This window comes from Rhodococcus sp. SJ-3 (assembly GCF_051918125.1).
Classification (GTDB): domain Bacteria; phylum Actinomycetota; class Actinomycetes; order Mycobacteriales; family Mycobacteriaceae; genus Rhodococcus.
Genome location: NZ_CM123306.1, coordinates 4,177,928 through 4,235,598, shown reverse-complemented (window position 1 = coordinate 4,235,598; position 57,671 = coordinate 4,177,928). Strand labels below are relative to the sequence as shown.

General features: G+C 63.9%; 46 protein-coding genes and 3 pseudogenes (2 of these 49 running past the window's edge). 21 read left to right on the top strand and 28 right to left on the bottom strand.

What is annotated here, in order from left to right; translation table 11 throughout:
- Window positions 1-276, top strand: the 3' end of a protein-coding gene (gene pip / locus ACTDXD_RS19695) for a prolyl aminopeptidase (RefSeq protein WP_440127712.1). Its footprint begins 699 nt before the window's first position; only the last 276 of its 975 coding nucleotides appear in the window; the start codon falls outside the window, past its left edge; it ends in the stop codon at window positions 274-276.
- A 483-nt stretch (window positions 277-759) separates the two neighbouring features.
- On the opposite strand, the gene ACTDXD_RS19690 is transcribed toward pip, so the two are convergent.
- The 3 genes from ACTDXD_RS19690 to ACTDXD_RS19680 are packed head-to-tail and all read right to left on the bottom strand — an operon-like array spanning window position 760 to window position 4,945.
- Window positions 760-1,959: a thiolase domain-containing protein gene (locus ACTDXD_RS19690; protein ID WP_440123950.1), complete on the bottom strand. Its 1,200-nt coding sequence runs from the start codon at window positions 1,957-1,959 to the stop codon at window positions 760-762.
- Window positions 1,956-3,314, bottom strand: coding sequence for an MFS transporter (locus tag ACTDXD_RS19685; protein ID WP_440123949.1), 1,359 nt, complete (start codon window positions 3,312-3,314; stop codon window positions 1,956-1,958). Before ACTDXD_RS19685 ends, ACTDXD_RS19690 begins: the two co-directional genes overlap by 4 nt.
- Entirely contained in the window at window positions 3,311-4,945 is a 1,635-nt protein-coding gene (locus ACTDXD_RS19680; RefSeq protein WP_440123948.1) for a class I adenylate-forming enzyme family protein, read from the bottom strand. Before ACTDXD_RS19680 ends, ACTDXD_RS19685 begins: the two co-directional genes overlap by 4 nt.
- A gap of 119 nt (window positions 4,946-5,064) precedes the next feature.
- On the opposite strand from ACTDXD_RS19680, the gene ACTDXD_RS19675 reads away from it, so the two are divergent.
- Window positions 5,065-6,216 carry a PucR family transcriptional regulator gene (locus ACTDXD_RS19675; RefSeq protein ID WP_440123947.1) on the top strand — a complete coding sequence of 384 codons (1,152 nt, stop codon included), beginning with the start codon at window positions 5,065-5,067 and terminating at the stop codon, window positions 6,214-6,216.
- Between the two features lie 266 nt (window positions 6,217-6,482).
- The gene (locus ACTDXD_RS19670; RefSeq protein WP_440123946.1) at window positions 6,483-6,713 is read left to right on the top strand and encodes a hypothetical protein; all 231 of its coding nucleotides are present in this window, start codon (window positions 6,483-6,485) and stop codon (window positions 6,711-6,713) included.
- Window positions 6,714-6,772: 59 nt separating this feature from the next.
- Here the strand turns inward: ACTDXD_RS19670 and ACTDXD_RS19665 are convergent, their stop codons facing one another.
- From ACTDXD_RS19665 to ACTDXD_RS19655, 3 genes are all read right to left on the bottom strand, one after another.
- Complete coding sequence (locus ACTDXD_RS19665) at window positions 6,773-7,207, bottom strand: hypothetical protein (RefSeq protein ID WP_440123945.1); 435 nt, start codon at window positions 7,205-7,207, stop codon at window positions 6,773-6,775.
- Window positions 7,208-7,249: 42 nt separating this feature from the next.
- Window positions 7,250-7,753: a hypothetical protein gene (locus ACTDXD_RS19660; protein WP_440123944.1), complete on the bottom strand. Its 504-nt coding sequence runs from the start codon at window positions 7,751-7,753 to the stop codon at window positions 7,250-7,252.
- 134 nt (window positions 7,754-7,887) lie between these two features.
- On the bottom strand, window positions 7,888-8,916 hold the full coding sequence (locus ACTDXD_RS19655; protein ID WP_440123943.1) for a PDDEXK nuclease domain-containing protein: 1,029 nt from the start codon (window positions 8,914-8,916) through the stop codon (window positions 7,888-7,890).
- Between the two features lie 18 nt (window positions 8,917-8,934).
- Here ACTDXD_RS19655 and ACTDXD_RS19650 point away from each other — a divergent pair, with 18 nt between their 5' ends.
- On the top strand, window positions 8,935-9,108 hold the full coding sequence (locus ACTDXD_RS19650) for a hypothetical protein (RefSeq protein ID WP_440123942.1): 174 nt from the start codon (window positions 8,935-8,937) through the stop codon (window positions 9,106-9,108).
- 51 nt (window positions 9,109-9,159) lie between these two features.
- Here the strand turns inward: ACTDXD_RS19650 and ACTDXD_RS19645 are convergent, their stop codons facing one another.
- The 6 genes and pseudogenes from ACTDXD_RS19645 to ACTDXD_RS19620 form a co-directional block, all read right to left on the bottom strand.
- Window positions 9,160-9,585 carry a DUF6389 family protein gene (locus ACTDXD_RS19645; RefSeq protein ID WP_440123941.1) on the bottom strand — a complete coding sequence of 142 codons (426 nt, stop codon included), beginning with the start codon at window positions 9,583-9,585 and terminating at the stop codon, window positions 9,160-9,162.
- A gap of 222 nt (window positions 9,586-9,807) precedes the next feature.
- On the bottom strand, window positions 9,808-9,993 hold the full coding sequence (locus ACTDXD_RS19640; RefSeq protein WP_440123940.1) for a hypothetical protein: 186 nt from the start codon (window positions 9,991-9,993) through the stop codon (window positions 9,808-9,810).
- Window positions 9,994-10,563: 570 nt separating this feature from the next.
- Window positions 10,564-10,824 (bottom strand): annotated as a pseudogene (locus ACTDXD_RS19635) (hypothetical protein); the annotation flags it as partial.
- A 75-nt stretch (window positions 10,825-10,899) separates the two neighbouring features.
- Window positions 10,900-11,997, bottom strand: coding sequence for an RNA-guided endonuclease InsQ/TnpB family protein (locus tag ACTDXD_RS19630; protein WP_440127711.1), 1,098 nt, complete (start codon window positions 11,995-11,997; stop codon window positions 10,900-10,902).
- The gene (locus ACTDXD_RS19625; protein WP_440123939.1) at window positions 11,913-12,806 is read right to left on the bottom strand and encodes a hypothetical protein; all 894 of its coding nucleotides are present in this window, start codon (window positions 12,804-12,806) and stop codon (window positions 11,913-11,915) included. Before ACTDXD_RS19625 ends, ACTDXD_RS19630 begins: the two co-directional genes overlap by 85 nt.
- Before the next feature lie 252 nt (window positions 12,807-13,058).
- Complete coding sequence (locus ACTDXD_RS19620) at window positions 13,059-13,982, bottom strand: excalibur calcium-binding domain-containing protein (RefSeq protein ID WP_440123938.1); 924 nt, start codon at window positions 13,980-13,982, stop codon at window positions 13,059-13,061.
- Between the two features lie 370 nt (window positions 13,983-14,352).
- Between ACTDXD_RS19620 and ACTDXD_RS19615 the strand changes: the two genes are divergently transcribed.
- Together ACTDXD_RS19615 and ACTDXD_RS19610 are read left to right on the top strand one after the other, a co-directional pair.
- On the top strand, window positions 14,353-15,342 hold the full coding sequence (locus ACTDXD_RS19615) for a rod shape-determining protein (protein ID WP_440123937.1): 990 nt from the start codon (window positions 14,353-14,355) through the stop codon (window positions 15,340-15,342).
- Window positions 15,343-15,583: 241 nt separating this feature from the next.
- On the top strand, window positions 15,584-16,816 hold the full coding sequence (locus tag ACTDXD_RS19610; protein ID WP_440127509.1) for an IS110 family transposase: 1,233 nt from the start codon (window positions 15,584-15,586) through the stop codon (window positions 16,814-16,816).
- Window positions 16,817-16,844: 28 nt separating this feature from the next.
- Here the strand turns inward: ACTDXD_RS19610 and ACTDXD_RS19605 are convergent, their stop codons facing one another.
- Both ACTDXD_RS19605 and ACTDXD_RS19600 read right to left on the bottom strand, forming a co-directional pair.
- Window positions 16,845-19,670 (bottom strand): FtsW/RodA/SpoVE family cell cycle protein, encoded by a 2,826-nt coding sequence (locus ACTDXD_RS19605; protein WP_440123936.1) that lies wholly within the window; start codon window positions 19,668-19,670, stop codon window positions 16,845-16,847.
- Window positions 19,657-20,856, bottom strand: a complete 1,200-nt coding sequence (locus ACTDXD_RS19600) for a hypothetical protein (RefSeq protein ID WP_440123935.1) — start codon at window positions 20,854-20,856, stop codon at window positions 19,657-19,659. Before ACTDXD_RS19600 ends, ACTDXD_RS19605 begins: the two co-directional genes overlap by 14 nt.
- 261 nt (window positions 20,857-21,117) lie before the next feature.
- On the opposite strand from ACTDXD_RS19600, the gene ACTDXD_RS19595 reads away from it, so the two are divergent.
- The 3 genes from ACTDXD_RS19595 (at window position 21,118) to ACTDXD_RS19585 (ending at window position 23,672) form a co-directional block, all read left to right on the top strand.
- A complete protein-coding gene (locus ACTDXD_RS19595) occupies window positions 21,118-21,534 on the top strand; it encodes an SgcJ/EcaC family oxidoreductase (RefSeq protein ID WP_440123934.1) in 417 nt (138 codons plus the stop codon).
- Between the two features lie 153 nt (window positions 21,535-21,687).
- Window positions 21,688-22,683 carry a hypothetical protein gene (locus tag ACTDXD_RS19590; protein ID WP_440123933.1) on the top strand — a complete coding sequence of 332 codons (996 nt, stop codon included), beginning with the start codon at window positions 21,688-21,690 and terminating at the stop codon, window positions 22,681-22,683.
- Between the two features lie 398 nt (window positions 22,684-23,081).
- A complete protein-coding gene (locus ACTDXD_RS19585; protein WP_440123932.1) occupies window positions 23,082-23,672 on the top strand; it encodes a hypothetical protein in 591 nt (196 codons plus the stop codon).
- A gap of 124 nt (window positions 23,673-23,796) precedes the next feature.
- On the opposite strand, the gene ACTDXD_RS19580 is transcribed toward ACTDXD_RS19585, so the two are convergent.
- Genes ACTDXD_RS19580 through ACTDXD_RS19545 form a run of 8 tightly spaced genes read right to left on the bottom strand, consistent with a single transcriptional unit; the run spans window position 23,797 to window position 32,775 of the window.
- Window positions 23,797-25,332, bottom strand: a complete 1,536-nt coding sequence (locus tag ACTDXD_RS19580; RefSeq protein WP_440123931.1) for a flavin-containing monooxygenase — start codon at window positions 25,330-25,332, stop codon at window positions 23,797-23,799.
- Window positions 25,329-26,189: an alpha/beta fold hydrolase gene (locus ACTDXD_RS19575; RefSeq protein WP_440123930.1), complete on the bottom strand. Its 861-nt coding sequence runs from the start codon at window positions 26,187-26,189 to the stop codon at window positions 25,329-25,331. Before ACTDXD_RS19575 ends, ACTDXD_RS19580 begins: the two co-directional genes overlap by 4 nt.
- Window positions 26,189-26,953 (bottom strand): aspartate/glutamate racemase family protein, encoded by a 765-nt coding sequence (locus tag ACTDXD_RS19570; protein WP_440123929.1) that lies wholly within the window; start codon window positions 26,951-26,953, stop codon window positions 26,189-26,191. The genes ACTDXD_RS19575 and ACTDXD_RS19570 overlap by 1 nt, the downstream gene beginning before the upstream one ends.
- Window positions 26,950-28,287 (bottom strand): M20 family metallopeptidase, encoded by a 1,338-nt coding sequence (locus ACTDXD_RS19565; RefSeq protein ID WP_440123928.1) that lies wholly within the window; start codon window positions 28,285-28,287, stop codon window positions 26,950-26,952. Before ACTDXD_RS19565 ends, ACTDXD_RS19570 begins: the two co-directional genes overlap by 4 nt.
- Window positions 28,284-29,609, bottom strand: a complete 1,326-nt coding sequence (locus ACTDXD_RS19560; RefSeq protein WP_440123927.1) for an amidase — start codon at window positions 29,607-29,609, stop codon at window positions 28,284-28,286. Before ACTDXD_RS19560 ends, ACTDXD_RS19565 begins: the two co-directional genes overlap by 4 nt.
- Complete coding sequence (locus ACTDXD_RS19555) at window positions 29,606-30,484, bottom strand: VOC family protein (protein ID WP_440123926.1); 879 nt, start codon at window positions 30,482-30,484, stop codon at window positions 29,606-29,608. Before ACTDXD_RS19555 ends, ACTDXD_RS19560 begins: the two co-directional genes overlap by 4 nt.
- 39 nt (window positions 30,485-30,523) lie before the next feature.
- Window positions 30,524-31,579, bottom strand: a complete 1,056-nt coding sequence (locus ACTDXD_RS19550) for an FAD-binding oxidoreductase (RefSeq protein WP_440123925.1) — start codon at window positions 31,577-31,579, stop codon at window positions 30,524-30,526.
- A 2-nt stretch (window positions 31,580-31,581) separates the two neighbouring features.
- Entirely contained in the window at window positions 31,582-32,775 is a 1,194-nt protein-coding gene (locus tag ACTDXD_RS19545; RefSeq protein WP_440123924.1) for a Rieske 2Fe-2S domain-containing protein, read from the bottom strand.
- 269 nt (window positions 32,776-33,044) lie between these two features.
- Between ACTDXD_RS19545 and ACTDXD_RS19540 the strand changes: the two genes are divergently transcribed.
- Window positions 33,045-33,659 (top strand): helix-turn-helix domain-containing protein, encoded by a 615-nt coding sequence (locus ACTDXD_RS19540; protein WP_440123923.1) that lies wholly within the window; start codon window positions 33,045-33,047, stop codon window positions 33,657-33,659.
- Window positions 33,660-33,729: 70 nt separating this feature from the next.
- Here the strand turns inward: ACTDXD_RS19540 and ACTDXD_RS19535 are convergent, their stop codons facing one another.
- Window positions 33,730-34,899, bottom strand: a complete 1,170-nt coding sequence (locus ACTDXD_RS19535) for a CaiB/BaiF CoA transferase family protein (RefSeq protein WP_440123922.1) — start codon at window positions 34,897-34,899, stop codon at window positions 33,730-33,732.
- Window positions 34,900-34,989: 90 nt separating this feature from the next.
- Between ACTDXD_RS19535 and ACTDXD_RS19530 the strand changes: the two genes are divergently transcribed.
- The 7 genes from ACTDXD_RS19530 to ACTDXD_RS19500 all read left to right on the top strand — a co-directional run bounded on the left by ACTDXD_RS19530 (window position 34,990) and on the right by ACTDXD_RS19500 (window position 42,391).
- Complete coding sequence (locus ACTDXD_RS19530) at window positions 34,990-35,733, top strand: IclR family transcriptional regulator (protein WP_440123921.1); 744 nt, start codon at window positions 34,990-34,992, stop codon at window positions 35,731-35,733.
- A 1,380-nt stretch (window positions 35,734-37,113) separates the two neighbouring features.
- Window positions 37,114-38,607, top strand: a complete 1,494-nt coding sequence (locus tag ACTDXD_RS19525; RefSeq protein ID WP_440123920.1) for a DUF4011 domain-containing protein — start codon at window positions 37,114-37,116, stop codon at window positions 38,605-38,607.
- 99 nt (window positions 38,608-38,706) lie between these two features.
- The gene (locus ACTDXD_RS19520; protein ID WP_440123919.1) at window positions 38,707-39,069 is read left to right on the top strand and encodes a hypothetical protein; all 363 of its coding nucleotides are present in this window, start codon (window positions 38,707-38,709) and stop codon (window positions 39,067-39,069) included.
- Window positions 39,070-39,386: 317 nt separating this feature from the next.
- A complete protein-coding gene (locus ACTDXD_RS19515; RefSeq protein ID WP_440123918.1) occupies window positions 39,387-40,322 on the top strand; it encodes a hypothetical protein in 936 nt (311 codons plus the stop codon).
- A 422-nt stretch (window positions 40,323-40,744) separates the two neighbouring features.
- Window positions 40,745-41,521, top strand: a complete 777-nt coding sequence (locus ACTDXD_RS19510; protein WP_440123917.1) for a hypothetical protein — start codon at window positions 40,745-40,747, stop codon at window positions 41,519-41,521.
- Window positions 41,522-41,618: 97 nt separating this feature from the next.
- Window positions 41,619-41,978: a nucleotide pyrophosphohydrolase gene (locus tag ACTDXD_RS19505; protein ID WP_440123916.1), complete on the top strand. Its 360-nt coding sequence runs from the start codon at window positions 41,619-41,621 to the stop codon at window positions 41,976-41,978.
- A gap of 191 nt (window positions 41,979-42,169) precedes the next feature.
- Entirely contained in the window at window positions 42,170-42,391 is a 222-nt protein-coding gene (locus tag ACTDXD_RS19500; protein WP_440123915.1) for a helix-turn-helix domain-containing protein, read from the top strand.
- 191 nt (window positions 42,392-42,582) lie between these two features.
- On the opposite strand, the pseudogene ACTDXD_RS19495 reads toward ACTDXD_RS19500, so the two are convergent.
- Together ACTDXD_RS19495 and istA are read right to left on the bottom strand one after the other, a co-directional pair.
- Window positions 42,583-43,380 (bottom strand): annotated as a pseudogene (locus ACTDXD_RS19495) (ATP-binding protein).
- Window positions 43,377-44,756 (bottom strand): IS21 family transposase, encoded by a 1,380-nt coding sequence (gene istA, locus ACTDXD_RS19490; protein ID WP_440123914.1) that lies wholly within the window; start codon window positions 44,754-44,756, stop codon window positions 43,377-43,379. The pseudogene ACTDXD_RS19495 and the gene istA overlap by 4 nt, the downstream one beginning before the upstream one ends.
- A 257-nt stretch (window positions 44,757-45,013) precedes the next feature.
- Between istA and ACTDXD_RS19485 the strand changes: the two are divergent.
- Both ACTDXD_RS19485 and istB read left to right on the top strand, forming a co-directional pair.
- Window positions 45,014-46,376 (top strand): annotated as a pseudogene (locus ACTDXD_RS19485) (Mu transposase domain-containing protein).
- Window positions 46,373-47,200, top strand: a complete 828-nt coding sequence (istB, locus tag ACTDXD_RS19480; protein ID WP_440123913.1) for an IS21-like element helper ATPase IstB — start codon at window positions 46,373-46,375, stop codon at window positions 47,198-47,200. The pseudogene ACTDXD_RS19485 and the gene istB overlap by 4 nt, the downstream one beginning before the upstream one ends.
- A gap of 440 nt (window positions 47,201-47,640) precedes the next feature.
- On the opposite strand, the gene ACTDXD_RS19475 is transcribed toward istB, so the two are convergent.
- Window positions 47,641-51,180 carry a type ISP restriction/modification enzyme gene (locus tag ACTDXD_RS19475; RefSeq protein WP_440123912.1) on the bottom strand — a complete coding sequence of 1,180 codons (3,540 nt, stop codon included), beginning with the start codon at window positions 51,178-51,180 and terminating at the stop codon, window positions 47,641-47,643.
- A gap of 303 nt (window positions 51,181-51,483) precedes the next feature.
- Window positions 51,484-52,733, bottom strand: a protein-coding gene (locus tag ACTDXD_RS19470) for an IS3 family transposase (protein WP_440123911.1) whose coding sequence is annotated in 2 segments (ribosomal slippage) — window positions 51,484-52,397 and window positions 52,397-52,733 — 1,251 coding nt in all. Because the reading frame shifts where the segments join, the coding sequence is not laid out codon by codon here.
- 890 nt (window positions 52,734-53,623) lie between these two features.
- Here ACTDXD_RS19470 and ACTDXD_RS19465 point away from each other — a divergent pair.
- Window positions 53,624-54,628, top strand: a complete 1,005-nt coding sequence (locus ACTDXD_RS19465; RefSeq protein ID WP_440123910.1) for a hypothetical protein — start codon at window positions 53,624-53,626, stop codon at window positions 54,626-54,628.
- Window positions 54,606-55,049, top strand: coding sequence for a hypothetical protein (locus ACTDXD_RS19460; RefSeq protein ID WP_440123909.1), 444 nt, complete (start codon window positions 54,606-54,608; stop codon window positions 55,047-55,049). Before ACTDXD_RS19465 ends, ACTDXD_RS19460 begins: the two co-directional genes overlap by 23 nt.
- Before the next feature lie 770 nt (window positions 55,050-55,819).
- Here the strand turns inward: ACTDXD_RS19460 and ACTDXD_RS19455 are convergent.
- A protein-coding gene (locus tag ACTDXD_RS19455; RefSeq protein WP_440123908.1) for an AAA domain-containing protein crosses the window boundary here: on the bottom strand, window positions 55,820-57,671 show its end. 2,486 nt of this gene lie beyond the right edge of the window; the window shows 1,852 of its 4,338 coding nt (coding positions 2,487-4,338); its start codon lies off the right edge, out of view — the gene reads right to left on this strand; its stop codon occupies window positions 55,820-55,822.

Below are 57,671 nucleotides of genomic sequence, written 5' to 3'. Positions count from 1 at the left end.
GGCAATGACCACTTCCTCGCCGAGAACCAGCTTCTGGACGGCATGGGCCGACTCGAGGGGATACCGGCGATTCTCGTCCACGGTCGGTACGACGTCTCCGGTCCCCTCGACACCGCGTGGGAACTGTCGCGCCGATGGAAAGGCAGCCGTCTCGTAGTCGTCGACGATGCCGGTCATGGTGGCGGCAGTTTCACCAGCGAGCTCATCGAAGCGATCAACAGCTTTGCTGGGACGGCCGGTGGTCGCCCACGCGACATCGGCCAGAGCGAGGCGTGAGGACATGGCAGCTGCCCACCACGACACGCGGTCTGCGCACCAAGAGATGTCAAGTTGCGCTGTGACTGTGGCACCGGATTTTCGTGCAACGCGTGCGTCTCGTAGCCGGCGTGGAGGACATTCGGCCATGTCTCCGCTGTCTCCGGCGTCGAACTCGACACCCCTTCCGGCAAGAGGATCACGCTCGGACCGGGGTACGAAAAGAGTCTCAGCCGCGTCGGAACTGTTCTCGATTCTGCCGGGCAGCGATCAGGTACCGTCCTTTGATGAGTACGTCGCTGCCCGGCCGTTCCCGCTGAACTTCCAGCCATACACACCGACTGTGACGCGCGCGGATGAATGGAAACGTAGCGGGAGCGGAGCGCGGGAACACATGCAGGTCGACGCTTATGTCACGCATACACCGAACGACCTCCGGCCAACCGTCATTGCCGCACTCGTCGCTCTCCCGCCGCGTAGAGCGAGTGAGCAGGATGAACCCTGTCAGTCGCGCGCTCGGAGAACGTGGACGTAGTTGGCGACGGCAAGCCCACCCATGTTGTGCACTGCGGCAACATCTGCCACCGGGAGCTGCATGGCTCCTGCCGTGCCGGTCAGTTGCATCGCACTGAGGACCAGCTGGGACACCCCCGTCGCACCCACCGGGTGTCCCTTGGACTTCAGGCCACCCGACACGTTGACGGGCAGAGCCCCGTCTCGATCGAATGCTCCTTCCGCCAGCTGCCACCCACCCTTACCGGGCTCGGACAGTCCGAGCACCTCGTAGAGGACGAGTTCGGCGATGGTGAAGCAGTCGTGCAACTCGACGAAGGACAGGTCCGACGCAGCCACACCTGCCCTCTCCAACGCGGTCCGCCATGCGACGTGTGAGCCGCGCATCGCCAAGGGGTCGCGTCTACTCGCGGGGTGAAAGTCGTTGGCCTGTCCCATCCCCGCGAGCCGCACCCCTGCAGTACCGGCGGACGACGACGTTCGATCCGCGGTGGTGACGACCACGGCAGCCGCCCCGTCGGACACCGGTGAACAGTCTGTGCGACGCAGCGGGTCCGCGACCATTGGGTTGTCGGGCCCCACGGTCCGGCAGAAATCGTACGAGAAGTCGCGGTGCAGATGCGCCCACGGGTTCGCGAGCCCGTTTGCGTGGTTCTTCGCCGCGATGCGCGCCATCGCATCACTGGGATCTCCGTACCGCGTGCCATAAGCCCGCGCCACTTCGGCGAACAATCCCGCGAAGCCGACGCTCGATGGCTGGCCGGCACTGTCGTAGTCGGCGCCCACAAGCGCACGCCCGACCACGTCTGCGCCTGCGTCGGTCATCTTCTCCGCGCCGATGACCAGCACGGTGCGTGCCTCGCCAGCGAGGATCGAGTGAACTCCGGTCCGGACAGCCGCAGCACCCGACGCACACGCGTTCTCGACGCGCGTCGCGGGCTTTCCCCACAGTCCGTCGTCGGCTTGTAGCGCCAGCGACGAGGCGAAGGCCAGGGGCTGCATGCCCGCATTGAAGGTGCCCAGCACGATCTCGTCGACGTCGGCCGCGGTGATCCCGGCGCTCGCGATCGCATCGTTCGCAACGGTGGTGATGAGTTGTTCGAGCGTGGCGTCCTGTTTGCCGAACGGCGTGTGTGCCCATCCGGCCAGCACGACCTCCTGCTCACGAGCTCCGAGCCGACTCGACATCATGACGCCACCTCCACTGCGGAGCCCGACGGCGATTCGCTCGCCGCAGAGGTCGGCCCGGCGGGAACCGAAGCGGCTTCAGCGCGTCGAAAGTCACTGGGCTGCAGCACGAAGAGCGCCACGATCGATACCAGTCCGGTTGCGACGAAAAAGTACCACGGTGCGGTGATGTCGCCAGTTTTCGTGATGAGCCACGCTGCCACGAAGGGGGCGCACCCACCGAAGACCGCAACAGGAACGTTGTAGGCGATCGAGATGCCGGTCGACCGAATCCGCGTGGGGATCAGCTCGGTCATGGTCGCGTAGGTCGACGACACGTACAGACCGAACGTCACGGCGGTGGCGAGCAGCGGAAGGAGGAACGATTCGGGTGTCGCCCCGGGCGCGGCCTGGAAGAACCAGAACATCGACGCGGTACCGAGCACACCGACCACAAGCAGGAACGGCTTGCGGCCGTAGCGATCCGTGAACGCACCACCGATCGGCATGACCGCCGCGGCCAGCGCACAGGCCAGCAGGACGTACCAGAATCGGGTCGAGTTGCTGAAGCCGAGGGTGTTGGTCATGAAGGTCGAGGCGAACGTGAGCACCAGGTAGAAGATCGACGAGTGCAGCACGATGATGCAGAACACGAGTGCGAGGGAACGCTTCCAGCGCATCGATTCACGCAGCGGAGCCTTCTCGTGCTCCCCTGCGGCCTGCAGTGCAATGAACTCCGGGCTGTCCTCCAGCTTGAGCCGGATGTAGGCAGCGATCAGGCCCAGCGGGCCGGCGATGAGGAACGGGATGCGCCATCCCCACGCCGCCATGCCGTCCTCGCCGAGCAGTGCCGTCAGACCGTTCGCGACGAGGCTGCCCAGCATCAGGCCGAGCACAGCGGTCACCATGAGCCAGCTCGTCGAGAAACCCCGACGTCCCGGACCGGCGTACTCCGCGACGAAGCTGGTCACGGTGCCGATCTCACCGCCTGCCGAGAAGCCCTGGACGCAGCGCAACAGGATCAACAGGATCGGTGCGGCGATACCGATCGATGCGTATGTGGGCAGCACACCGATCAGGCACGTCGATCCCGACATCAGGACCATGACGATCATGAGTGTCTGCTTCCGCCCGATCCGGTCGGCCATCGGCCCGAAGAAGATCCCACCCAGCGGCCGGATGAAGAAGCTCAAGGCGAATACCGCGAAGCTACTGAGCAGAGCGACCGCCGGAGATTGCGAAGCGAAGAACAGTTGCCCCATGGTCACGGCAAGGAATCCGTAGACACCGTAGTCGAACCATTCGATGAGGTGACCGGAGACGGCGCCGACGAAGGCACGTCGCCGTCGAGTCGCTGAGACGGGAGTCGCGGTTGTCATCGTGTGACAGCTCCTTCGGTGTCGGCCAGCTTGAAGCGGCGGATCTTGCCCACGCTGGTGCGCGGCAGTTCGGGTACAACGGTCCATTCGTGTGGACGGGCAGCTCTGGTGAGATTGAGTGCAGCCCACGCTGAAAGCTCATCGGCGCTCGGAGGATCCTGCGCGTCGCGGGCGACCACGTAGGCCACCGGCACCTGGTCCCGGATCTCGTCCGGGCGAGCCAGCACCGCAGCTTCGAGGACACCGGGCGCCTGCGCCACGGTCGCCTCGACCTCGGTCAAGGAGACGTTCTCGCCGGCAACCTTGATGACGTCGTCGGCTCGTCCGACGAAACGCCAGCCGTTCGGGGTCTCGACGGCGAGGTCGCCGGTCAGCATCCAATCCGTACCGTTCTCGTCGGTGCGGAACGTCCGTTCCGTCGTTGCCGGGTCGTCGAGATACTCCTCGAAGAGCGTGTCGCCTCGGACCCCGGCGACCGCGATCATTCCGACCTCACCGACTGCAACCGGATCGAGGGTTCCGGGCGTCACCAACTGGGCGACTCGTCCGTCGAGCGGCGTGCCGATCAGGTCGGACACCGGCGGGATGCTGCGGTCGTAGGTCACTACCGGCACCGTCTCCGTCATGCCGTAGAGCTGACGGGGCAGGCATCCGGCGAGTCGGCCGAATTCCACATGGTGTTCGGCGCCGAGGCTCTGCGCGAACCACACATGCCGCAGTTGTGCGGGCGGCTGGTCGGCCGGGGTACGCGCCAGGACCATGCGCATCGGAGCGGCAAACAAGCTCGCGTGTGTCGCGCCGAGCGCAATCGCGTCGCGCACCCATCCGCTCGCCGAGAAGGTGGCAGTCAACCCGACCCCGGCGCCGACCGCGATCGCCGACGCGAAGCAGTAGTACTGGGCGTTGCCGTGGAAGAGCGGCAGGGTCACCAGCCAGCGGTCACCGGCCCGCAGGTCGGCCGCGGCGGCCATTGCCGTCGCCACCCGGAAGTAGTTGGCCTGGGTCAACACCACTCCCTTGGGCTGGGATGTCGTGCCGGAGGTGAACATGATGGCGAGTCGGTCGGCGGGTCGGGGTGCAGTCCACTCCCCCATGGTGACCTCGTCGTCGACGAGTCCCACGGCCGAGTCCAGGACGTCGCGGGCCGTCTCGGTCAACTCCGCCGTGGGCAGCCCGTGAACAGCGGCGCCTTCGAGGTAGGCGTCGCGGCGTGCCGACGAGTGGAGTCCGAGCTTCGGCGACGTCCGGCCGATCTGCTGGTCCAGGTCTCGAGCGGAGGCGCTCGGGTCGGCCGGAACGATCCATGCGCCCACCCGCGCAGCTGCAAGCCACAGCGCCACGAAAGCCGGGCAGTTACGAAGGCACAGGTGAATGCCGTCGCCGGCGACGACGCCACGACGGCGCAGACCAGCCGCAGTGCGCGCGACGACGTCGTCGAACTCGGTATACGTCCAGCGTGTGACGGTGCCGTCCTCGTCCTGGAACACGAGGAACGTTCCGGCGCCGTGCCCGCGAACCGCAGCCGCCCACAACGAATCGAAAGTACCCGGCAATCCACCGAGTGGTGTGCCCGCATCGTTATCCCGGGCTACTACCGCAGCTGCCGATCCAGCGCTTGTGATCCACGTCATGCTCTACATATTCAGTGGTGAGCCGACATTTTGCTACGGTCCACAGGCCAACCCGACTGTAAGGTGATTGGAGAAAACTCCAATCCGGGCCCCTCGGTGGATAGATAGGAGACCCGACGATGACGGTGACGGTGACGCTCGAGTCGGTCGCCGCGATGCTCCGCGCCGAAGCCGAACAGATCGCGCAGAAAGCGGCCGACGACATCCACCGGGAACTCCCCGACTACCTGAGCATCGACCGCAACGAGCTCATCGCTTCGGCCCGGCTGAATGTGGCGCGCGGCATGCTCACTCTCGAAGAAGGGCGAGCACCGCGCGATATCCCCGATGGCGAAGCGCGGCAGACGACCCGGCGGCGGATCAGCCAGGGCATGACCATCGAAGACATCATCCGGGCATATCGGCTCAGCCTCAACGCCATCCACAACCGATTCATCGAAGTCGCACGGGAATTCTCGTTGACGGCCGAGTCGACACTGCGCGGCTCGACGCTCCTGTGGGACGTCGGCGACTGGTTCGTCGCCGACGCCGTCAAGGAATACCGGGCGCACGCCGTCTCGGAAGCGGTCCGTCGATCTGTGGAAGAAGCCGACGTGCTCCGGTCCCTCTTGTCCGGATCAACCCTCGACCCTGCTCTGCTCCCCCGGGTACGCGCCCTCGGCATGGATCCCAGCCGCGAGCACTACGTCGTCTTCGGGCACCCGATATCGAGCAGCCGGGAGCGGTGGACCGCAGACTTGAGCAGGTACGGATCGACACCCGGCGGCGCAGCCCTGGTGGCGGAGGTATCCGGACGCACCGCCGCCTTGGTCACCCGCGTGCCACGCGAGATCGCGGACCGCGGGGTGCTCGCCGTGGGCCCCTCCGCCCCACTGCATGAGGTCGGTGCGTCCGCCGCCGTGGCAGAACAGATCCTGACGCTCGTACCCGGTGGAATACCGGGCCTGCACGACCCCAGCACGATGTCGTGGCGACTGGGCATCCCCGGAGCTCCGCTGGTCACGCAATTGCTCCGACAGCGCTACGTCGAACCTCTTGCAGGAGAGGGTGATTTCGGCGCGATCCTGCTCGACACCGTGCAGGCCCACCTCGAACACGACCGAGTCGTGCGCGCGACGGCCGAGGCGCTCGTCATCCACCAGAACACACTGCGTCACCGGCTCGCTCGCTTCGAAGAGCTGACCTCATGTTCTCTCGACTCGACTGATACCGTCGTCGAACTCAGCTGGGTTCTTGCTGCCCGCCAGAGTGGGGGCAGTATCGACGCATGAGCGAGACGCTCCGGGCTCGCGTCCGACAGCCGCTCGGTCCTGGCCCTGCACACGGACTACTCCGCAGCGACCACGAATGCAGGCGCGCCGACGATGGCACTGACCGCCATCGATCTCGACTCCGGCGTCCGAAGTCTGACTCCACTGGACATGCTGCAGGTCGGCGGAGGCGCGCTGCGGACCACCCTGATCGTCCTCGATGACCGGCTTACTGGCTCAACCCGGACAAACAGGTGCTGTCGGTACCGGTGGCGGGATCGTCGACGGTGACACACGAATGGACGCTTCCAGTCACCACCGACTCCACGATCGCGTCCGTGCACGAGGCAACGGTGACCGCCATCGACTACCGAGATCAACCAGTACTCTCCCGCTACGACTTACGTACCGGGATGCGAATCGGCGAGCCGGTCGATCTGCCGTGGCTCGAACCGATCATCGGCTCACCGGCAGGAGACACGATCTACACGCTGACCAGTCTCGCCGGTGCACCGTGAGGACATGACCAATTGGACATGATCAGCCGACGACCGTCGACTCCGATCGGTGGTCGCACTCAAAGGGCCATCCAGCAGTACATGCCCTCACCCCGCTGACGCGCGGTCTGCGCGAGCGCGCGCCAGTCGTGGAGCATCGGCAGCAACTGTGCGGGATCACCCGCGCCCCAGAATTCCTCGGTCTCCGACCACGGTCCGGCAACCTCCGCGAGACGCTCATCAGTCGCCGTCGCCAGCGCGATGGTGAATGCGTCCGGCATCGAAACAATCCACGCTGCTTCGTGATCCGGATCGCTGATCAGCCGGGCCCAGGTCCGATCCCCGGTGATCCGGCCGTAGGGTTCACCGGAGAGCAGAGCCATCAACGTGCCTGCCTGAACAGTCGCCTCGACCGCATCGAGTACGGGCGCGTGCGACAGGGCGGGCCCGTCGTCGACAGTGGCAGCCGCAGTCTCGTCGTCCGGTGCGGTGAAGTACGTGTTGATGACGCCCATACGACCCATCCTGGCAGAGGCCGCGGCGACCGCGGGATTCGCTTACAAACGCACCGGAGGCAGTGGTTCGATGTCGGCTCGCGACTCTGAGCCGAATCGCGTATCCCGGATCGCCGACAGCGCGTCCGAAAGAGTCTGCCCGAGCAGGTGCAGCGAATTTAACCCGCGCGATTCCCACACTGGGAACTCGCCGTCCGCGCGACGAGCTGACGTGTCCCAGAGCAGTGCATCGCCGTTCTCGCTCCACCCGAATACATGCAGCGCCTCGACACGTGCCCAGTCGCCGTCCGGTTCGATCATCCACTCGAACTCCTCGGCCCGACCGTCCCGGTAGCAGTCACGAAACCGCTCGGTGAGTACCTCTGCACGCCCACGTCCGTCCGCGTAGCCCGGAAACACCGGCGGATAGATCAGCCAGAGACCGAAGGTCCGCGCCCAGCCGTACCGCCGGATGAAGTCTCGATAGGACGGCGGGTATCCCCCGCCGTCGGCGAACAGAAACGATTCGAACGCGGCGAAATCTATGTGCCCCGTAGACAAGTCCACGACGTCATCGGACCAGTGTGGGCGAGCTTCCGGCATAGGTGCACAGTACCGGGACGCCGTCGGTGCTCGGCCTCACCGGTCAGTGGAGACGGGACCCTGATCGGCTCGGCGTGCGGCACCTGCCCTTGGCAACCTCATTGGCGAGGCCGGGAGGTGACCTCGAGAGCGACACGGGTAAGGGCTTCTTCTGCTGGGAGAGCAGCTTGGGCGGATGCCGTCAGATCGTATCGGGAGACCGCGACAGGCTGCTGGGTGCCGGCGAGGGCATATCGGACGACAGTGTCGTTCTTCTCGGCCACAAGGAGCATGCCCACTGTCGGCTGGTGTGTGTCGCGGATCCGGAGTCGATCCTCAACCAGTGCCACGTAGAAGCCGAGTTGCCCGGCATCACGCGGGTCGAACTTCGTTGTGTTGAGTTCGATCACCACGTAGCGCAACTGCTCGACGTGGAAGAACAACAGGTCGACGTAGAAGTCGTCCCCGTCGACGTCGAAATGCACTTGGCGACCGACAAATGCGAATCCCCGGCCCAGCTCGCGCAGCGTGTCGATGATCCGCACAACCAGACGGTCCTCGAGCTCCCGCTCGCTCGCATCGCTGTCGATCGCAAGGAATTCCAGCGTGAACGGATCCTTGGTGAGCTGCTGCGCCAGCTCGGAGTCCCGCTGCTCGAGCGCGGCACCGAAGTTCGAAGGTGCAGCACCCTGCCGGCCGTGGAGACGCGTGGTGATCTGATGAGCGAGCACGGAACGCGACCACCCGTGATCGGCGTCCTGAGCGGCATACCACTCACGCAGATCCTGGTCGTCGAGCTTGTCGAGAAGTTCGGCGATGTGACCCCACGGCAATTGTCCAACGGGTCGTTGGACAATTGCGTCTTCGTCGGGCCATGCCTCGGCAAAACGCCGCATGTAGAACAGGTTCGCTCGCGAGAAGCCCTTCATGGTGGGGAACTCTGCGCGTAGGTCCGCGGCGAGCCGGGACAGCACCTTGGTTCCCCAACGCTCGGTCTGCTGGCGTTCCAAGATCGTGTGGCCGATCTGCCAGTAGAGGCGGATCAGTTCGGTATTGACCTTCCGCTGTGCCTGGTACCGCGCCTGGTGTATGCGGCGCTTGAGTTCCTCGAGCGTCGCGGCGTAGTCCGTGGGTTCGAGCTCTGCCATACCTGGAGCATTGCATCCATGTCTGACCCGTCGGGCATCCCTGAGTTGAGCGGTACGCCCATGACGGCCACGGAGCTCGCCCCCGGGGTGACCGGGACAGACTTCAGTTCGAGCCCGGACAGATTCGCCACGGGGTACGACGCGCTGGGCAATGCGTGCGCACCTCCCGAGGCAACAGGGAGCCCGTCGTAGGTCACGAACTCGGGCTGCGCCATGCGGGCGGGCCCTCTGACCGCGGTATGTTCACCCGCAGGCCCCCTCGGGAGCACCGACCGACCAGAACCCATCGGGCGATCCAGCAGGAATCAGCGGTTCGATCCACCGCGTCACGACCTCGACGACCGCGGCCTCGAGATCGTCGTGGGTCCACCCGAATGGCCGCGACGACACCGCAGGCCACCAGCCGAGCTCGCCCCATTCCACACCGAAGAGCCGACGCTCCTCGTCGAAGCGGCGATCGAGCAGGAAGGCGTCACGCCCGTCGAAGCGGGCCCAGACGTCGAACGGCCCCTCGCCGTCCTGGTCGACGAAAACATCGATGGTGATGCCCTCGATGTCGACACCGTCTGCGCACGCCGCGTCGAGGAACCCGATGAGCCGGTCGGCAACCTCGCTCGAAGCCGTCGTGAGAATCCGCCGCACCGCGGCCTCGTAATCGCCTGTGTCCACGCGGTCAGAATATCCGCCGGTCAGGCACAGCCCAGGAGACCTCGATACGGGAGAGCGCCTTTGCCTCCTCCTCATACGAAAATTACTGCGACGCAGGTGATGACGCCGGGACCGTGGCGCCCCCTGCAGCGCTACGGTCCCGGCGAGTCCGGTGGCCAGCGCGACAAGCACGCGGGCAGGTCTTCAGGGCGTCCCGAAGGAGCGTCCTTGCGCGTGCGCCCCTCAGATGATGAGGGCGGCGACACCGACACAGACGATGATGAGCACAGCCACCAAAGCACCAAAGGCAAAGGAGCCGGTCAGCACCAACGCCGGCGCGCCGGCCGGTACTCCGGAGCCGAGCGCGATGGCTGTGTGCGATCGGAATCGAGACTCCGGCAATTCGGGGTAGTTCGTGCGGGGATCCATCCGAGACTCGGGCATCATAGGACTTTGAGTCCCCTTGCCGAGGCACCGCGGTTCTCCATGCGGATACATCGAGTCGGTCGGCGACATCGGCAGCGGCATGTTCCTCGGCCCTTTCGAAACTCCAGCCGGATCGGTCGTTGTCCGGCTCCTCCTGGGAGCTGTGGGTGTGAGGTGCGGCGGTATATCGATCGCAACGGTTTTGCGAAGCATCACAACCGTTTACCCACGAGCCAGTTCTACATCACACACGAGACCGGGTCCAGCCAGGCAAAACGTCTGGTTTGTGCTGGTGAGAGGCAATTTCGGCACGTTCGTACACATTGTCGGCGATCGCGTTGATACGGTCCGGTCGGCTGCTCCGCCCCTGGTGGCAGGAGTTTCTGTGCAGTTCGCGAGGTTACCCGCGGTAAGCAGACGACCCGCGGGGGTCGGGCGCCGCGAGGTCTCGGACGTACTCGAGCGAGACCTTCAGCGGAAGTATTGGGGCCTTTGTACCCACCGAATGTTGCGGTAGTACCCAACGGAAATCGGGTGGTACGCCCGTGGCGTCCCGGCCCTCGAGGGACGGAGTCACCACCTTCGCCGCCAGCGGTCGCGATCGTCGTCGAGCACCCACTCGGCCACGTCGCCGTCGGCGCGAACGGAATCGGTGAGCCAGTGGGTCTCGTCGGGCGCCCACCCGGCGATCACGCTCGCGGTGTCGTCGTCGACGCAGATCGCTGTTCCCGCAGCGGCGAGATATCCCCTCACCGTGAGGTGCACTCCCCCGTACTCCTCAGCGACGCGACTCCAATCGGGCATCACCCAACGTCCTTGACGTCCTCCCGGCCGTGAACGACCGGGATTCCTACCGCAGCGCCACACGCCACCTCGATGGGTTCCTGTTTCAACGAGCCACGCTCCCCACTAAGCAGGGAGACTTACCGTCTCTCCGCAGGCGTTTCGCCTCTCCGCCCGTCCGGCGGCGAGGATGTTTCGTGCTGCATTGACATCGCGATCGTGGACCACACCACACCCCTGACAGGTCCACTCCCGTACTGACAACGGCTTCCGGCCATCCCCCACTCCGCACACCGAGCACAGTTGCGACGACGGAAACCACCGATCCACCTTCACGAACGTCCGCCCATACCGAGCGGCCTTCTCCTCGAGCAACCGGAGGAACATCCCCCACCCGGCATCGTGCACCGACTTCGCCAACCGCGTCCGCGCCAACCCCGCGACACACAAATCCTCGACATACACCGCTTGGTTCTCGCGGATGATCGCCGTGGAATGTGTGTGCGCCCACTCGCTGCGGGCATCGGCCACCCTCGCGTGAGCCCTCGCAACCTTGATTCGGGCCTTGGCCCGATTCTTCGAACCCTTCTCCTTGCGGGACAGCGCCTGCTGCGCCTTGCGGAGTGTGCGTTCGGCGCGTCGGAAGAACCTCGGCGACTCGATCACCTTCCCGTCCGACAGCACCGCGAACGTCGTGAGCCCCAGATCGATCCCCACCTCCGCATCGCACTCCGGCCCCGGCTCTTCGGTGGTCTCGACCACGAACGATGCGAAGTAACGGCCCGCCGCATCCTTGATGATCGTCACCGACGAGGGTTCCGACGGCAGCTCCCGTGACCAAGCGACTTTCAGCTCGCCGACCTTCGCGATATGCAGCTTCCGGTTGTCCCGGATAGTGAACCCGTTCCGAGTGAGCCGGATCGACTGCCGATTGTCCTTGCGAGACCGGAACCGCGGAGCCCCGACCCTGCGGCCCTTCCGCTTCCCTGACAGCGAATCGAACCAGTTCCGATACGCGCGACGCGCGTCCTGACAGGCTTGGACCAACACCACCGACGCCACCTCGGAAAGCCACACCCGCTGCGGAGTCTTCTTCGCCTCGGTGACCACCCGTTTCTGTACAGCGGTGTCCGAGATCTTCACCCCGGCCGCGTACGCGTTCTGCCGGGCGCGCAACGCATCGTTGAACACCACCCGTGCGCATCCGAACGACCGGGCCAGCATGTCCTGCTGGCCGGGCGTCGGATACACGCGGTACCGGTATCTGAGTTGCACGCCCGCACCATACAAACGACCACCGACACACACCGCTCGAGGGATCGGCTATCCCGGCCGTGAACGACCGGGATAGCGCCGAAGATAGTGCGGTCACGGCCAGTGGTCCGATACCAGTCGTGACGTTTCTGCGCCGTCACCTCCAATGGGTATCGACGGCACAGATCGGCCCACGCATCGGGGCCGTCGATCTCGAATACCTCGACGCCTGTCGGCACAGCGATGCGACGCACGAAGGCCCGCTTCCAACCCATGCTGTCTTCGACGAACAACACGCCCGCCGGCAACTCGTCGTCGAGCGACCGCGCCGAACAGCGAGCTTCCCACGGAAACGACCACCACTCGCCCGAGTAGTTCGCCCTCGGGTCTCGCGGACGCTCGCGTTCCGCAATCCCCTCCCGCTCGACGACGCGGACACGCCACGCAGCCAGGCGCTCGGCGAGAGGCGCCTGCTCGCGGGGCTCCTGCGGCGTCGCTTCAGCAGTGTCGGCCCACCCCACCGACCACTGGTCGTCGCGATCCACCTCGGTCGACCACCAGTCGACGTGACGCGACTGCCCAATGTGGTCGGCGATGCGTCGCAGTTCTCGTTGCATGGGAGCTGTGGCGGCGAGGACGTCTTCCCCGTCGGGTTCCTGCCAGTAGCGGGCGTTGTCCACCGCTGCCCCGAGCGCCGAACGCAGGCCGGCTTCCGTCACGGCGGGAAGCGGCACTGTCGCGAGCCGGCGGGCGACGTCCTCCGGTGAAATGTCCGGCAACGGTTCGTCGGCTCCGGGCCGAAGAGGATCCCCGGATTGGGGTCGAGGTTGTGTGCGGCGTAGAAGACGGCGGAGTTGAAAGAACTCCGGTCGTAATTCTGCTGCGCGGCGCGGTCGGCTTCCCGCGCAAATTCCAAGAACAACCTACGGCCGCGAGGGCCTGTCAACAGTGCGTCTGCCGTCATGCCGACCAGTAGATCACCGGACGACCGCGTCCAGAGCGGTCACACCGCAGTTCCCAGCGGGGGGCCATCAGCTCCACTCGCATGCGATGCCGTCGTCGTCGCGATCCAATTCGGGTCGATATCCCGGCGATTCTCGATTGAGCGGCGCCGCGCCGGCAGCGCGCGCCGCGTCGCAGTTCTTGTAGTAGGCACTCGGCCGCTCCCGAGGTGCAGGTGGCGGGGTGTACTCGGTGGTGTACACGGGCGGCGGCGGTTCGTACGTCGTCTCTGGCGGTGGGGTGTATACGGGAGGCGGTGGCGTGTACTCCGTGGTTGTCGGGACGATCGACGAACTGGTCTGCGACGGAGGTTGCACAATCTCACGAGTTGTCGGATTCTCATTCGTTGCCCTCGACACTGTATGTGCTGGGGTTGTGGAGACCACGGTCACCGGCGCGACCCCAGGGTCATGATCCGAGCCGAGCGCCGAGACCACCACACCACCACCGACGACAGCGGCCATCGCAACGCCGGCAAGCACTAAGCCTCGGTTTGCGCGCCGGCTCGCAGGCGTTGACGGCAATTTACGTTCGGCTACGACGTCAGCGGCCCCTGTCCCTGTCGAGGAAAATCGGGAGCGCAACGACCTGCCCGCCGACCGGAGAAGCTTCCGTGTCTCCACGGCCTGTGGACTCTTCCAGATTTCCATTGCCTTACCGACCGGGTCCGACGACCATTCGCTCTTCGTATCGGCGCTCTTCTCGAACGCCGGTGGCTGAACCGGCACTGTGGATCCGGAAGCGCGGAGCCCGACGTCGTTGCGCAGATCGACTCGTCCGGCAGGATCGATATCGACCACGGGAGCGGCGCGGAGAGTCACCTTCGCGACGACTCCGGGCGCCCGGATAAGCATGCGACCCGGCCCCGAGCCGGGGGTGAGGACGAAGCCGAGCGACTTCAGATGTCGTTCCGCGATGGCCTTGGCTTCTGAAGGTGTGATGCTCTCGGCCATGATGCGCCGCCGTCCTACTTCAAGATCGAAACTGCGAGAAGCGCATTCGCGCTGATTGTGCTGTCGGTCGGAACGCGAGGATCATTACACCCGCGCCGAAGCGCCGCGTCGATATGACCGAACATTGTTTGTTCGTATTGCAGGGCAATAGAATTCACGCCGGAGACGACAATGCGCCGTCCACCGAGCGGTGAGCGAAGGTCACGACACGGTCACCTCCCCAACACTCGCAGAGCAACGTGAATATCATTCCGGCAAACATCGCTCTGAAGCCAATCGACAGCGGTAGCTTTGTTACACCACAATTCCCCAACGCCTCTGTACACATCATCTGAAACACCCCTGCTGGAAACTTCCCCGGAGGCCCGACGTGCGTGGATTCGGTATCGATCTCGGAACAGCCAACACCGTCGTCGGAATCCCCGACGAAGGCATTGTCCTGAACGAGCCGTCGCTGATGATGGTCCGGGCCAAGGAACGACGCCGAGCGCTCGCGATCGGGCGGGACGCGAGCGACCTCCTCGACCGCACGCCGCCCGGGATCGAGCCGGTCCGGCCGATATGCGACGGGGTGATCGTGGACCTGGAGACTGCACGGACATTCGTCACGGCCGTCCTCGCCCAGGTCGCCCCGCGCCACCGCTACGGCATTCGTCCGACGGCCGTCATCGCGGCTCCTGTGAGCGCCACGCCACTCGAGCGTCGGGCACTGCTCGAAGTCGGACATGAGGCCGGTCTCCGGAAGGTCGGGTTGATACCCGGACCGGTTGCGGGTGCCCTCGGCTGCGGGATCGACCCGCTCGAACCGCGAGCGCACCTGGTCGTCGACATCGGCGGTGGCACTTCGGAAGTCACCGCCCTCTGCTACGGCGGCATCCTCTCCCACCGCAGTTGCCGCATCGCCGGAGATGATCTGACCAGCGCGATACTCCGGTACCTGCGCGCGGAACACAAGATCGCCGTCGGCGAACTCACCGCCGAGCGCGCCAAGCTGGGCGCGCCCGACACCGCCGACGAACGGTCGCTCGTCGTGGAGGGCCGCGACGCCGCGACCGGACGAGCGCGTCTCGTCACGTTGGAGACCGAAGAGGTCATGGACGCCATCCGGCCCACCACGACGAGCATCGTGCAGACGCTGTCGACCTGCCTGGACGACCTGCCACCGCGCGCAATCAGCGACGTCATGTCCGAAGGCATCCTGGCGATCGGCGGAGGGTCGATGCTGCGCGGCGTGCCGCAACTGCTCGAAGAGGCTTTCGGCCTGCCGGTGAAGACGGCCGAACGACCACTGACCTGCGTTGCCGAAGGCGCAACCGCGTGCATGGCGCAGCGAGAGGTGATTGCCGCGTACGCCGCCTAATGGGAGCTGTCGGGTCGTAGAGACTCGGTGCCGTAGCCGCCAGCAGGTGAGCACTTACGCCGCCGGAAGCATTCGACTTCTGAGGTCAGATCGTGCCCCTGCTGGTCGGCCGGGAGGCCAGACCGCTGATGGGGTGGCGTGCCCGCCGGGCAGTGGGGCGTGAGCACTGGATCCATTAGGCCGCGTGCCGCGCCTTCCGCAGGCTGCATGGGAAGCGAAGTGCCTGACCGAGGAGGATGAGTTGCTGCTGATCGGTGATGACTGGGCCGAGGACCACCACGACGTCGAGGTCCAGGACGCGACCGGCCGGAAGCTGGCCGCCGCGAGGCTGTCCGAGGGCGTAGAGGGGATCGCGAAGCTGCACGAGCTCGTCGCGAAGCACGGCGGCGCGGACCTGGACGCGGCCGTGGTGGTGATCGGGATCGAGACCGACCGCGGCTCGTGGGTGCAGGCCCTGATCGCCTCCGGCTACCAGGTGTACGCGATCAACCCCCGGCAGGTCGCACGGTTCAAGGAGCGGTACGGCACCTCGGGCGCCAAGAGCGACAAGGGTGACGCGCACGCGCTGGCCGACATGGTGCGCATCGACCGCGCCCAGCTGCGGCCGGTGGCCGGGGACAGCGAGCAGGCGCAGGCCGTCAAGGTCGTCGCCCGTGCCCACCAGACCCTCATCTGGGAACGCACCCGCACCTTCCAAAGGTTGCGCACCACTCTGCGCGAGTACTTCCCCGCCGCCCTGGCCGCCTACGCGGACCTGTCGCTGACCAGCACGGATGCGCTGGAACTGCTGACCAAGGCGCCCACCCCCGCGGCCGGTGCGAAGCTGACGCGCACCCAGATCACCGCCGTCCTGGCCCGTGCCCGCCGGCGCAACCGGGATGCGAAGGCGGCTACGATCCAGGCCGCGTTGCGCACGGAGCAACTCGGCCTGCCCGGGCCGGTCACGGCCGCCTATGCGGCCACGGCGGTGGCCCACGCGAAGCTGCTGATCGCACTGAACGAGCAGATAGCTCAGCTGGAGGGGCAGGTGAAGGCACATTTTCGAGCGCACCCGGACGCTGACATCTACCTCTCGATGCCCGGCATCGCGGAGATCACCGGTGCCCGGGTGCTCGCCGAGTTCGGAGACGACCCCACCCGCTACGCCTCCGCCAAGGCCCGCAAGAACTACGCCGGCACCAGCCCCATCACCCGGGCCTCCGGCAAGAGCCACACCGTCCAGGCCCGCTTCGTGCGCAACAACCGGCTCGCCGACGCCTTGCAGACCCAGGCGTTCTCCGCCCTGCGGGCCTCGCCCGGGGCTCGCCGCTACTACGACAAACAGCGTGCCCGCGAGGCCGGCTACAACCCCGCCCTGCGCCAGCTCGGCAATCGCCTCGTCGGCGTCCTCCACGGCTGCCTCAAGACCCGCACCCGCTATGACGAAGCGACCGCATGGTCGCACCACGCCCACCCGGAACCCCATGCGGCTTGACACCAAACGACATGGGGTGTCTGACCGCTCAGGGGTTCGGTGTACGGATCTGCGCGAGGTAACGCTCGAGCAGCCCCTTGACGACCGGCCCGGCCGTCGCCGACCCGAATCCGCCACCCCGCACCAGCGCCGTCACCACGACCTCCGGTGCGTCGGCAGGCACCACCGCCGAGAACCAGGCATTGAGGCCCTTTCCGGGCGCCGACGGATCCTCCGCCGTGCCGGTCTTGGCGGCGGCCGGCACCGGCAGGCTCGCGAGTTGGCCGGCAGTACCGGCCGACGCCGACGCCCGCATCCCCGCTCGCACAGGTTCGAGTTCGTCCGCGAAGGACAACCGACGCGGTTCAGCGGTGGGAAGAGGCACAGTGCCCGCGGGTCCGTATGCTGCCGCGAGCTGCGGGGTCACCGTCGCGCCCGAGGCGATGCCCGACGTCCAGCGCGCCACCTGCAGCGGCGTGGCAGTGACGGTGCCCTGACCGATTCCCATCAACAGCGTCGAGCCCGGATACCAATTTCCGCCGATAGTCCCGACGTTCTCGGGTGTGCCGAGGAACCCCTCGGATTCACTGGGCAGATCGATTCCCGAGCGTGAGCCCACCCCGAGTTCGGTGGCGGTGGTCGCGATGCGCTCGGGTCCGAGGAGGTCGGCGAGCTGGTAGAAGTACACGTTGTCCGACCACTGGATCGCCCCGAGCAGGCTGTTCGGTCCCATCGGTTGCCAGTTCGCGAACGTGTGCCCGCCGTAGGTATAGGCCGCCCCGCCGGCGAGGGCTGCGTCCGGCGACAGCACATGGAACGCCGCGTTCGCCGAGGCGGTCACGATCTTGAAGGTCGAGCCGGGAGGTACTGCCGTCTGGACGGCGTGATTGAGCATGCGGCCCGGTCCGTCGCCGTCGGTCTGTGCCGCGAGCGCGACCGGATCTACCGGTGGCCCGTAGACGTTGTTGTCGTAGCCGGGCACGCTGGCCAGTGCCAGCACGGCCCCGGTGCGGGCGTCCATCACGACTGCTGCGCCGAGGTCTCCTCCGCTGCTGCGCACGGCCTGGGTGAGCGCATCGGTCGCGGCTTGTTGCATACCGAGATCGAGATGGAGCCGCAGGTCGTGGCCCCGGATCGGATCCACCCGCTCCCCGGTGCCGACGGGGCGCCCGGACGGATCGACGTACATGCACTGCCGGCCGTCGACGCCTCGCAATAGCGCGTCGTACTGCCTCTCCAGCCCGGCCTTGCCCACCCGTGATCCGAGGGCGAGATTCGGCCAGACCTGCATGTCCTGTGAATCCGCGATCCCAACGTATCCGAGGACCGACGCCAGCACTTCCCCGTGCGGATAGTGTCTGCGGCCCGTCGGGTAGACGAGCACCCAAGGCAGCTGGGCGTCCACGATGGCCCGGGACTGCTCGGGTCCGACCCGTCCGAGCGTGACCTGCAGCTCTCCGTCGCTGCCCCGGAGCTCCTCCCCCAGCTGTTCCGGGGTGATACCCAGCAGAGCTGCGAGCTCGTCACGCACCGCCGGGTCTCCCTCTTCGAACATCCGCGCGACCACCGCGACGGTGTACTCGTCGGCATTGGCCGCGACCGGAGCACCGGCCCGATCGACGATGTGACCGCGCTCGGCGGGCAGGCGGATGCAGCGCAGCATCTGCGTGTCGCTCGTCGCCCGCAGTTCCGTGCCGTGGTCGGTCTGCAACTGCCACGCGAACACCGACATCGCTACCAGCGACGCCGTCAACGTCACCGCACCCACCGGCACGGCACGCGGCAGACGTCTCCGGTGGGGCTCGGTCACCCACAGGGGTCGCGTCACGCCGTCGCGGCGTACCGCGAGCACGAGTCCGATGGACACGAACCCGATGATCGAGGCGGTGCCGCCGTAGCTGAACACCGGAATCGGCATGCCGGTGTGCGGCAGCAGCGACAGGCTTTGGGCAACCGAGACCGCCGTATGCAGACCGAACACCCCGCCGACACCGGCCGCGACGAGTGCCCCCTCCCGGGTCCGTGCGAGCCGGGCGGCGAGCACGGAACGCCACACGATGATCACTACGGCGACCACGACGGCTATGCCGGCAACGAGGCCCCACCCGTACACCAGGCTCGCGAAAGCCAGGTCGTGTTCCGATTCGGGCAGGTACTGGGCTCGCAGGTCGTAGTCCGGTTGCCGTCCAAGCCCCCACCATCCCGCGCTGCCGATCGCGATGTCCGCCTGCCACGCCGCCCACCCCGACCCCTGCGGGTCGGCGTCGTTCGACAGGAACACGTGGATCCGCTCGAGCTGATACGGACGCAGGAACAGCACGGCCAACGGCAGGGAGACGAGCCCGAGCGCGAACAGTGGGCCCAGCGTCCGCATCGGCACCTTCGCCAGGATCAGCATGAGCAGCACGGTGGCCACGAGCACCACGGCGGTCGACAGGTCGGGCTGCACCGCAACCAACACGATCGGCACCGACGACACAGCCAGGACCTGAAGGAACCTGCCGAACGTGTACCCGACGGCCAGGATCGAAGCGGGCACCAGGACGAGCGCGAGCTTGGCGATCTCGGAGGGTTGGAGGGTGAACACGCCGAGGTTCAGCCAGCGCTGAGCGCCCTTCGTCGCGATTCCGATCAACGGCACCGCAGCGAGCAGCACCACCGAAGCGGCGAACGACACCCACCCGAAACGACGCAGGGCAGCGATCCGCGTGCGCGAGGCCGCCCACATCGCGCCGAGCCCCACGGCGGCGAGCACGACGTGACGCACGGCGAGCGACGACATGCCCGTCGAGATCATGTTGAGCATGCCGAGGACGACCAGCGCGACGGCCGCCGTGACGAGCCACGGATCGGAGGGTCGCCTACCCGCCGTCACGGGGGCTCCCGGGCGAGCAGGTTGCGTTCTCGCTGGGAACGTACATCGGTTCGGACGCGGTCGCGGCGGGGACGGTGGTGACCGCGGCGACGGCAAGCGCCGACCCCGGCGGCAGGTCGACGCTGCCGATGCCGTATGCCTCTCGCGCGCCCGGTGGCACCGGAATCGTGACCTCCCCACCGGGCAGCGTCACGCCCGTACATCGGTCGTAGACTGTCGGATTCCAGGTCACCGCGCCGACGCTCGCCGCGGGGTCGAGGCCCACATCGACCCGCACGGTGCACGACCGTCCTGCCTCGCACGGGCCGTTCGCGAAGGTCGCGGCCACCTGAGTGATCGGGCCGGCGGCGCCCGGAAGAGCGGTATCGACAGGCCCGGGTCCGGTTTCCGGCTCGGCCGGCGGCGATACCGGACTGATCCGATCGTCCATCGACGACTCCACCGGGTCGAGGAGTGTGTGCCAGGCCCGGTTCAGCTCCGACCACGCAGCAGGCGCCGCCCACACCATCCCGACGACTATCAGGACAGCGAGCAACGCGAATATCCCCCGGCGCCTCGACAGCCGCCTCCTCTTGCGATGCCATACCTTCCCCGCGAACGGGTGCCGACGGTTCCGGCCGGTCGCCGGGATCGATACGTCCGTCCGTTCGGCCGCAGCGTCCTCCGTCCGAGCGCGCCCCTTCACAGCCGTGACGAGTGCGGCGAGCTGTGACCGTTTCCTTCCGATCTCGACGTCGTCGAATTCGGTTGCGGCAGCGTAACGAACCCGCCTCGCCAGACCGACGAGATCCGACGATTCCGCGAGCGCTACTTCCACACGGTCTGCAAGTGCCTCACTGCGGCAGTTCGTCACGATCCGGTGAAGCAGACGCGCCGCCACATCGCGCACCTCGTCCCAGGACCCGGCATCGCCGGTGGACCGGATCGTGAGCTGTCCGGCGTCGGACACCATCACGTCGCAATCTCGGAAGCGGATCGGGGGACAGCCCCGGCCATTCGCGAGTTCGAGTTGATCGACCACATCGGTGACGAGCAATGCGGCCTGCGCGGGGGTCAACGTCGCAATGGCAAGCAGCCTTCCGAGCGCCACACCACCCGTGTCGCCGTCGATACATACGGGCGGTCCGGATCGAGCCTCGTTGTTCTTGTAGTCCGTCGCATGAACTCTCAAGACTGCTTCGATCATCACGCATCCCGCAAATGCCGACCTTCCCGCAAACCAGACCGGGGCGGGAAAGTATTTGACCTTGAACTACCTTTCCCCCTTGATGATTCGTTTCCAAAATCTATTGTGTGCTATTTGCCCACGAGTTGACTCGGGTTTCAGCGAAACCTTGCTGGGCTGCGGTCATTGAGAATGTCCACCGGAAGGCAGAATTTCGTACCCATCGAACCCCAGATTTCAATCCTTGACCTCGAGCTCACTCGAGGTCCTACCGTCTCCCGCATGACACCGACAACTCCAGACCCCCACGACCTCGAGCAGATCCAGGCGATCGTCCGCGATGTCCAGGATGGCTTCAACACCAATGACGCATCCCTGATGAACGCCCACCTCGCCGAGGATGCAATCGTTGTGAATGCACGAGGTGCGGTCCTCTCCGGGCGAGCGGCCATCCAGAAAGCTTCGGAGGATGCGCTCGCCGCCGGTTACCTGAAGGAATCTAAGGCGTACTACGAACTGAGTGATGTCGCCGCGCTTTCCCCCGTCATCATCAGTGCCCGGAAGAACGCCTGGTCGACGAAGCAAGATGCCGACGACGGCAACCCGCCGGAGATGAACGCGCTGTACATCTTCGCGAAGCGGGACGGTCGCTGGCTCATCTGGAGGCGGCAGAACACCATCGTCTCGGGCAATCCGTGAGTCGCTGTCACAGCAGAGCCCCGTGGTCGCTCTGCTATCGTCTCGGCAAGACACATCGGGGGATTCTGTCGGGGGGACAGTAGTGACGTTGCATGTAGAGCCACGCACGCATCGCGCGTTCGCCGCGATCCCGACGACCACGGGCCTGCTCGAGTGAGCCCGAGTGTCACATCCGTCACCGCATGGAACCCCCACGCATTGCGGGCGACCGCCATCGAACTCGACGACCTCGTCGACAGACTCGATGGCCGCATGAAAGGACTGCTCAACGATCAAGACGCCCTTGCGGAGCGATGGAAGGGCGACGCCGCAAACGCGGCCGCCCTCCGCGTCGTGCAGGAACGCTCGTTCGGAAGCGCCATCGCCGGCGCACTCCTGCAGGTCGCCGATGCCTATCGCACAACCGCAGGGGTCGTCGAAGGCGCACAAATGCACGTGCTCACACTGGTCCGGGCTGCCGAGCATCAATCGTTCACTGTGCACGACAGCGGAATCGTCGACGCAGCGGACCAGATCTCACTCCTGCGCGCTCTACTACCGCCCGGCGCGACCTACGACACCGCGTCCCTCCAACTCGAACGCCAGGCTGCCGAACTGAGTGTCGCGCTCGTCGACTCTCTCCAGCAGGCCGCGGCAGCTGCCGACGACGCGACCGCCCGTACCCACGCTGCGATCGTCGCATTGGAGGACGCTGCCGAAGCGGCGTCGCCACGAACGGTCATCAAATCCGCGAACGGAAAATTCTCCTGGGTTCCAGACGTGCCCACCACGGTTGCCGCGTCCACGATCGGGCTCATGTCCGACGCAACCAAGGAAGGCTTGAAAAGCGCAGCTCTGTCCACGGGTGACGACCTCGGACGCGGTATCGCCAGAGGACTCGGCCCGTACGCTGCGATCCTCGGGACCATACCGGCCATCAACAACGATATCGAGAGTGGAATGGACCCCACCAAGGCAGTGGTCACGGAAAGCGCCGGTGCTGCCGCAGGTTTCGCTGCGGGAACCTACGCGGGAACCAAGCTGGGCGGGCTCATCGGCACTGCCGTTGCACCCGGTGTCGGAACTGCGGCGGGGCTACTCATAGGTGCTGCCGTTGGCGGCTTTTTCACATGGGGCGCTTCCAAAGGATCTCAGGCTGCTTGGAACTAACGCCCTCACACCCCCGCCGCCTCAGCACCCACGAGGAATCGAACTTGTACAATTCGAACCGCAAGATAGCCTCCGAACACGCCGCAGATGCCAGTTCTCCGTCCAGTTTCCAACCTTGGCCGCAAGCCCTCCGTCCCATCCAGCTCGCCGCATCGGTGGCAATAGCGCTCTCCGCTGCACTCAGCGCTGTAACTGCCTGGAACGGGGCACGCGGTGGCGAGTCGCTCACTGCCCTCGGATTCAGCGGACTAAGCCTGGCTGCACTGCTCATCAGCGTTGGCCTCTTCCAAGAGTCCGGCTTCCGACACATTTCTCTGCCCCGCCGAATCTCGCGCCACACCAATGGTGAACACGGGTCAGGCGTGACGGTACCCATGAGCAGATCGTTGGTTCCTGCCATGACCGCAATCCTCCTGGGTATCACCGCCTACGGCGTCACTATTTCGATCGGGTGGCTGACCGGCGTCAGCAAGAGCCTCGTGCCATTCGGGCGTGCCACACAAGAAATCGCGATCATCTCCGCAACTGGCGCCGCCGTGACCGGCGCCGGCGCCCTACTACTGGCTTCGGTCCGATTCACTACGGTCCTGCACATCTACCCGAATGGCATCAGGCGGTACGCGCGGCGAAGAATTGTGTTTTCGATCCGTGAATCCGATCTGTTCCTCCACTGGGACGAAATCGCGCAAATCTCACCAGGAGATCTAGGCGTACGCGTCGGATCCGCGCCACACCCGGTCATCGCTCTGACCACCACATCACTTGTACCGCAGGCTTTCAGGACTCACCATGATGGTGATTACTCGGTCGCGATCATGGCTCACAAGTTGGTCTCGGAGCCGAACACACTTTTCGCCTTGTTGAAACGCCTTCACGAAAAGCCGCACGACCGAAAGCTCATCAGCGAACCGAGTGCAACCGAACTCCTGAGGCCTCCTCCCCTGCGCGAACGCTTCCGCTCGGCACGCGCCCATAAGGCGAAAGCGTAGGTCAGTCTCATTGACGTCGCCGCCCCTGCGGTTCCCGCTACGTTCTCAGCCATCCACACCGGCTACTGCACGCGCGTATGAATGGGAACGTAGCGGGAACACCTGACCGCCCGAGCCGTGCTGCCTATCCGACCTGGCGCGTCGGGACAATCCCTCGCTCCCCCGCCACCGCATGACGCCGCTTCAACACCTGGGCAGCGTCCCGGTACGAAGAGGGGCGGGCGGGCAGAACCCACTGCAGAAAGCGGGTGCCCGGGCCGACATTCAGTCCGATCTCATCCAGGATCTCGTCCACGTGCCGAAGCGAGAAGGGGATGATGTTGGTGCCACGAGCGTGCTTGCCCTCGGTGCGTTCGATCATCCAGTCCAGTCTCGTACGGACGAATTCGCGGCGTTCCTCCACCGGTGGGATCTCCCCGCCCAGCATGTGGTTGACGGTCCACAACGCCGCAGCTTCAGCGCTGAGCGGGCTGAACAGCGACGACCCGTAGCCGACGAAATACAGGCCGGCCACGTCGTTCGGCAGGATCTGCCGGTACAGCTCGAAGTTGCCGTCCTCGTCCAGCAGGCGCTCCTGCACCGCCGCCGACAGGAAAGGTACTCGCTGCACGAACCCGGTCGCGCAGACGACCACATCCGCCGGCAGCACAGTTCCGTCGTCGAGTTCGGCCACCGGCCGCCCGTCCTTCTCCCTCAAGGCGGTGATGGACCTGCCCCGCCGCACCGAGACCGTGCCGGCCTCGACCTTCTCGTAGAAGCCTTCGGTGGCGAGACTGACCGCGTGGCGCACGATGCGCTCGAACGAGCCTTCCGGCACCAGCCCCACGCGGTCGAGCCGCAATTGCCGACGCGCAACCCGCTCGATGCCACCGAGTAGGCCGTTGCGGACGAACCGCCCCGACCCGGTGAGAAACCGCCCGAACCCGCGCTGTTCGATGTGTTCGAACAGCCCCTCGCTGAAGCGAGTAAGCAGGATGTATTTGTAGTTCAGTACATTGGCGAGCTTGCGCGGCATTTTCCAGGTGACCTCGCGGGCCACGACGGTGGTCGACGCCGCGACGTCGCTCAGTGCCTCGGCGACGTCGCAGGACGATTTGCCGTACCCGATCACCAGTACATCGCGATCCTCCGCATCGGCAAGGTCGTGGAAGTCCGATGCCGCACAGAGCCGCCCACCCGCCGCCTCGTACTCCGCCCGGCCTTCGTAGGCCGGAACGAACGGGTCGCAGAAGATACCGTTGGCGACCACCAGGCTGTCGTACTCTCCGACCGCGGTCTCACCGGAATCGATGAGTCGGCTGGTGACGGTCCACCGCTCCGTCACGGGGTCCTGTTCCGCCGAGATCACCTCGGTGCCGAGACGCAGCATGTGCCGGAGTCCGAAGTGCTCGACATAGTCGTCGAGATACTGCTGGACCTGCTCTCCCGTGGGCCACTCCGGATACGCGCCCGGCATGGGGAAGTCCGAGAACGCATACGTGCCTTTGTTGTTCTGAGTGGTGACACCGGGATATCTCCGCGTCACACTCCACACTCCACCGACGTCGGGGGTCCGATCGTAGACGTGGACGTCGAACCCGAACTCCGACAGTAGCTTCGCCGAGCACAGGCCGGCTATCCCAGCGCCGACCACCGCAACACTTCGTCCTCGGTCGATCATGCGTCTTTCGCCTCTGCGGTTTCCTCGGCGAAGAAAGCACTGACCAACCGCTGGAAGCGCGCGGCATGCTCGATCTGAGTCCAGTGGCCGCACTTGCCAAAGACGTGCAACTGCGAGTTCGGGATCAAGTCGAACATCTTCTGCGACGCAGCAACCGGCACCACCCGGTCCTCCCGCCCGTGCAGGATGAGCACCTCGTGTTCGATCGCGGCCAGGTCGGCGTCCGGCACGATCTGAGCATCCAGCCACCGCTGCCGGGGTTCGGGGAAGACCTGCTCGAAGGCTTCCTGCGCGCCGGGGCGAGCTGTAGCGCGGTACCGTAGTTCAGCGAGCTCGTCGGTGACCAAGGACCGGTCGTAGGCCATGATGTCCATGATCTTCTTCATGTTCTCGACCGAGGGGGTGTATCCCCACAGTGCATCGAGCTCCGGCGTGAAGTCGAACTGCACACCGCCCGCGCCCATCAGCACGATCCGGCCGAGCCGTTCCGGGTGCCGGACCGCCAGGTGCAGCGCGAGTCCGCCACCGAACGAGTTGCCGACGACGTGCACCTGCGGGATGCCGAGCCCGTCGAGGAGAGCGATGACCTGATCGATCCAAGTGTCGAAGATTTCGAACCGGACCGGATCCGGGAGGGTGGTGTAGCCGAATCCGACGAGGTCGGGGGCGATCACCCTGCATTGCTCGGAGAGCACCGGGATCAATCCCCGCCAGTTGGCCCAGGCCGAAACGCCGGCACCGGAGCCGTGCAGGAGAAGTACCGGGATCCCATCGTCCGACCCGACGTCGTGATAGTTGGTCTCGAAGCCACCGGTGCGGATGGTCTGTGCAACTTCGGGATTGGTGTCGACCTGCATCAGGACTCCTTCGAGGGGAAGACGGAGGCTACTGCGGCGAGCAGGTCGTCCTGCGGCCGCTCAGGAGATGGGTAGGCGTGCTTGCTGTGCGACAGGCCGGTCTGCACGAGCATCTCGCACATCTTGTAGGCGACGACACCGGGATTGAGCACCGGCACGTCGAGGACAGTGGACAGGTGGGCGTGGCTCTGGTGCATCGTCGTCGAGCCCAGAATGATGACGTCGGCACCGTCCTCGGCGACCGCGGCTTTCGCCTCGCGTTCGAGCGCGGCGAAGACGAAGTCCTCCTTTCCTGCGAGCAGTTCTGCGGCGTCCGGTCGGACACCGATGTCGCGCACCGAGGCCAGCCGCGAGGTGATGCCGTTCTCGCGAGCAGCCTTGTGGTACAACTCGTGCCACTGCGGCCACATGGTGACGACCGAGAACTTCTTGCCAAGGAGGCAGGCAAGCAGCATCGTGGCCTGGCTCGGTGCGACGACCGGGATGGACAGCCGGGACCGCAGGGCGGCGAGGGCCGAATCGCTCATCGAGTTCACGCAGACCCCGACGTACCCTTGCTCCTCCGCACGGCAGCCTGCGTCGAGAACAAATGCGTCCGCGAGGGTCGTTTCGTAAGCACTGTCGAGAGTGCCACCGCCGTTGCGAGCCGAGACGAAGACGTTCTCGAATGCCGGATGCACGAAGTCGCCGGAGAGCTGGTCGGCAAATGCGTCCAACGCTTCCGGCGGAACCGGAACAGGGACGATGTTCAGTACACGCTTCACAGGTCGAGTTCCTCTCTGGTACGGGTCAGGGTGTCCACGACGGCGAAGGCGATAGCGCGCGTCGCCATCATCACGTCGGTCACCGACGCAACACCCATGCCGCCGAGGCCCTCGTTGAGCTCGGCCGGCGCGCTTGCCGGCGGCCAGGGGTAACCGATTCGGGCACAGGGAATTCCGAGGCGTCGGAGCAAGGTTCCGTCGGTCTGTCCGCCCAGCAGAGGAGTCGACTCGTAAGGCGCGCCCTCGACTTCCTCCCAGCCACGCGTACACGACCGGATGATCCAGTTGTCCGGGTCGGTCATGCCGCCCGGCAGCGATCCGTACATCTCCCAATCCAATTCGATATCGGGATGGCGCGCTCGCAGCGCACGGATCATCTCGGCGAATTGGTGACGTACTTCGCCGGGCGTGGTCCGCGGGTTGACGCGAACGTCGAGGTAGATCTCGGTCGCGGCGGACGGAAACGCGGGCTTGTCCGGGTTTCCCGATCGCACCGCAGAGATCCATCCCTCCGGGAGGGTCGATCCGGACGTGTTGCGCGCCGTGTACTCCGGGAGCCACGCCTCGATCTCTTGGATCACGCTGGCCGCAGGCACGATCGAGGACCTGAATCCCTCCGTTCCGCGGCTGATACCCGCGTATCCGAAGGTGCCGCGCACGGTGACCTTGAACCAGCACATCCCGGGTTCCTCGGGGTACACAGCCCACCAGGGCTTCAGCACGATCGCGTGATCGGGCATCATTCCGTGCGTAAGCAGGTGAAACACTCCGCTGCTCATGCCGACTTGATCGCGGTTGCTCATACTGACGGGCATTCCACCGCCGGCGAAGCCGATCGCCAGATCTCCTACCAGCGGCAGGTCGGCGTCGACGACCGCGTGCATGACCTCGGTCAACCCCGCCACCATGCACTTCGGGTTGGAGGCACCGAGACCTATCACCAGATCCCCGTCGACCTTCGCCTCGGGAACCATGTCGGGCCGCAACGACTTCCCGACCCACGGCACGTCCGCCTCGGGGTCGATGTGGGTGTCGATGGGCGCATAGAGCAGAAGCCGGCTACCACCGCCGCTGCCGTGCATCTCACCGATCGCGTTGCCGGTGTCGTCGGAGATCGGCTGGTATCGGGCGTCGATACCGACTTTCTCCTGCAGATGGCCCGCCATGTATTCTGACGCAGCGCGCTCCTGGCCAGTCGGGCTATGGATGTTCACCAGATCGACCAGCAACTCCCGAAACCGGTGGGGATTCAGTTTCTCGCAGACTTTTTCGTACATCTCCCGCCGAACGGGATCGAGCGCCGTGGTGTTGGTGTTGTCGAGAGTGTCGGTCACGGTTGGGCCTCCTGGTGGACCTCGAAGCGATGTGCCAGTCCGACACGATCGGTCAGACACGTCGCGATGCGTACCAGCCCTTGGTCGGCGTGGTGCGGTGCGATGACCTGGATACCGAGGGGCAGTCCCTCGTCCCCTCGCCCGGCGGGCAGGCCGACCGCAGGGCATCCGACGATGCTGGCGAGCTTGTTGAACACCGGGTCACCGGTGCCGGACTCGATCGGCGGGGCCTCCCCCGGCGCAGCGAGCGTGACCAGCACATCGACCTCGCCAAAGGCATGTCCGACGAAGGTTCGGACGTTCCGCAGCACCTGACGCGCCGCCTGGATCTCGCTGGACGTGGCGGTACGACCGTCGTGAAGGAATCGGTGCAGTTGCTCGGAGACGCGTTCGACGTGTGGGCGGGCGACGCGGTCGGTGAGCGAAGCGGAAGCCTCGACAGCCATGATCAGAGTGTGCGCAAGGTCCATCGCGTCGAGCTCGTCCGGGACCGGCACGTCTCGCACGTCGGCCACCACCCCGCGCAGGTTCTCCGCAAACTCGTCGAGTAGCGCCAGCGCGGCCGGGGTGGCCCGGTCCGCCCACGGCGGCCGGAGAACACCTACGCGCAGGCTTCGCAGGGCCGGAAGGACGGTGCTCGGTGGGGTGTCGACCCCGTTGGTGGCGAGCGACTCGTCCACCACGCCCAGCCACGCCGGATGGCGGGCGAAGGCGCCGACCGTATCGAAGGTCAGCGCGACAGGCAGCACCCCGTCGAACGGCCACCGCCCGTAGGTGGGCTTGAGAGTGAACACACCGCAGAACGAACCCGGCCGCAGCACCGATCCGGCGGTCTGGGTGCCGAGCGCGAGTGGCACCTGGCCGTCCGCGACCGCGGCCGCGGACCCGCTGGACGACCCTCCCGGAGTCCGCTGGAGCCCGTGCGGGTTGCGGGTCGCGGTAGGCCGATAGGTAGCGAACTCGGTGGTGGTCGTCTTGCCGAGGATCACCGCGCCGTCTCGCCGGAGCCGACGGATGACCTCGGCGTCCTGCGCGGGTTGCCACCCGGTCCAGAGTTCGGAGCCGTAGCCGGTCGGCTGGCTGCTGGTCTCGATGATGTCTTTGATCCCGAACGGGATTCCGTGCAACGGTGATCGTCGCTGCTCCGCATCCCGCGCACGTGACTGGTCGACGGCGAGCGCCGGGTCGAGGTGTGCCCACGCGCCGATCACGTCGTCGCGCTGCGCGATCCGTTCGAGACATCGCTCGACCGCAGTCACGCTGGGGTGCTCGTCGGCGAGAATGCCGGCCATCGGAGGGGCAGTATCGGTCACGGTACTCATCCGGCCTTCTGCGGCTCGTGGCCCCACCGCGACGGCGCGCGGAAGGTCTTGACCTCCCAGTCGTCGGAGTCGATAGTGTCGCCGCCGTAGCCGATCTCGATGGCAAAGCCGGACGGGGTGCGCATGTAGAACGAGGTAACGCCGTCGTTGGTGTGTCGGCCGAATGTCATCTGCAGGGAGATGCCCGCACCCGTCACGAGGTCGTAGGCGCGACCGACGTCGTCGAGTGATGCCACCTCGATCATCAGGTGGTTGAAGTCGCCGCCGGTGAAGCTGAAGCACTCGTTCATCAACGCCAGGCTGTGGTGCCGCGGATTGCAGTGCAGGAAGGTGGCATCCGCACCGTCCCACACGATGTAGTCGGTGAGTTCGAAATCGAGTACACGCGTGTAGAAGTCGACGGCGGCGGGGTAGTCCTTACACATCAGGACCACATGCCCGAGTCCGAGCTCACCGGTGACGAAGCCACTGATCACCCCGCCCCCGGCCAGCGGTGTGTGATCGATCGTGGGTCCGAATACGACCTCGTTGGGGAAACCGTCCGCGTCGGTGAACCGGAATGCGGCGACGGCCAGCCGATCCTCCGGCGCGCCGGTATCGATCCATTCGACGTCGATTCCCTCGCCTGCGACCCGGTCCGCGACATCGCGGAGGTCGTCGAGACCGTCGACTTCCCACGTGATGGCCCGGATCCGGTCCTCGCTTGCTGGATACAGCGCGATGCGGTGGTGATGGTCGTCGAGTCGGATCAACAGTGGATCGGTGTCGTTGAGCCGGGGCCGTGCCTGAAGGCCGAGCAGGTCGACCAGGACCTGACGCCAGGTGTCGAGATCGGTGACGTCGACACTCAGAGCGCCCAAGCGGGTGATGCTCATATCGTCCTCTGTTTCGAAAGGGAGGCCGCGGGTGAGCGGCTAGCTGGGTAGGAATTGCTCCGCGTGAATGCGCTCGGCGGGCAGGCCGAGTTCGATCAGCCGGTCGTGCGCGGCGGCGAGCATCGCGGGAGGTCCGCACAGGTAGGCGGAGGTACGCGGGTCGCAGACGTCGTCCTCGGTGAGGACGCTGACCGGATTGCCGGTCAGGACACCGTCGATGGAGGTAGGTTCGTCCGACACCACGCGGACATCGAGCGTCCGCATGAAACTCCGTCGGGCATCGAGTTCGTCGAGGTGAAACAGGTCCACCTCCCGGGCACATCCGAACACCAGGCGGATCGGGTGATCCTCACGGGCGGTCTGCAGATTTTCGAGCATCGACAGCATCGGCGCGAGACCTGTGCCGCCCGCGATCATCAGTGCCGGTCCCGATTCCTCGGCAAGACCGAATCCGCCGCTGGGGCCCTCGATTTCGATCTGGTCGCCGACAGCGGCGAGGTCGCGAAGGTAATCCGACATCGCTCCCGACGGCAGCACCCGGATCGTGAACGCGAGTTTCCTGCGGTCGCGCTCCCCCGACGCCATCGAGTACGAGCGCCACTCGTCGGTGCCCGGTACCCGCATCCGCACGTACTGACCAGCCCGGAAGGCGAACCGGACGGACTTCGGAAGCTTGAGTACGAGTTCGACCACCGACTCACCGAGCCACGTGATCGCCCCGACCTTTGCGGTGGCAGCGACGAGTGGATACTCGTCCAGCATCGATGCCGGATAGTCGAGTTCGACCTCGCTGTCCGTGCACGCCACCGACTGGCACAGCAGTCGTTGTCCTTCGTGGATCTCGTCCTTCCGCAGGGAAAACACGCGATCCTCAGGCATCGCGAGATCGCCGCGGACGACCTTGCCGACGCACGTGCCGCAGGTGCCGACAGTGCACTGGCTGACCAGACGGACCCCGGCAGCCGTTGCCGCCTCGAGAACCGTCGAGCCGGCAGGCACGGGCACCGTCTTGGTGCCGTCTGCGAACGTCAGGTCCACGCTGTGGACGACTCCGGTATCGGATGCCGCCACCGCGTCGGTCGGGGTGATCGTCATGGTCAGTCCTCGTCCAGGTACGGCGACTCGAAGAATCCCCGCGGGTGTCGGGCGGCCATCTTGCGCCACGCGATGATGGAATAATCCATGTCGCAAAGCATCTCGTTGTTCCAGCCATCGAAGCGGGTGTAGTGCTCCTCGGTGGCTTCACGCGCGAAGACGTCGCTGTTGTTGAAGCCCTCGAGGGCCAGCGGCAGCATGAAGTTGTCGTACTTGAAGTTGAACTCTGCGATCTCCTCGTCGGTGCGGGCGCGGGTGGCGATGATCTCCCAGTACTCGTGATGGTGATCGTCGATCGGAACGTAGAACTCGTACTGGACGTGGTCGGTGATCGGCCAGTGCTCGACCATCAGGACACCGGGAACCCACAGGGACGTGCGGAAGTAGTGCGGCACCGTGCCGCGCGCCTTCATGTTGACCTTGGGATTGTCGAGAACCGGTTTGTACAGGTCGGGGCGGTCGTAGCGGTTCATCACGCCCTTCGGACCGTCCTCGATGTCGATCTCTTCGGTTGCGGTGTCGGTGAGCGCGTTGACACCGAGGGGCAAGGCGCGGTCGAGGGCGACGAGGATCTGATTGTCCCAGTGCACCAGCAGGTGGCCCGGGTCGAGACCGTTCTCGGCGGCGAGGCGCCAGTTCCCGACCAGCTTGCGGTGGATACCGCGGACCACGATGCCCTCGTCGAGCAGGTGCGGAACCGGAGAATCGTTGGGGTCGTTGGTAACCGGCGCGGGCAGGTCACTGGACAGGGGCGGCGGAGTTCCGAAATCCTCGTCGCCCACGAATACGTAGATGATTCCGTTCGACTCTTCCACCGGGTAGGTTCGGATGCCGGCTTTGCCGATCAGTGAGTCGTCCGGGTTGCCGACGATGGTCGTCAGGCTTCCGTCCTCGAGTCCGTAGGTGAAGCCGTGGTACCAGCAGGTGATCGTGCCCTCGGAGAGGCACATCGGCTTCGCCGAGAGTTTCACGCCGCGGTGGATGCACCGGTCGGAGACGGCGTAGGCCTTGCCTGCGCTGCGGCGCAGCGCGATGTTGTGCCCGCCGATGGTGATGCCCTCGGCAGTGCCGTCCTCGAGTTCCGTGGACAGCAGGGCCGGGTACCAGTGGTTGGCGAAGCCCCAGTCTGCCTGGACGTACGGGGCGTACTGACGCGTGACTCCTGCCGAGGAGCCGCTGTGCGATGTAGCGGTCATGAAGGTGACCTCCCTGGAGGTGGTGATGTGGGGGGCCGGCCGCGATCTTGTGGGCTGAGACGCGACCGGAATGGGGGCCGGAGACCGGCGTTCCGAGGAGTGCGGTGACACATCCGTGTGTCTGGAACCACAATATCGAACATCCATTGATAGTCAATAGAGTTTTCATGGATTTTACGTCCAAAACGGGCCGCGCAGCTTGGTACCTTTGACACGCGCGGCAAACCCGCCGCGGGGCGATAAGCCCGGCCCGACCGCGGAAGACAGTGATGACCAGCGCAGAATCCGAGCCAACCAGCGACACCGCGCCGCTGCCCAGCGGGAGGCGCTGGCATCTCGCGGAGAACGCATACGAGGACGCGCTGACGTCCTTCGAATTCGCAATCCTCCAAGCCGAAGGCGGGTTTCAACGCTTCGCCATCCAGGCGATCCGGGCGGCCACCGATCTGGACCTGGCATTCAACGAGATCGTCGCGCTCCACGTAGTCCGGATGCAAGAGCGGTCCAAGGACACCGCGACAATCGCCCAATTGACCAACCGCGAGGACCTGCCGAACTTGCAGTACAACCTCCGCAAACTCGTCGGCCTCGGCCTGCTCGAACGACGAAAGTCCGGCACTTCCTCCGTCTTCACCGTCACCGAGAAGGGTCGAGCCGTCACCGACCGCTACGCCCAGCTACGCCGCGAGACCCTGGTGTCGAACCTCGAGGAACTGAGCGACATCACCACGAAGATGCGGCACGCATCGCGGTCGATGCAGGTACTCACCGGTCTGTACGAGGCCGCGAGCCGTGAACTCGCCACCATCAACACCGCCGTACTGTTCGAACCGCTCGAGAACGGGTCGCGACCCCGCCGCTCCGCAAAGCGCACTTCCGACTGATCAGCGGCCGCGAACGGGATGGTTCAGGCGAATTACCGAACCACGGAAGTGGTGCCGGTACCCATCTCCTTCACTTCGCCGACGACAACACCGCCGCACGGCGGCGGTGGAGTTCGTCGATGATTTCGTCGGTGTGCTGACCGAGGTCCGGCGGTGCCAGACGGGCGGTTGAGGATGCGCCGTCGATATGCCACGGGGATCCGAGAGACTGCAGTTCTCCGAGTCGGGAATGGCTCGAGGTCAGAATCATTCCGCGGTCCTCGAGATCGCGGCTGGTCAGAACCTCTTCGAGATCGTGGATCGCACCGGCGGGCACTCCGGCGAGGTCGGCTGCGGCCAGAGTCGCGCCGGTGGTGAGGAGCGTCAGTTTCGACTCGAGTTCTGTGCGGAGCGAGGCAGTGTTGGCGACGCGATCGCTGTTGGTGGCGAACCGGGCGTCGGCGGCCAGGTCGGGAGAACCGATCGCTTCACAGAGACTGTGCCATTGCCGGTCGTTGCCGACGGAGATGTTGACCTGGCCGTCTGCGGTATCGAACGTTCCGTACGGGGCGAGCGTGGCGTGTTGATTGCCGTTGCGACGTGGGGATTGTCCTGTCGCGAAGTAGGTTCCGGCCTGATAGGTGAGCATGGAGACCAACGAGTCTTGCATCGCCAGATCGATGTAGGCGCCCTCATCGGTACGGTCCCTGCGCACCAGCGAGGCCAGGATGGCTTGAGTGGCGAACATGCCGGAAGCGATGTCCGCAATGGGGAGACCACTTTTGGTCGGTGATCCGTCGGGGGCGCCGGTGATGCTCATCCAGCCAGATGTTCCTTGCACAACTTGGTCGTAGCCGGGTCGCTGGGAAGTCTCACCGAACCCGGAGATCGAGCAGTACACCAGCCGCGGGTTCAGTGCCCGCATCTCTTCGTGGCCGAGGCCGAGCCTATCGGCGGTGCCGGGGCGCCAGTTTTCGACGACGACGTCTGCCGTGGTGGTGAGCTCCACCGCGCGCTCCCTGTCATCTTCATTTTTCAGATCGAGCGCAATGCTGCGCTTGTTTCTGTTCACCGAGAGGAAGTAGGCCGCGGTGTCGCCGACGAACGGCGGCCCCCATCGCCGCGAGTCGTCGCCGGTCCCCGCGCGCTCGACCTTGATCACGTCCGCACCGAAGTCGCCCAGCAGCAGGGTGCAGTACGGACCGGACAGGGCTTGAGTGAAGTCCACGACACGGAGGCCTTCGAGTGGAAGAGTTACCACAACTTCTCCTGTTCCATTATTTGGCACAATTAAATGTTTTGTGCCGGAGAGTGGTACGAGTACGCTAAAGGCAGCCGTGGGAGGAAGTCAATGCAGCAAACAGTCGTGACCGCGCTACGAGTGCTGGACGAGGTCGCCAGGATCCAACCCGCCGGGGTGAGCCAATTGGCGAACAGCATGGACATGCCCAAGAGCACAATGCAGCGCATCCTGCGAGCCCTCGAGGCCGCCGACTGGATCCGCCAAGCAGGCGGACGGACCGGTGGATGGATCCTGACGACCAAGCCGATCGACCTGTCGCGCCACGTCACCGCCGACACCGGCCTTCGCGAGCATGCCCGCGCGGCGATGGAAGCACTACGGGATGAAACGGGCGAATCGGTGCACCTGGCCGTGCGCGAAGGCAAAGAAGTGGTCGTCGTCGAGGTCGAGGAGTCGTCGAATCCGGTCCGAATCTATTGGCCCGCCGGCACGCGGTCCGCGTGCCATGCCTCGGCGAATGGGAAAGCCATTCTCTCCCAAATGAGTTCCGACGAGGTCAGGGATCTACTCGACGATGACCTGACGGGATTCACCACCGCCACGATCACCGCGATGGAACGCCTCGAAGAAGAGCTGGAGCTGGTTCGCGTGCGCGGCTACGCCGTCGCCGAAGGCGAACTGCGCGACGACATCGCCTCCATCGCAGCGCCGATCCTCGGGCGGCAGGGCCGCCCACTCGGATCGATCTCGGTGTTCCTGCCGATCCACCGACTTCCCGTAACCGGTGTCGAGCGACTTGGCGCGTGCGCTCGCTCCGCGGCCGACGCGATCAGTGAACAATTTCGGAACTGACCGGCAAGCGCGCCATCACCGACTCGCCGCGGCTGATCTCCGAGGGTCTCTCAGGCGCCGGATGCGGGACAAGTTGTCGGGCACGCCGCCCGTCTTGTCGTCACATCACCCTCCCGTCGCGCGGGCCCGACCCCACCTCCACCAGGGCAGACACGAGCGGTGTCACATTCAGTGACTCCGCACCGATACACGCGGGGTGGACGCTGTGTCGGGTTTGCCTGAAATGACGTCTGCAAGCTGACGAGGAAGGTGAGGAAGTAGTGGGAGACGCGTCGCTGTGGCAGCGGTACACGGCCGAGGAGTCCGGTCTCGAGGTCGAGTTGCTCAGTCAGCCGGCGGTCAACCTGGCGCTTGTCCATAATTCGGTGCCGCTGATCGCGGGGCTGCGCGTCACCAACTCGTCAGGCTTGCCAGCTGTTGACGCGACCGTCACGGTGCGCCTGTTCGGCAACGGCGAAGAGCTCGCACCGGCATGGACCCGTACCCACGACGGCGAACTTCTCAACGGTACCGACGCCTACTGGGACGACTTCGCGGCATTCGCACCAGCAGTTCCCTACCTGCGTGCACTGAACGAAGCTCACCCCGCGACCATTGCGGTCACGGTGTCGAGAATGTGGGCACCCGACATCCACCTGACGGTGCCGATGCAGGTCTTGGCCCACAACGAGTGGTTCAACGGCCCGATCTTCTACGACTCTCTGGCCGCCTTCATCCAGCCGAACACTTCCGCTGTCCGGTCTGTGCTCAGCGACGCTGCTGAACTGCTCCGCACGAACACCGGCGACTCATCGCTGGAGGGTTATCAGAACGGACCGGAACGTGCGGCGCTCATCGCTGCTGCGATCTACGAGTCGTTGCGGTCGCGCGGAATCCGGTACATCAATCCTCCGGCATCCTTCGAAGCAACCGGCCAGAAGATCCGAACCACCGCCCAGGTATTGGAAGAGAGCTTCGGTACCTGCATCGACCTCTCGGTCACCTACGCCGCATGCCTAGAGGAGGCAGGGCTCCGCCCTCTCCTCTGGATCGTCGACGGCCACGCCTTCTCGGGTTTTCTGCGAGATGATGCGCCGCTGCCCCACCCCACGATCACCGAGCCCAACGCTCTCATCAACCTGGTCGAGTCAGGCAAAGCCGTCGCGGTGGATGCGGTCTACTACGAGCAGTCTCCCGCTGGCGACTTCAAGGGTGCTATGGCGCGCGGCCGAGCCCGTTTCGCCACCCCGGAGTCACTGTTCGGCGTTGTCGATATCGTCGCCGCACGGAAGAGCGGTATCCGGCCGCTGCCCTCGGCAGATGAGGTCGCACCCGCTCCCCCACCTCGACCGGTCGATCTTCATGAGGTAGTCATCGACCTTCCGGATGAGCTGAAGATCCGTGGCACTGCCGACGACGCTGTGCTCGACACCACCGACCGAGCTCCGGCAAGGGTTCGCAAGTGGAAGCGCGCTACTCGACCTGAGCACACGCAACCGTCTGTTGAACCTCAAGCCGTCGGCCCAGGTCATCGACCTTCACGTTCCCCACCATGGACTCGCGCGTCTCGACGACATCATCCACTCGGGCGACGCCATCACGCTTACTCCCCACGACGAGTTGTCGTCGATTCACGAACTGCGAGGCGCGCAGCGCGCGGCCGATCTCGGATCGGATCTTCTGCTCTCGTATCTCTCCGACGACCGGCGCATGTACAGCGCGGTCACCCGCGATCTGTATGCGAAGCGCTTCAAGGAACTCGCTCGCACGGCACGCACCATGCTCGAAGAGACCGGTAGCTCGAACCTCTATTTGACGCTCGGGGCGCTGATCCACCGCACATCGACCGGCCTGGAAGCACGCGCGCCCCTGTTCCTCCTCCCGATTCGCATTGTCGGCGGCACCGGCCGAAAACCGTTCCAGATCTCCGTCGACTCCACCGAAGTCGCTTCTCCCAACTACTGTCTCGTCGAATGGCTCCGTCTGAAGCACAACGTGTCGATCGAGGCCCTCGAGTCACCGAAGCTCGACGAGAGCGGCCTCGACATCACCCATGCTCTCCTCGGTATCCGCGCCGCACTCGTCGAGAACAACATCGATCTGCGGGTCGACGAGGTTGCCAGCGTCGCAATCTGCCAGTTCGGCACGTTCGGGATGTGGAAGGACCTCACTGATCATTGGGACGTCCTGGAGCAGTCCCTTATCGTCCGACATCTGACGCACCACGCGGGCGAGTCCTTCCGCGACCCGGTCGGCGACGAGAGCCTCGACGGCGTCCAGGTCGACGAAGCGTCCGTTCCAGTTCCCATCCCGGCCGACGGATCCCAGCTCCGGGCGGTCGCGCTGGCGGCTTCCGGACGTACATTCGTGATCGAGGGCCCTCCGGGGACCGGAAAATCACAGACCATCACCAACCTGATCGCGCACGCGCTCGAACATGGCAAGACCGTTCTGTTCGTCGCCGAGAAGCAGGCCGCCCTCGACGTGGTGAAAAAGCGCCTGACGAAGGTCGGTCTGTCCAATTTCATGCTGGATCTGCACGGGAAGAGTCAGAGTCCCAACGCGATTCGCGCTCAACACAAGGCTGCGATCGACAACAGTGTGTACTACAACTCGCACACCTGGGACGCGAAGGTCGCCGAGTTCCGCTCCAAGCTCGTTCCGCTGGCCGATTACCCGAACAAGATCCACAGTCGCAACGGCATCGATCACTCCTTGTGGCGATCATTCGAAGCGGTACTCGAGGTCGGCGACGGACCGGTCGCACCGATCCCCGCATGGTACGTGTCGCGACCGACCCAACCGTGGTCGACGCTCCGCGACACGCTCGAGCTCTTCGCGCGGGCAGCACAGCCGCTGGAGATCCGGCCGGGGTCACCATGGTCGTTGGCGTGAGTCATCTCCGAAGAGTTCGAGGACCAGCACGTTTCCCTTGCCGTTCTCCGATTCGCGGATGCGATCGACGCGGCACTGGCAAGTCAAAGGACTCGGTCGGTGCTTGAGGGCGTAGCCGCACCCGATGCTGTCGTCGCGCCCCTTCCGCAGGCACGACGTCAGCTCGGCCGGCCCGTTCCGGACACGGCCACACTTGCGTGGCTGCGTAGCTCCCAGTTCGCGGCGGCGCGCGTCTCCCTGCTGGCCGAGATCACCCGTGCACACGAGAACTGCGCACCGTTGCTGCGCACCTTCGTCCCGATGTTCATCGAATCCGGCGACGTGGATCGCTTCATCGCCGACGCGGAAGAGTGCAACAAGGGACTGTTCGGCACCAATCTCAATGCGGGCAGAAATCCGGTCGTGGCCAGCAGCCGGACGAGTCGACGTGCTGGACCCGACAGTGCGACGAAGGAGATCTAGGCAGGCAGTTTCGTAAGAGCGCTTCTGTGAGCGCCAGGCAAAATTTTGAACCGATACCGTAGGCGATCAATAGCAGGGGTATCGCTCTCCGTGGACCGAATCGGGTAAGCCTCCCGCGCCATCGTTGCCCGGATCGTAGCCGGTACGACAGCCACTTAATGCATGGATCGATACCACGGTCCACGGCACGCACGTCCAACAGAGGTAGATCTTGCAGCCCACAACTGCGGAACAAGCGTCTACCGGTGTAACCGCTCCCCATCCGGCCACGCTCCCAGCTGAACGGACAGATCGGGCAACTTCGACGTCAGCACTGTATGATCACACCCAGATTCTTCTATCCTGGGGGGCAGATGGTACGGGTATCGAGCCACTACAGCATAACGGGGTCATTCCCTTTCGTCGATGTACACATCGACAAGGACAACGCCCTCTTTCTTGACCCCAGCGCTATCCGCAACGGAAGTGGTCCTCACGCAAAAAAGGCCCAGACGCAGCTTGAATCGTTCTTCAAGGAAGTAGTATCCGCCGCGCGAAGCTCGTCTCCTGCGAAACTCAGTAAAGGGCGGTCGTTGTTGCGCCACCTTCACGAACCGAATGAAACTCGACTCGGGCTATCTCAGGTCGGTTCCCGCGGACGTGCATTCGCGGACAAGCTAGCAACACAATTTTGGGACGAGCTTCGTGTCAATCCCGCCTGCCAGCACTCGGTGCTGACGAGACTTGAGGACACCAGACTGTTCCTCGACATGGTCGGTGACGATCGAATTTCTGATATGACCACGCGCATAATATTTGACGTGCTCGCAGATTTCACGGACGACATGATGCGAACCTACCCAAACCTCCGGAACAGTAGCAGCACCGTCGAAACCACTGTTTGGAACAGTGCAAAATTAGATTGGAATGAGGCCAAATTCACCCTTCCCAAATGCTTCGGTAAGCAACTCTTACTCGTTCCACGGGACTGGGTTTACTGGAGGACACTTATGTCTCCAGTTCCGTTCTACAACAGATACGCAACTGAAGTCATTCATGAGGAGCATTCGGTGATCCTCAGTAACGGCCGGCGCAGCGGACCGTCAAAGAAAACGATCAAGGACCAGAATCCAGAAATCCGTAAGACGAACAACGACAAGGCCGTCGAGTACAAGACGCGGCATGGACGGGATCTCGTTGGGGAGTATCGATCATGGGTAGACCAGAATTTCGAACCCCTTAACGACAACGAAATCCACCGACGAACGCCGTAGCAAGAGATCGCATTTTCGTGAACATCGCCGTCATCTGGTGATGCTTTCACGCATTCCGCTCCGTGACTCGCTCACTCACACTCACTCGATATGAGTCACCAACGACTGTAGACATATAATTCGCGTCCGATTCCATTTGCGGCGTAGCGGTTAGGCTCCGCATGAGAACTTGAGCGCTGGATCCGTTGAGACAGCTCGACTTAGCGGGAAAATCCTCTTGTAGCAGTGCGCGATCCAGCAGGGGAAATCGCAATCCTGATAATAAACGTGGTGCGCCTTGGAGTCACGCCATGCAATATTTCGAGCCTTACCTCCCCGACAGGACGCAGCACTCGATTCACTCACAAACCCCGGAAGTCCTCGCTCAGAACTAGCGAGGTCAAAGGATGGCCCTAGAGCATGCCGCAGGATATTCTCGTAACGTGGACAAGAACGCGATCATACTTGCAGTCGCAACGCTTCTCCTGGGCGGCGTAATAAGCTGGTTCGCCAGTCGTCTTTATGGAAATCGCCGAACCTTACTCCATATCTCTTACTCATCCTCGGAATCCAGGATCCCATGGAAGGGGATTCAGTATTCCTTAGATGGAGAAAGCGTCTCCCACCCCGCGGTTCGCACTTTTTGGATAAAAAATCTTGGTCCTAGCGATATCGGACCGAACTCGTTTGATGGCGGACATCTGCACATAAGGGTGGGCGGAAGAATCTTAGCCGTAAGGATCGACGATAGAGTTGCTAGTGGAGACGACAGAATCTCCATCAAGGCATCAGAGGTGATATCCATAAACCCCCAAGTGATCCCTCATGGCAAGGAAATCATGATTCAAGCGTTAGTAGACTTAGAGGCGAATAAAAGAGGGAGCCGAACGCAAAGTCCTTCAGTATCGCTAACGATGCAAAATGTTTCAGCGTCAACCAAAGGCGTCGAGAACTACCTCTTCGATGCGCTTTTTGGACCAATATTCTCATTGGTTGGTCACGCTCTTTCACTATCACTCGTCTTCGCTGTAGCGATTTCCATATTTTGGCCGGGATGGTCACCTGACTTTGCTATACCGACCCTGATCATCGCTCTTCTCATCGGGGTGTTCGCCACACGATACGGATTTATGCATGGCGAAAGCATACGGAAGCCCGCGGCTCGTTCCACCCTACCTAGATCCCCCGGGTTCAGTGGATTCAGCGGACTTTGGGATTAGCCTGTAATCCGGCAAACAACCCCGGCTTCGCCCAGCTCGGTCGTCCCCACAAACGGGAGGTCCGACTATGACGAAGTACGCATGGTAGAAATCTGGTATGGTGATCGATAACCTTCAAGCACTTCCCCGTGCGTTCGTAGAGCGTAGAGATTGGGGACAGTTCCATACTCCCAAGAACCTCGTGATGGCGCTCAGTGGGGAGATTGGTGAACTCACCGAGATCTTCCAGCGGCTCACACCTGAAGAAAGTGCTGCGATCAGTGGAAACCGGGGGGCAAGTCACCGGGTCGAGGAAGAAATCGCAGATGTGCTCATTTACCCACTCAGACTTGCGGATGTTCTCGATATCGACCTTGAGGATGCAGTACGAAGGAAAGCTGACGCCAACGAGGCAAAGTACCCCGTGGGCCAATCAGAAGGGCGCGCAACGAAATACACCGACTTGGAGGCAAACTAATGTCGCTCGTTGTTCTGCAGCCTGCTGGAGGCAAAGATTCAAGGCAGCACTACCAAGACACCGTTCTGAACTCAGTTTCGCTGGCAGATTGCATCGAGCTAGTGGCTCGACACGGATCGTTGACCGGGTAATCCCCGGCTGACCGACACGTCCACGGCAGACTATCTCCGAGTCGAGACAAGGAGGTGGTCGTGGCACGCAAACCGAGCGTGTTCGTCCGATCGTTGAGCATGGAGGAAGGCCGACGGCTGCAGAAGATCAGCCGCACCATCGTGGTCCTGATATCCTCACAAGGCCAAACGGTCAAGGACATCACCTCGTTGATGCAGGTCAGCGACGACTACGTCCGCGATATCATCCACACGTTCAACGAGCATGGGTTCGAGGCGTTGCACCCGTTACCTTGTTCGTAGTCGGAAACGACCCGTCTCCGACCACTGAACTGGACACCTCGGCATGACTACGTCAACCTGTTGCACGATGATCAATTTTGTGATGTCACCGAGGTGGACAGGCGATGAGTGATCGCTGATAGGGGCCAGATGTCGCTTGCCAGGTTGATGGGACCACCTGATTGCCAGAGGGTAGGGACCACCATGGCGCGTTACTGAGGATGCGTGTTGTCGGCGCCGGCGTCAACTGCTCCGGGGCGGGTGCGTTGACGGTAGGACGGCCCTTCGACGACGAGCGTGTGGGCGTTGGAGGTCAGCCGGTCGATCGCGGATTGAGCAAGAAGGGTGTCTGCGGTCATCGTCAGCCACTCCGACGGCTCGCGATTGGATGTGACGATCGTGGTCTTCTTCTTGTGCCGTTCGACGATGAGTTCGTAGAAGTCGTTGGTTTCGGTGGCATCGAGCGGTCGCAGCGCGAAGTCGTCGATGATGAGCACATCAATTGCGGTCAACCTGCGGATCTCGGCGTCGACGGTGTTATCCAGTCGGGCTGCGCGGAGCCGGGTGAACAGCTTGTCCGAGCGTGCGAACAGAACACTGTGCCGACGCCGGATTGCCATGTGCCCTCATGCTGTTGCCAGATGGGTCTTGCCGACGGGGCCGAGGACGATCGCGGACTGCTGGTTGTCGAAGAACCGCAATGAGGTCAGATCCCCGAGGAGTGTCCGGTCGTAGCGCAGATCGTCGAGTGCATTCCAGGTATCGGGCGCCATCGCCGGATCGAGTCCTGCTTTGGTGGCCCGCAATGTCGCCGAACGTGATTCACGCCGATTCACTTCGTCGGCGAGGAGCACTTCGAGGAACCCGATGTGGCTGAGTTTGTGTTGACGGGCCAGGGCTGCGCGTTCGGGCAGCGTGTCGGCCAGCGCCCCGAGTTTGAGGGCTTTCAATAGTCGGATCATATCGGTGCCGACAGGGTCGGTGGCTGCGGTGCGGATATTGGCGCTCATCGCTGGGTCTCCGTGTTCTCGGTACTGTCGCCGACGACTGACAGGGCGGGTGCAGTTGCAGCAGTGTTGAATTCGGACGGATCACGTGAGAATCGTGATGCGGTGTGCCCGACTGCTTTCGGCAGATCCGGCGAAGTCTTCTCGGTGGCACGCTCGAGCATCGAGGCGATCTTGGTGACCGAGACGACGTCGAGATCGAGTGACAGGGAGCACGCCTGCTCGACCCGTTCAGCGCCGTAGCGGCGCACCAGTCCTTGCAGACGGTAGACGCTGCGGATCCTCGTCCACGGCAGCGGGTCGTCGAGGATGCGTTCGGCATAGATCCCGCCGTTCAGCCCGTGCGCGGTGCACTTGGCGATCAGCGAGGTGACATCACGTAGCGCGTAATCGGACTTGTGTTCGGGCAGGTCAGCGCGGTCGGTGCTCCGTCCACCCGGCGGCGTGCGAGGGTGGATCTTCACCAGGATGCCGCGGTGATAGAACTTCACCAGTTCGCTGTCGGCGCGCACCGACAGCGTCGATCCGATCCACTGTTGCGGCAACGAATACAACGCCCGCCCGACTTCTGCGTGGAAATCGCGGTGCACTTTCACGTCCTTGAAGATCGGCACATCGTAGACCGCCGGCACCGGCAGCAAACTTCGCTGTTCGGTGTCGTCGAAGACTTCCAGCGGCCGTGCACAGGTCGTGCCGTGGATACGCATGCCCGCGGTGGTACTGCACCACCGAACAACCGCATCCTGAGCCTCGGCTAGATCGGTGAAGTGTTCACCGGCCCAGAAGTTTCCGCGCACGTATTGCACGGTGCGTTCGACACGGGATTTGTCCTTCGGTGAGCGAATCCGTGCGGGATCGGTGATGAATCCGACGTGACTGCTGTAGTCGAGCCACCCCTGGCTGAAACGCGGGGTGACCGGATCCGCGGTCGTGACGACCGGTTTGAGGTTGTCCGGAATCAGGACCGCGAAGACCCCGCCGAAGAACCTCCATGCCGCCTCGCATCCGGCGATCACCGCCACCAACGTCTGCGAATAGGTCAGCCACACGAACATGTGTCGGCTGTACACGGCGGTGAAGATCAGGGCGTGGACCTTGCGGGCCCGGCCGTCCTCGGGATCGGTGAGCATCCCCAGATACCCGAAGTCGACTTGGCATTCGACACCCGGATCTCCGTCGACGACTCGAACGGTGAGGTCCCTGCGGCCGAAACCGCACCGCTCGGTAGCGAAGCGGTGCAGCGTCCGGTACGGCACCACGCAGCCCTGGCGGGCAAGGAGCACTTCGATTTTGGTGATCGTCAGTGGTTTCTGCTCACCGTCTCCTGCCACCCACCTGGTGATCTGCTCCTCGTGAGGAACCAACTGTTCCCAGGCCACACCATGCCCATGAAGCCGGTCGGGGCGCACGGTATCGACGACCGCCGCGATCAACTCGTCATCAATGTCGGCTGCAGTGTCGTCCCTGTTCAGCCCGGCAGACTGAGCGGCGTCGACGTTGATGGCGCTCTTTGATCCTGCTCAGTCCTGCTCACCGAAAGTGCTCACCCGTGTGGCTCCGCCGATGAGGGCGGGTCTCCTTCGATGCTGGTGGTCTCTGACCACGCACCAGCACCCCGAAGGAGACCCGCTTTCTCATGTTGACATGGGAGGAAGACGTGGAGATCCACGCACTGCACAAACGAGGCTGGACGATCTCGGCGATCGCCCGGCACACCGGCCGAAACCGGCGCACGATCCGCAACTATCTGAACGGCACCACTACCCCCGGAATCCGTAAACCCGCTGGTGAGGACCCGTTCGAGCCGTTCGTCGCCTATGTGAGAGCCCGCCTGACCGAGGATCCGCATTTGTGGGCGCGGACCTTGTGCGACGAACTCGAGGACCTCGGTTACACCGCCTCGTATCAGACCCTGACCCGCCAGATCCGGCAACGACAGCTCCGGCCCGTCTGCCAGGCCTGCGCGTGCGCGACCGACCGCCCCAATGCGGTCAGCGACCATCCGCCGGGGGTGGAAACCCCAGTGGGACTGGGTCGAGTTGCCGAACCCACCTGCCTCGTGGGGCTGGGGCACGACCGCGTATCTGCTGGTCGGCTCGCTCGCCCATTCGGGTCGGTGGCGTGGGGTGCTCGCCCCGGCCATGACTCAACCTCACTTGATCGACGGTCTCGACCGTATCTGTCGCAAGCTCGGCGGCCTGACCCACACCTGGCGGTTCGATCGGATGACCACGGTCTGTTACCCCGACAGCGGAAAGGTCACCGCATCCTTCGCCGGGGTCGCCAAATATTACGGCGTCTCGGTCGCGATCTGCCCGCCCCGGACCGGCAATCGAAAGGGTGTCGTCGAGAAGGCCAATCACACTGCGGCCCAGCGATGGTGGCGCACCGTGGCGAACGAACTCACTGTCGAGCAGGCCCAGGCCAGCGTGGACAAATTCTGCAGTCGGCGCGCCGATGCCCGATCCCGGACCACCCCCGAAGGAAAATCGACGGTGGCGGCGATCGCTGCGACCGAACCCCTGGCACCGCCACCACCGGTTCCGTATCCGGTGACGGTCACCGAGACCCGCACCGTGTCACGGCAGGCGCTGGTGGCCTACCGAGGCAACCGCTACTCGGTGCCCCCGGAACTGGCCGCAGCACAGGTCACCGTCACCCGCCGACTCGGTGACGAGGTGATCGACATCGTCACCGCCTCGCAGATCACCGTCGCCCGACACCGCCTCGCTCCGGACGGGGCCGGCGCTCTCGTGCGCGATCACGGCCACGTCCACGCCCTCGAACAGGCCGCGATGGCCGGCGCCGCGGCCGGAGGCCGGCCACACCGCCGCAAGGAACGCATCCCACCCGGGCCCGATGCCCTCGCTGCGGCAGCAGCATTGCGCACCAAAACCACCGACCATCCCTCGTCGTCAACTGCGTCGGCGTCGGCGTCGACGGTCATCGATCTGGCCGCCTACGAGCGTGCTGCCCGCGGAAGGAACACCCTGGTATGAGCACCCCCGACACCACCATCACGCCCACCCACACCGCGAGTCTCTATCAGCGGCTGCGCGGTCACCTGGCCACCCTGAAGCTGCACGACGCCGCCGAAGCGCTGCCATCGGTACTCGACCGCGCCCAGAAGGACGGACTGTCGATGACCGCAGCCCTCGAACAGCTACTGTCGATCGAGGTCGACGCCACCGAAGCCCGCCGCCTCGCCGGGCGGTTGCGGTTCGCATGCCTGCCCACCCCGGCCTGTCTCGAGGACTTCGACTACGACGCCGCCCCCGGACTCGATCGGGCACTGATCGCCGAACTGGGGACCTGCCGGTTCCTCGAAACCGCGACGAACGTCCTGCTCATCGGGCCACCGGGGGTCGGAAAGACCCACCTGTCGGTGGGTTTGGCGCGGGCAGCCGCGCATGCCGGCTACCGCACCTACTTCACCACCGCCGCCGATCTGGCCGCCCGCTGTCACCGCGCTGCGATCGAAGGCCGGTGGGCGACGACGATGCGGTTCTACGCCGGCCCGACGCTGCTGGTGATCGACGAACTCGGCTACCTTCCGTTACCGGGTGAGGCCGCCTCCGCACTGTTTCAGGTTGTCGCGCAACGCTATCTGAAGACCTCGATCATCATCACCACCAACCGGGGTGTCGGAGAATGGGGTGAGGTCCTCGGCGATACGACCGTCGCCGCCGCGATGCTCGATCGGCTTCTGCACCGATCGGTCGTGCTCAACCTTGACGGGGATTCCTACCGGCTGCGTGACCATCATGCCCGGTCCGAAAAGCTCCGTCGAGCCACCACCGGCACCCGGCAACCGCTACAGTGAACCCGCCCACGGGTGGGCACTTTCGTCGAGCACAAGCGAGCACCTTCGCTGAGCCTCATCAACGTAGCGTCGGACGGTTTTGCGGTCCACCCCGGCGTGGTCTGCGATCGTGCGCAGCCCAGGCGCCGGCAGAGCGGCCGTCCCGAGCCACAATCGCAGTACTTCTCTGATCTCGTTCACACTGATCTCCCGAAAAGCCATGCCCGTCGACCTCCGCGACCTCGCTTGAGCTGTCACAGACGATCGAACGAGCAAACGACGAGACCACCGGCAAGGCGCGCCGGTGGTCCCATAACTGGCAATCCAGGTGGTCCCATCACCCTGGCAAGATCAGCTCACGCTGGTCCCATCCTCATGGCAGACGACAGAGATGGGGTCTGCCCCCGTTACCGTATTGTCGTGACACCCCTGAGAACGGTGGCTCCAGTACTTGTCATGATTCAAAGAGCCTCGAAATTCGGATTCGGGGATTGATCTCCGGCTAGTTGTTCGATCCGTCCTGTGTAGTCCACGAGCCAACGTTCTGGCTCCTTTGACTGAGGCGCCAACTCCGTCATGACCCAGCCCTCCGAACTGGGGTCGGCCCGATACTTGGTTGGTTCGGCAGCGGGATGCTTGATATCAGCGAAGAATGCCCGGGCTTCCCGCTCCCCCATCGGCGGCAAGTGTGGGTTGCGGTCCTTGTTCACCGTCGGCCACTTCACGCCCGCATCGGCTAGTTGGTCGCGTGTGATCACCTCCTCGATAAGAATCCGCTCCAGGAGATCTTGCTGTGAGGTCTCCAACGCAACGAGTTGGGTGAGGACGCATAGAAGCTCGCTGAGCTCGTTGGACCACTCACTCGGCCAGATCGTGACATTGATCGAATCGAGGACTGACTTGCGCTTGCTGGGTGCTTTCTCACCGGTGATCGAGTGGCCGGGTTTCGCCGCGCGGCGGTAGCCGAACCAGGAGTCAATGACGTTCCGGCCACCGATGGTGTAGTCACGCACCGGTCGTGTGACATTAGACCATTGTCCTTCTCCGACCTGGAGTGTCTCGGTAATCTCGTCGTAGCTGAGGTCTTTAGGCATGGTCCTCCCGACAGGGACGGTGTAGTCGGGTCGGTTGATGAACAAATTCGGATCTCGTACTTCGGTTGCGCCGTCCGGGTGTGCTCCGCATTGTCCGTAGGTGTGCAGCCAGACCACCTGCTTGCCAAGGACCACTGCTTCGTCCCACAGGGCAGAGTCGGCTGTGATCGGAACGCGAATACCAGGTGTGTGCAGTTCGTCGCTGAATCGTTCTACATATCCGGGGTGCGAAACGACTCCGGCCATGTAGTAGGTGATCTCCTCCCCAGAGATATCCCCCCTGATCCGGGCGCGCAGTGCCGTGAGCAGTCCGCGTGCCAGATTTGGGGTGCCGTCAGGGTGAAGCATCGGCAGTGTGCGGCCGCCTCGATTGTTGAAGCAATTGTTGTCGGGAAGGAGGGCACTGAAGCTCAGGCCGGGTCCTGGTCCTGGATGGATAGAGTGCGGTTCGATGATGTAGATCTGCCTAGGAATGCGGGCACGCCATAGATCCGGCCGCGGCATATCAAGCAGGCGGTAATCGGCAAGGAGGTATTGCCGATCTAGCGAGCGATATCCGACTCGCACGATCTTCGGGTCCGGAACCATTGCCACCATGCGCAGAGGGGTGGTCGAATCGGCCTCTGTGTCGATGCCCGGAAGGGGGGGTTTTGTCTTGTCTAGATTCGAGTCGCGGCTGGCGCGCATGAGCTCGGCCTTCTGTTCACCGTCGTCGACGCTGAGTAGGTGCCGTAGGCGTTCCTCCAAGATCTCGCTGGTAGCGCCGTACACCCAAGATCGATTACTTGAGCATCCGGGCGACACCCATGGCAGAAGATCCTCCGCGGCAGGATGGTCATCCCAGACCCCACTGGCCGCCGGGGTAAACGGTGCTATCCAGTTTGTCCGGGTCAATCGCCATCGCTCATCTGTGAACGTGAGATCGGCCAACTGGGCGTACTTTTCTTCACGCTTTCCGTGAATGCTGATGTACCGGATCTCTGCAGGCACGTCTTCACGGGTTCCTGGGGCACGAGCGAATAGTGCGATTACGACGGGAGTTTCGATGTTGAAGATGGTGTTCTTGGCCGGGGGTCGCTTGCCTTCTGGAGATACGTTGATGATCCACCCGTGGGATGCCCTGCGCCGCAGGTAGTTGCGCATTCCCTTGAACCCCGGACCGGTGAGATATCCGGCCGCGGTGATGTAGCAGATGACGCCATTGCCGCCGTCTCGAACAGCGGGACGGTCGGTAGATTCGAATACCTTCCACGTCGACCATCGCCAGAACCAGACGTACAGGTTGTTCAGGTGCCACTCGAGAATCCCATTGCCCGGATACCGAAACGCGTCGATCGGGGATTTGTGGGTATTCGCGTCGACACCATTGGCGATCCACCCCCCCAGCTCAACTGGGGTATCACGGAGGTACGGTGGGTTGCCGATGCTGACTTGAACGTTCAGCTCACGCTTCATCTTGTTGGCCTTGAGGCGTTGCTGGGCAATCAGTCTCATCGTGTACGAGAGCTGGCTATCGCCGCCGCTATCAGGGTCCTCAAGGGTGTCAGCGACGTACATGTTCATGCCGTCATCAGGCAGCGTAGCTCCGGCCGCCTTCATCGCTTCACTCAGACGCAGTTCCGCCACCGAAAAAGGCCCGGACTGCAACTCAATGCCGTACAGGCGTGAGGCCATGTTGGAAACTGCCTCCGGCCGTGCGCCCTTTCCGTATTCAGCTTCGGCGGCGTCTCCGACATGCCTCAGGACACCCAGCGGGTAGGTGCCTGTGCCCATCGAACTGTCAACCACGGTGACATGCGGATTGCGGAAGCCGTCGCGCTTGCCGAAGTACTGTTTGAGCACGTCATCAGTGAAACGGGTCATGAAATCTACTACCTCGACCGGGGTGTAGTATGAGCCCGTCTTTTTTCGCTTGTCAGGGTCGTAGACACTCAGGAAGTGCTCGTACAGGTGGAGGTAAACGTCTTCCTTACCTCCCGAGACCTTGTCCCACTGCACCGCAGAAAGAATTCGAGCGATCATCTCAATCGCGGTGCCGGCGGGTGTCTTATTGATGTGTTCGGTGAGCAGATTCAGCGCCATGCCCATGAGGGTGTGGTGATGTTCGAGCTTCTTAGACACTTCGTTCAGCGTGGACGAGCCGACATCAATGCCGTCGCTGACTGCCAGCATGAGTGCGAACACCACGGTTTGCGCGAATCCGTCGGCGAACTCTTCGTCCTTAGCGTGGGGGAAAAGCATTGCGCGCCAGTCTTTAGCCAGCCCAAGGAAGGGCTGGACTTCCTTGTTGGCACCGGCCTTGATCGCTCGACGCTCAGCGGTCATCGCTAACTTGACCTCCTCACGCAGCATCCGTGCGAGCGGTGCAAGCGTGTCGACGAGTTTCGCGACGGAGGTGATGGGGATCGGCTTCCAACGCAGGAAGCCTGAGAGGATCAGTTCCAGGCTGCCTGGCGCCGTTAGTCGGCCCCGCGTGTTCACTAGCGAGGGTGTGTGCAGATGGATCGGCTGGTCGACAAGTTCGCCATATCGCCACAACCGCCACTCGATACCGTTGGTGTGCAGCAGGTTAGGAAGCTCCTTCAGCCGCTGCCACTGCCTGTAGTTGTGAGTGCTTTTGCTGTAGGTGCTCGGGTCGAGGGATACGCCGGGAGCCTTCAACTCGATGAACCCGGTCAGCACCCCGTCAACGATGACCCCGAAGTCCGGTCGGACGGTTCCATCCAAAGAAACCTCGTTGTGGGTGGTTATCCGCATTCCGGCTGCGCTGCCGAAGTCAGTGATGAACTGTGCGACAGGGCCCGACAGCTGCGCTTCTCTTTCTCCCGGTCCCGACAATTTCATCTTTGTATCGGAACCGAACTTGGCTACTAGATCGGCAAAAACCATCGAGTCGACTGCCATCATCTTCCCATCTTCAATCTGCTCGGGAGGTAGGTTTGCCTCGCCGTTAGGTGATTCTGCCTGCCCCCGGGCTATCGCGTGGGCATGCCCCTCGGTTACACAGGGGAGACGAGGTAGAAAACAGCCAGTGGCATTGGTGCGGGATGCGGTCAGGGCTTCGGCAAGGCCGTGTAGTCCCACGTCAAGTAACCCGAACGAGATCGGGTGACCGGTTTCGATTGCAGCCGTGGTGCTGCGAGGCAGCGACCTTAGCGTGGCCGGAAGGTCGGGCGTGGCCCCTGAAGAGTGGACACTTGGGTGTGTTCGTTAGGCGGCCTGATCCAAGGTAGACATGCGGTCGGTTTCGTAGTCAAGTGGTGATCGGTTCTGCAATGCCGAGTGCCTTCTACGAGTGTTGTAGCGGGTAATCCAGCGGAACACCTCGGTGCGGCACTGCGTTTCGTCGGCCCACCGTTTCGCGCCCTGAAGCGTCTCCCGCTTCAAGGACGCGTTGAAGGACTCGGCCATCGCGTTGTCGGCGCTCGATCCGATCCGGCCCATCGATTGCCACACGCCGTGCCGGCGGCATGTCGCCTGGTAGTCCGAGGACGTGAATTGCCGTCCGTGGTCGGAATGGAAAATTGCTCCTTCCAGCGATCCTCGTGCCGCGGCCGCGTTGTCGAGCGCGTTCTCGACGAGTTCGGTACGCATGTGATCTGCGATCGACCAGCCGACGAGGCGCTTGGAACACACGTCGATCACCGTCGCCAGGTAGAGGAACTCACCGGTGCCACTGTGTGGAAGGTAGGTGATGTCACCGACGAAAACGCTCCCTGGCTCGGCAGCGGTGAAATCGCGTTTGACCAGGTCTCCGAAGACCTGCGCCCTGGGATCTTTGATCGTCGTGTTCTTCGGTTTACGCAGGTGCACGCCGACAATGTTGTTGCGTCGCATCAACCGTGCCACCCGCTTGTGGTTCACCGTGCCCGGCACCTGGTCATCATCGGCCAGTTCGGCGGTCATCCGCCGGTAACCGAGGGTGTGGTCCCATTCCTGGTGGTGGGCGCGTATTCGGTCGACGAGCGCCGCATCGGCCTGCTGGCGGGCAAGGCGAGCCGCCTTTCCGGCTCGCCACTTGTAGTAGCTCGACCGGTGGATGCCGAGCACCGTGCACATCCGCTTCACCTCATGAGTGTCCCGGTGGTCATCAACGAACCAGAAGCGGATCACCAGTTCGTCTCTGCCGCGAAATACTTCGTGGCCTTGCGCAGAATGTCTCGCTCCTCGCTGAGCTTGTCGTTTTCTGCGACCAGAGCCTGGTTGCGGGCCCGAATCTGCTCGATCTCGGCCTGCATGCGCGCGAGTTGTTCCTGCGGCGTCTCGGAGGGCCCGCGCTCTGACGTGGCCTCGGGCTGCGCCGACGCGGCCTTCTTCCGCGCCTGGTGCACCCATGTCTTCAACGACCCCCGGGCGACTCCCAGATCCGCGGCCAACGTCGAGTACGACGCGTCCGGGCGAGTCTCGTACAGCCGGACAGCATCGGCTTTGAACTCATCCGAGTACTTCTTCTTGGTCATGGTGATGTCCTGCATTCTCCGGCCCAGTATGGGCCAGTCTCAGCGTGTCCACCACTCAGGGGCTATCCCCGAATGGAAGAGGCGACAAGCGACCTCGCCTATATGAAAGGGTGACATAAGGTTGCTTATAAACCGGGGTGCGAGGTGGCGGGCCTGTCACAGTTGGTGCTCGCATCGATCGCGTTATTTCGCGCTTCTCTGGTGACTTGAGGCAACACTCATAAGGCGAACCTGGGGAGACGTAGAGCCGGCTGGAACCGTCCTGGCCCGCGACTGCGAAACCCACCGGGCCGACGGCCACTGCAATCCCCGCCAACACCACTCCGGCGAGGGCAGCGAAGCAAGCCGTGACCGCCCAGCCGAGGGGACTCGTTCCCTGCGAGAGAGTACCTGAGGCCTGTGTTGACGCGAAGGAATCAGGAGCCGCGAACGGCGTCGCGGAGGCTGTGGGAGCGAACAGGTCCGGCACGGAACCGAAGGCCGGGTCTCACTTCCCCACGACGGTCTCGGACCGGTGAAGGAGGAGTCCGTGCCGTCTCGCGAGGTCGAATACTCGCTGAAATCGAACGGGTCGGGCGATGACTGCACGGGCAACTCTCGGGGCTTGCGTCGGGACCGAGCACCCCACCGGAGTACCCGGTATGTGTCGGCGTTGGTGATCCTTCAATCGAACGACCGACAGAACTCGTTACATAGTCTTTAGAATTACTTTTCTGACGTTTCTTGTGCCATAATCCTCGCCTTCCATGGCTTTGTGGCGCCTCCCGGTTTCCGACTCCTGGGGTGCCGCATCCGATTCGGGTCGTACGACTACCGGGTCGTAAACACCACCGCATGGTTGATTTGTCCGACTCGGATGGCACACTTAGCGATCTCACGAAGGAGTGCACATGGTCCTACCTCTGATACCTGCCGCTCTGATTGCCATCGGTGCAGTCACCGGCAGTGGCGGCTTGGCGTTGGGCGGTAAAGGCATCACCGAACGCAAGAAGGCCTCGGAACAGCTGCAGAAGGCCGGAGAGAAGTACACCAAACGTCGCGACGCGATCGTAGAACGTGTCGCGAAGACCAACGCACATCTCGGGGTGCTGGGCGATCAGCAACAGCAGGCGTTGGTCGACGTCGTGCTGAGAATGGGTGATTTCCTCCGCCGGCACGAGAAGCAGGTCCGAGAGAATGAGCGCTTGCTGGCCGACGGCCTCCATGCCGGTATCTCCCATGTCGACGGACCGGACGGACTCGACCTGAATCTCGGCAGTTGGATCAGTGGAGCCGTGGGTTCGGTAGCTACCGGAGTCGGCACAGCGTCCGCGGTATCGGCGGCAGCCACCAGCTTCGGTGTCGCGAGCACGGGGGCTGCGATATCCGGACTGTCCGGCGCAGCCGCGCAGAGCGCCACTATGGCCTGGCTCGGCGGAGGCGCTTTGTCGGCAGGAGGCGGCGGGGTTGCGCTCGGCGCTACCGTGCTGAACGTCGTGACGATCGGCCCAGCACTTCTCATGGGCGGTTTCGTCATCAAGAGCCAGGGCCAGAAGGCGCTCACCGAAGCCGCCGAGTTCCAGGCCAAGATCGACGTCGCGTATGCCGAGTTGGGCACCACAGATACTCTCCTGACCGCTATCGATCAGCGGGTCGACGAATTATCTTCTCTCCTCAGCACATTGACAATCAAGGCCGTCGCAGAACTCGACGTGCTCGAGTCGGAGCCCTTCGATCCCCGAGTACATGCATCGCAGTTCCAGAAAGCCATGGCCCTGACCGTCGCGGTCAAGGATATCGCCGCGACTCCCATCCTCGACGAGGACGGCGAACTGACCGAGCACAGTGCGAATCTGACTGTCCGCTACCGCCCGATGACCGAAGGAGGAGACAATGGCGCTCAATCAAACGCCTGATCAAAAAGTGCACGAAGGGGAGGTTCTGGGCTCCGTGAAGCGCACGATTTCGGCGGTCGACGGATTCGGCGCGCTCTCCCAACTGGTCAACGCTGCGCAGGAGTGCATCGAGATCCACGCTGTCGAACAGACGAAACGAGCACGACTCCACACCTACGCCTCCGCGGAGGTCCAGCGCATCAAGACCGCCGAATCGATCCTCAAGGGCTATTTCGAACAGTCCTTCGCTGAGCGACGAGCAAACTTCGATGCTCTGTTCTCCCGACTCGACCAGGCATTGGAGCAGGACAACACCCAAGCAATCAGTGATGTTCTTCGCGGAATCGTAGACATCGCCAAGACGTCCCCACTCGCAGATCTCGGCGACCTCAGCCAGATCCGCGCTGCACTCGACGACCCCGACCAGGTGTGGGATCTCTGACGGAAGGGCATGAGCCACCGGTACAACCGGTCGATACTCATGGCCGACTGGCGCAACGGACAGATCAGCGAGCGCCGGCAATCCCAGACCTGCTGCATTCGACATGAAGCGGATGTCGATCCACGCACGAACATTCAATCGACGCGATGTAGCTGCAGGTAGTAACCTGAGCCCACTTTCGCTAGAACATGACGTACCACCGGAGGCGCCCAGGTCGCTTCACTGTTGTGAATGACTTGTGGCTCTACGAGATCAACCGTCATTCCACGAGCCGTCAGAGAGCACCCACCCTGAGCGATCACATTTCGAACCCAATCGGAGCCAGGGCCGTAGTCGAGTGAAATTCGGTACCCGCCCTCATATGGATACACATTGACCGGTGTGCGGTACTCCCGGTTCGACTTTCGCCCCCGGTGGACGACGACCCCCATCCACGGCACGTGGCCAGCGAGTCGACCATAGGTGCGGTTGGTGACGAGTCGGTTGAATTCGGCCAGACGTCGTGGGAGCATGCCAATCCCCTGCCAGTCCAAGTTGGAAATCCGTTCATCGATTCTTGCAAGGACCTCGGATGATTTCCAACAATATGAAGGGTCACTTCATGTGACGTCCCCTGTCACCTGCGACTCGATCCTCTGCCCTCACGTCGGTGCAGAGACACCCAATCACTCACTCGACAACAAACTCGTCCCACACCGCGAGCCCAATCGGCCAGCCCTTTCGAACCGAACAGCGACTCTGCCGGATGCGGTTCGTTCCAGGGTGCTCACCTACCCGCTCTGTCGACGATCTTGATGCGTGATTCCACCCCGCTCGAGCTCATCCCACAACCCCTCCATCGCCGCGACCGGGTCGAGATAGTACTCCGATTCCCGCACCCGCCAGAATCTCCACCCGCTCCGCTGTAGTTCGCGTTCGCGTCCGATGTCGGCGCGCTGCCGGTCAGGGTTGGTGTGCCACTGATCGCCATCGCACGCGACCGCCAGCTTGCCTGCTGCACCTGTCACCACGAGGTCGATGAAATATCCGTTCACGTCGACTCTCGGATTCACGTGATACCCGCGCGACGCGATGTCGAGGAACACGGCCTGCTCGAAGAGGCTGCCGAACGTTTCGTGCCGCTCGCTGCGCGTCACACCGGCCGGCATCGGCTCGGCAGGTGCCGGCGACACCGACTGCATGTACGTGAGCAGGGAATGACGCAGGTCCGTCGGCCGCAGCGTGTCGGCCGTGCGCGAATGGAACAACCACAATTGATCCTGCGCCCGCGACGCAGCAACGTTGAACCGTCGCTGGTATTCCGTCCTGGTCATCGCCGCAATGTTCTGTTCGGGCGCCACGACCATCGACAGGAACATCACGTGCCGCTCGTCGCCCTGAAAATCCGGCGGTGTGCCCACGCGGAGCCTGCGCTGCTCCCACTGTTCCGGGGTGAGCCTTGCCAGCAGTTCGTTCTGGATGACGTCGACATGCGACTGCCCTTGCAGCACCACCACGCCGAAGGTCTTCCCGTCATAGGCCTTGTCATGCAGGCACTGCATTAGCGTCGTGACAAGCTCGAGAGCTTCGGCTCGGTTCGTCAACGACGAATTCTGCCCTGCGACAGCACCATTCTCGACGAGAGTGGTGCGCAGCGGCGGCAGTCTGTCGGCTCCGTACTGCCGCAACGGAACCAACGGGTCGTCCGCGTAGAACTGTTCGCTCGACCACGCGATGATCTCCGGCATCGACCGGAAATGCTCCCGCAAACGGACGATGCTCCCGAACCGCGACCGCAGCAACGAAAACATGCTCGATCGTGGAGTGAAACTGTCGCGCAGATACTTCGGGATGTCGGGCAGGTACGAATCGAGACGACTGAATACCCCGTCGAGCGCACCCAGCGACACCCCGCTGGGCGCGCACTGCTTGTCGTCGCCGACGACGATCACACGCGGAGCCAGCCACAGCAGGAACAGGCTGCTGATGTCCGCTTGGCTCGCTTCGTCGACGATGACGACGTCGAACGAATTCTGTTCGGGCGGAACCGAAGACAACACCTGCTGCAACGGCATCACCCATGCGGGCACCGCACCTTGCGCGACCTGCATGGCTTCTCTCGCCGCAGCCCGGTAGCGCTCGGCGTATCTGCCGGTGCCCTTACCGATGCTCGCGACATGGTCGCGGTACGAGTGGAGGGCCTGGACCTGCTCGGCGGTGGTGCGATCGAGGCACGCGCTCCACGCCTTCACCGCGAGGAGCTGCGTCGTCGCACGCGCGATGTCTTGCTCGGCTGCGTCGAGGTCGCGTTCGAATTGCCCGTCGTCGCTGTGCTCGTGGAACTTTTTTGCCCACTGATCTGCGCGACGCCACGCCCACGCATCCTCGATGTCCGCGAGACGGACAGGCCAGCCCAAACTCAACGGATTCTCTGCAATGGCCTGCGCGAGCGCCGGTGCGGCGGTGGTCAGCTTCGCATGCAGCGAGACGAGCTCGAGCTCTTCGCGCTGTTCACCGACTGCGCGGTCCCACGCGTCCAACGCCGCATTGATGCCTTCGAAGTCTGCGTCGTGGAAGGCCCGTGCCAGTGCGCGTCCTTCTGGTGACGCTCCCCCTGCGGTCTTGCCCCGCACGTCCATGCCG

Coding starts and splice junctions, on each gene's coding strand:
- ACTDXD_RS19690 (WP_440123950.1), bottom strand. CDS start 1,959: ATGATGTCGAGTCGGCTCGGAGCTCGTGAGCAGGAGGTCGTGCTGGCC.
- ACTDXD_RS19685 (WP_440123949.1), bottom strand. CDS start 3,314: ATGACAACCGCGACTCCCGTCTCAGCGACTCGACGGCGACGTGCCTTC.
- ACTDXD_RS19680 (WP_440123948.1), bottom strand. CDS start 4,945: ATGACGTGGATCACAAGCGCTGGATCGGCAGCTGCGGTAGTAGCCCGG.
- ACTDXD_RS19675 (WP_440123947.1), top strand. CDS start 5,065: ATGACGGTGACGGTGACGCTCGAGTCGGTCGCCGCGATGCTCCGCGCC.
- ACTDXD_RS19665 (WP_440123945.1), bottom strand. CDS start 7,207: ATGGGCGTCATCAACACGTACTTCACCGCACCGGACGACGAGACTGCG.
- ACTDXD_RS19655 (WP_440123943.1), bottom strand. CDS start 8,916: ATGGCAGAGCTCGAACCCACGGACTACGCCGCGACGCTCGAGGAACTC.
- ACTDXD_RS19650 (WP_440123942.1), top strand. CDS start 8,935: ATGTCTGACCCGTCGGGCATCCCTGAGTTGAGCGGTACGCCCATGACG.
- ACTDXD_RS19640 (WP_440123940.1), bottom strand. CDS start 9,993: ATGGATCCCCGCACGAACTACCCCGAATTGCCGGAGTCTCGATTCCGA.
- ACTDXD_RS19630 (WP_440127711.1), bottom strand. CDS start 11,997: ATGCTGGCCCGGTCGTTCGGATGCGCACGGGTGGTGTTCAACGATGCG.
- ACTDXD_RS19620 (WP_440123938.1), bottom strand. CDS start 13,982: ATGGCCGAGAGCATCACACCTTCAGAAGCCAAGGCCATCGCGGAACGA.
- ACTDXD_RS19600 (WP_440123935.1), bottom strand. CDS start 20,856: ATGATCGAAGCAGTCTTGAGAGTTCATGCGACGGACTACAAGAACAAC.
- ACTDXD_RS19595 (WP_440123934.1), top strand. CDS start 21,118: ATGACACCGACAACTCCAGACCCCCACGACCTCGAGCAGATCCAGGCG.
- ACTDXD_RS19585 (WP_440123932.1), top strand. CDS start 23,082: ATGACCGCAATCCTCCTGGGTATCACCGCCTACGGCGTCACTATTTCG.
- ACTDXD_RS19580 (WP_440123931.1), bottom strand. CDS start 25,332: ATGATCGACCGAGGACGAAGTGTTGCGGTGGTCGGCGCTGGGATAGCC.
- ACTDXD_RS19575 (WP_440123930.1), bottom strand. CDS start 26,189: ATGCAGGTCGACACCAATCCCGAAGTTGCACAGACCATCCGCACCGGT.
- ACTDXD_RS19560 (WP_440123927.1), bottom strand. CDS start 29,609: ATGAGTACCGTGACCGATACTGCCCCTCCGATGGCCGGCATTCTCGCC.
- ACTDXD_RS19555 (WP_440123926.1), bottom strand. CDS start 30,484: ATGAGCATCACCCGCTTGGGCGCTCTGAGTGTCGACGTCACCGATCTC.
- ACTDXD_RS19550 (WP_440123925.1), bottom strand. CDS start 31,579: ATGACGATCACCCCGACCGACGCGGTGGCGGCATCCGATACCGGAGTC.
- ACTDXD_RS19545 (WP_440123924.1), bottom strand. CDS start 32,775: ATGACCGCTACATCGCACAGCGGCTCCTCGGCAGGAGTCACGCGTCAG.
- ACTDXD_RS19540 (WP_440123923.1), top strand. CDS start 33,045: ATGACCAGCGCAGAATCCGAGCCAACCAGCGACACCGCGCCGCTGCCC.
- ACTDXD_RS19530 (WP_440123921.1), top strand. CDS start 34,990: ATGCAGCAAACAGTCGTGACCGCGCTACGAGTGCTGGACGAGGTCGCC.
- ACTDXD_RS19515 (WP_440123918.1), top strand. CDS start 39,387: ATGATCACACCCAGATTCTTCTATCCTGGGGGGCAGATGGTACGGGTA.
- ACTDXD_RS19505 (WP_440123916.1), top strand. CDS start 41,619: ATGGTGATCGATAACCTTCAAGCACTTCCCCGTGCGTTCGTAGAGCGT.
- istB (WP_440123913.1), top strand. CDS start 46,373: ATGAGCACCCCCGACACCACCATCACGCCCACCCACACCGCGAGTCTC.
- ACTDXD_RS19475 (WP_440123912.1), bottom strand. CDS start 51,180: ATGATGGCAGTCGACTCGATGGTTTTTGCCGATCTAGTAGCCAAGTTC.
- ACTDXD_RS19465 (WP_440123910.1), top strand. CDS start 53,624: ATGGTCCTACCTCTGATACCTGCCGCTCTGATTGCCATCGGTGCAGTC.
- ACTDXD_RS19460 (WP_440123909.1), top strand. CDS start 54,606: ATGGCGCTCAATCAAACGCCTGATCAAAAAGTGCACGAAGGGGAGGTT.